Origin of the sequence: Methanocaldococcus sp. (assembly GCF_024490875.1) — an archaeon.
In the GTDB taxonomy this organism is placed as follows: domain Archaea; phylum AGJL01; class Methanococci; order Methanococcales; family Methanocaldococcaceae; genus Methanocaldococcus.
In genome coordinates this window covers 1-50,397 of record NZ_JACCLX010000024.1, presented here as the reverse complement: position 1 = coordinate 50,397, position 50,397 = coordinate 1, and the positions used below count along the sequence as shown (strand labels likewise).

Sequence of the window (50,397 nt, the reverse complement as noted above, 5' to 3'; positions counted from 1 at the left end):
TGTAGAAAGCTTCTTCTCCCTCCTTAAACGAAAAACTAAGTCCTTCTATAATAGATTCCCTAATAATTCCAAATTTATTACCATTATCTCCTGGCTTAATTCTTTCGCCTCCATCTATAACTACCTCTTATCCTTATCTTGACAATCTCATATTTTTTATTAAGTATTATTTTAAGTATAAAGATTAAATTTTATTTTTTTTATAATAAATTTTTCTTTTAAATTCATAAAATGGGGAAAGAACATGATAAAACTCCTATATGATGGAGAACTTATAAGAGAAAATGGAATAATAAAAAAAGCATCTTCATCAGTAACTTTAATCCAAACAAAAAACCACAATATAATTGTAGATACTTCAACAAAGGATAAGAGAGAAATAATTATTAAAGAATTGGAAAAATTAAATTTTTCTCCAAAAGATATTGAGATTACTATAAATACTCATTTACATTACGACCACATTGAGAACAATTCAATATTTACAAATGCCACATTTTATGCCTCTCCAAAAGAATTTGGATTTAATGAATATTTTGAAGATTTTAAAAAATTTAAAGATAAAGATATTGAGATAGTTGAAACTCCAGGGCACACTTATGGTAGTATTTCAGTTATTTATAAAGATTATATCGTTGTTGGAGATGCCTCTCCTTTAAAAAATAATGTGATAAAATTAATTCCACCAAGGTTAAATGTAGATGAAAAATTAGCCCTAAAAACTTTAAAATATATTAGAAGTTTGAAAAAAAATGTAATTACTGGACACGAAGGAATTGTATATAAGGAAGAGATAATTTAAATTTATTCTACATCTCCTCTATCTTTTCTTTTAACTCCTCCTTCTTCAATTAACTCTAAACCTTCTAATGGTATAAATCTATCTTTTAATGCCTCTAAAACTTTTGGAACTGTTGTGTATTCCATCATAGTTGCTGGTAATCTATGTGGTTGGAATGGCCCCATTCTTCTTATTATATCTGCCATTTCTAAGGCTTTTTCTCTTGCCTTATCAAATCCTTTATCTGCGAATAAATCATTTGGTCCAATTAACATTCCATCGCATATTTGGAACCCTAATGCAATAATTCTTGCAGGTCCGTCAAATCTTGTTGGAGTGGCATCTTCTTCTCCAACTGGCATTAATGGACCCCAATGGCTACCTCTCATCCATCCTGGAACAAAGTGTGGATTGGCAAATGGCTCCAAAACCTCCCCTACTGCTGGAAATCCACTTTGGGCTCTAACAATTGCTACTGGATCGTCTTTACCAACATACTCTCCTGCTATATAGTTTAATTTTTCAGTACTAACAACTGCTGCAATTTCATTATCTTTTCTTCTATAAATTCTCTTAATAGCATATTTTTCATAATCTCCAATTAATGCTAAGAGCATATACATTTCTTCTGGGGTTTCTAAGAACACTTTTTTATGTCCTACAACATCATGAACCTCAAATCTAAATCCTGAAATCATTGAAGGATCAAAGACTAAACCAGCGGTATTGAATGGATCAGCAAACATTTTAAATAATGGATAGTTAAATGCTGTTGGATCTGTTTTGTCACAGCAGAAAACTACTATTGGCTCGCTCTTTCTTTCAACAAATTCCATTTCAGCACATCCTGGACCCATACCTCTAACATTCCCTGAAAAACTGTCAGATAATAAATCTTGCCCAGCACCATAAAGTTTTATCTCCTTAGCAACTTTTGTAGCTTCTTCAAATGCCTTCCAAGCCAATCCATGAACTTTTTCATTGTCACAACCTAATCTGTGAGTCATAATTAAATCAATGTCATCTCCACATCTTGTAACATAATAATCTAAAATTATTTCATCAACAGCCTCTTCTAAAACACCTTCACAAGTTTCTAATAACTCATCTGGTGCTAATGTATGTCCACACAACCCTCCAACATCTGCCTTTATAACACTTACAGTTACTTTATTGTTCTCCATAAAACCACCTTTTGCTTTTTTTGTATTATTAATTAGATATTTTTAGATATTTATTCACAAATAGTATATAAATTTAACTTAGCATCATAACCTAATTAAATCTTCTTATTACAGATACATTAACTTTATATATATCTATTATTAGTTATCTTAATAGGGATTAATAAAATACAAAGAATAAGGTGAATTATATGGACCCAAAAATAAGTTATTTTCAAACATTTATAGTGGCAAGTAAAACAAAAAGTTTTTCTAAGGCTGCTAAACGATTAGGAATTACACAGGGTACTGTAAGTAATCATATATCAGCATTAGAGAAATTTTTTGATGCTCAACTATTTTTAAGAACACCAGAAGGTGTAGATTTAACTCCGGAAGGAAAAATTTTATATGAAAGAGCTGAGAAAATTTTAGATTTGTTAAATGAATCTAAAATGCTTATGAGAGCAATACATGAGAATCCCGAGGGGATTATTAGAATTTATGCCTCTACAACTCCTGGAGAACATATACTCCCTTCAATAATTAAAGAATATAAGAATTCATACAAAAATGTAGATTTTGAAATGACTATATCTGACTCTGAAAAATGTTTCAAAGCGTTAGATGAAGGATTGGCTGACATAGCAGCAGTAGGCTACTTAAAAAACAAAAATTATGAATATACAATTATTGGTAAAGATAGATTAGTTTTAATCGTTCCTCCTAATCACCCACTTGCTAAAAAAGGAGTTGCTAAATTAGAGGATATTTTAAAAGAGGATTACATAGATAGAGAAGTAGGTTCAGGTACAAGAGAGGCATTTATAAAAGCATTAAATGAGAAAGGTTATTCGATAATGGATTTAAATGTAGTGATGAGAGTAGGTAGTCATTCAGCAGTAATTACAGCAGTATCTGAGGGTTATGGAGTTAGTATAGTTTCTGAAATTCCAGCAAAAAAGGCAGAAGATGCTGGTTTAGTTAAAATAGTTCCTGTGGAAGATTTGGACATTGTAAGATACCTATATTTAGTTAAAAGTAGAAGACCTAAAAACCCAAGTGCAGTTAAGTCATTCTGGGAGTTTGTTACAAATATATAAGTGGAAAGATTTTTAAAATATAATTTGTTTTTTATTTCTTTTTATTTTCTTCTTCTTTCAAATTCTTGTAATAATTCTTTAAACTCTATATTCTTGTATGCTAACAAAACCATTGTATGAAATATTAAATCTGCTGCCTCATAAATGATTTCATCTTTTTTGTCATCTTTAGCGGCTAAAATTAACTCCGTAGATTCTTCTCCAATTTTTTCACATATTTTATTTATTGCAGATTTTTTTTCATCATCAGTTGTTAATTTTGCCACATAAGAATTTTCTGGCTTTTCCTCTATTCTTTTTTTAATAATTTCATAAACTTCCTCTAAAATCATAAATATCCCAAAAATTTTATTTTTCTAAGGCTTTTAATCTTTTAACCATTTTAACAGCCGCCTCTACAGCCCTTTTACCATAATCTACTCTCTCCTGTGCCTGTAATCTTGTCATTCCTGGTCCTGAAATTCCAAGAGTTACTGGTTTATCATATTGTAGTGCTAAATCTGCTATTTTTCTTGCGGCATTATGGACAACAATTTCATCGTGCTCTGTTTCTCCTTCAATAACGCATCCAATTGTCACAACAGCATCGACATCGTCTTTTTCTAACAATTTTTTTACAGCTAAGGGGATATCAAAAACTCCTGGAACTATAATTTTATATTTTACAGTAGCCCCTAAAAATTCAGCGTGTTCTTCGGCAACTTTTTCCATCATATATGTTATGTCTCTATTAAATTCGGCAATAACAAATCCTAAATTTACCACAAATACCACCTACAATTTATTTTTATTTAAAATTTTAAATACCTATTATTTATTATTTATGCTCTATGGTTATTTATTTAAGATTTTTAGATAGTTCAACATACCTTAAAGCATTTTCCTTTATACTTTTAATTTCTTCATCTGTTAAAGTTCTAACCACTCTACCAGGAACTCCTAAAACTAAACTGTTTGGTGGAATCTCCTTATTTTGAGTAACTAATGCATTGGCCCCAATTATACAATTTTCTCCAATTTTTGCTCCATTTAATATTGTAGCATTCATTCCAACTAAGACATTATCCTCTATAATACAACCATGAACTACTGCTCCATGCCCTATTGAAACATAATCTTCAATTCTTACTGGAAATCCCTTAGAGCAATGAATTACACAACAATCTTGGATATTGGAATAATTACCAATTATTATTTTTTCTAAATCTCCTCTAATTACAGCGTTGTACCAAACTGAGGAATACTCTCCAATGGTTACATCTCCGACGATTACAGCAGTTTTTGCTATTTTTGCTGTCTTTGAAATCATATTTTCACCAGAAACTTTAAAATAAATTTTCAAAAAATATTATATAATGAGTGTAATTATTTTATTATTTTATTATGGAGGAATATTATGATTATGAATATTGTTAGTAAAAAAATAAATAGATTAATAAAAATGTTAAAATGGATAGGTATTGCTTCATTAATAGGGTTAGTGGGAGGAGTGAGTTCTATTATTTTATCACTAATGATAGAACACTTTCCAGAAAAAAATAACATTCTATTAATTCCAATAGTATTTTTTATCTGTGGTTTATTTGTAGATTATAATATTGGATTAAAAGGTTCTGGGATTGATAGAGTTTTAAGAGCGTTAAATAACAATATACCAATGACATGGATTACTGGACTTTTAAAAGTTTTATTGGCAGGAGTGGCTATAGCAGTTGGGGGTAGTGCTGGAAAAGAAGGACCTTCTGTTCAATCAAGTGCATCCTTTGCTGATGAACTATATAGATTATTAAAATTAAGAAATAGAGAATTAGTTATAATTACTGGAATTGCGGGTGGATTAAGTGGAGCATTTGCCGCTCCTTTAGGACCTGCTATATTAGCATGTGAAATTATAGAGCATGAAAACTTTAGTTATGTTAATATTTTACCCCCAATTATTGCAAGTGTTGTAGGATATATAATTTATTATTTTACTACTGGAAAAAGGCATTTATTTAATTTATATTTTACTTATACTTTACATCCTCTGGACTTTATTTGGTTTATAATTGGGGCGTTTTTTTGTTCTTTTGTTGCATATATCTATATAAAAACATATAGAAAAATATCTTCAACCTTTGATAAGATTAAATTACCCTACTGTATTAAAACATTAATTGGAGGAATTCTAGTTGCAATAATTGGATACTATACTCCAGAAGTTTTTGGTTTAGGATTAGAACTTATAAAAAATCTATTTTTCATAAAATTTTCTTTAATTTTGTTAATTTTAATACTCATAGGAAAAATATTTGCTACATCCTTTACAGTAGGTTCTGGAGTTCCTGGTGGTTTAATGATACCATCCATGTGTATTGGAGCCCTTTCTGGGGCAATATTTAGTAGTATTATTGGAGCAAATCCTGCCCCATATATTGTTTTAGGAATAGCCACATCGTTATCTGCATCAACTAATGCTCCTTTGGGAGGAGCTGTTTTATGCACAGAGATTTTTGGCTTTGATTTTGCAGTTCCTTCATCAATCGGGGCAGTTATAGGATATCAAACAACAAGATTTGACACAATATTCAAATATATAAGATTTTAAATTAATTTTAGAATAAAAAATAAAGATATTATTGAATTAAATCTTCATATCTACGTTTAAGAATTTCGCAGTTTGGTATAATTACTTCATCAATATCATATTCTTCTTTTAGCATTTTTATCATTATTACTATATCTTTTCCTCTACAAACCTCACATTTTATGGAAAGTTCATCACTGTTAGAAATATTTTCATCTTTACAAACAATTCTTAACTTCATAGTTTTTCACTTTTTATAATCTTTTCTTAATTGCTTCAACTAATGCCTCTTTTGTTGGAGCCCCCACAAATTCAACCTCTCCATTAATTACAATTGTAGGAACCGCCATTATTCCATATTCCATAGCCTTTTGTGGATTTTCCATAACATTTATATACTCTACTTCAACGACATCTGGCATTTCATTTGCAACTTCTTCAACAACTCTCTTAGCCGCTGGACAATGAGGACACATAGGTGATGTAAAGAGTTCAATTTTCACTTTTGACATAGGTTATCTACCTCCGATCTAAAAATGAAAATAAACTATATTACTAATAATAAAAATTATATTACTTTTTATTGCTTTATAAACTTATTTATTTAATGACCACAAGTCCATACTTGTCTAAAGTGTTCAATTGCCTCAACAATGTCTTTTAATTTTTCTGGTGGAAAGGCAACAACAACTTCCTCTGGCTTAATTCCAGCGTATTTTCTTGAACCGTTACATCCTAAGGTCATATTTGGTGCTTTTCTTGTATAAACTGCTGCTACACCATCAGCACACAATGATTGAATTCCTGAAAAATCTGCTTGGAACCTTCCTCCTTTATGGTAGAGCATTGCCTGAACTAATCTTAAAGCATAGAGTGGCTCTCCAATGAATATTATTGAATCTGGAACAAAGTCAGTTTCATCTAAAGGAGCATATATTGAGGCATATATCTCTTCTTCAACTTTTGGAATAGCATCAACTGTTTTTTTAGCCGCTTCTTCATCTTTGAAGTTTCCTAACTTAACATACAATTTTCCTGTTGCTAATGGTTCTGGTGGATTTTTAAAAATACCAATAGCATAAGCCCCTCCCTTACATAAATGTTTATCAACTGTTGCATATAATTTCTTTCTTTCTAATCTTGCAAGTTGAATCATTTCACAGTGTCTTTTTTCTTCTGGTAATTCTTCATATCCTTCAGGTATTTCTTCTTTTGATTTAGCCAATTTTACTGCAACAAATGGCTTATCTAACATCATTAATTCCATTAACTTTTTCCCATATTCTCTGATTTCATTTACATCCATTGTTCCACCTGTGAATAGTTGTGTATAATTTACGCACTATATTTTTTATTTATGAGTATATATAATTTTCGATTTGTATTCAAATAAAAATTATTAATTTATGACTTTTTATGGTTTTTAAACCATTTAGGATATTCAACTATCTTATAACCTCCAAAGGGTCCTGATTTACTCTCTATTTTAAAGCCAAGTGATTTTAAATCTTTTATTCTGTTATGGACGGCCACTCTGCTCTTTCTATCAATGTAGTTTTTTAAAAATTCACCAGATACAAAATCTGAGTTTTTAGCGAATATTCTATTTTTTTCTAATATTTTTTTAGCCTCTTCTACACCATATTTTTTAGATAAGTTTTCATATATTTCATTTACACCCATAAGAATATTTAAAAGAATAAAATGTCCAATATCTAACTTTATATTATTTTCATAAGCCTTTTTTAAAAATTCCCAAAAGTCATAATTTTTTCTATTTGCAATTTTTTTTAACTCTTCTTCTATATTCATTTGTTTCCCCTAATTTTTGCCAATCTTCTTGCTAATGCAACCATTCCTATTTCAATAAGACCTACAAAGAACTTTTCTAAACCTCCACAAGCCCATATAGCTTTTCCAAAAGTAGTTTTTTTTATCCTTTCTTCATATTCTTTTGGAGTTATATCTTCTCCAGTTTTCTTTTTTGTTACTACTGCTGCAGCTTCCATTAATTCATCCCAAGTAATGTCTCCTATATAATTATGTAACTCTTTAAATATTTTATAAACAGGTATTTCATATAATTTAGCCAATGTTTTAACTATATCACAATGTCTAACCATTCCTACGACTCTACCATCTTTCGACAAGACCGGGATATTAACAACTTTGTATTTAACAAACTTTAATACGACTTCCCTAGCTTCTTCATCTTCATAGGCAACTATTACTTCTTCAACAGGTCTCATATATTTAGTTATTGGTTTTTTAAATTCCTTTTCCGGAATTCCTAACAAATCTAAGGAAGTTATCCATCCAACTAATTTATCTTCTTTATTAACTATAGGAGCAGAAAATCTTTTTTTCTTTTTTAATATGTTTATAGCCTCTTCAACAGTATTATCTTCATATATCTTAGCAAAATTTCTATCCATTAAATCTTTAACTTTCATACTCTCACTTAATAAATTTGTATTTAAAATCTTTATCTTTTAAATTTTTATTAATTATGTTTAATCTAACTTGTTTGTTATATATCCCTTAATAGCACTTATTGCAGCAATTTTTGGGGAGGATAAATAAATATAGCTATTTATATGTCCCATTCTTCCCCTAAAATTCCTATTTGTTGTTGATAAACAAACCTCTCCCTCAGCCAAAACTCCTTGATGCGCCCCCAAACATGGACCACAACCTGGTGTGCAAATCATTGCCCCAGATTTTACAAATATATCAATTAATCCTTCTCTTAATGCATTTAAAAAAACTTTTTTTGATGCAGGAATTACTATTAATCTAACATCTTTATGAATTTCCCTACCTTTTAAATACTTAGCTGCCTCTCTTAAATCACTTAGCCTTCCATTTGTACATGAACCTATAAAAACTTGATCTATTTCCGTACCTTCAACCTCACTTACAGGCTTTACATTGTCTGGATGATGCGGAACAGAAATCTGTTCCTCCATATCTGTGATATCAATTTTAATCTCTTTGTAGTAGCATTCCTCATTTTTATCTACTTTTATTCTCTCTTTTTTTAATTTTGCAATTTCTTCATCTGATAACTTTCTCTCTTTTTTTAAATAATTGTATGTTATTTCGTCTGCCTCTATAATTCCAGTTTTTCCTCCCATTTCTATTGCCATATTACATAATGTTAATCTTCCATCCATATCCATCTTTTTTACAACTTCTCCTCCATATTCAATAGCCATATATGTTGCCCCTCTTCTTCCTATCTCTTTACAAACTCTTAAAACTATATCCTTAGCTGATATATTTTTATTTTCTCCAACAATATCTACTCTAATAGTTTTAGGAACTTTAATCCATGTTTCTCCTGTTGCATAAATATAAGCCATGTCCGTTGCTCCAAATCCAGTTGCAAAAGCTCCAAAAGCTCCATGTGTGCATGTATGGCTGTCTCCACCAGCTACAAACATGTTTGGTAAAACATAATTTTCAGCCAATATTTGATGGCAAATACCTTCTCCTCCTTTATGAAAATTTTTAATCTTAAATCTTTTAACAAACTCTAACGCCAATTTTTGCATTTCAGCAGCTTTAACAGTATTTGCTGGAACATTGTGATCGAAGGCAACAACTATTTTATCTGGATCCCAAACACTATCGCTCATTTCTTTTAAAGCCTTGTATGTTAATGGAGTAGTACCATCATGAGTCATTGCTAAATCTACTTTAATTTCAATACTATCTCCTTCATAAACATTATAACCTACTTTTTTTGATAATATTTTCTCAACTAATGCCAATTTATCACCTTTTTAAATTCTATTTCATTAAAAAACTTTATACAGTTATAAGGAAAATATAGTATTCTATGGTTTAACATAAAAAAATATACATTTTAAATATTCAAGATTTTTGTTTCCTATTGATATTGGATGATCTGGAGATTGTCCTTTATAATCAATCATTATTAATTCCTTTTTTGCTCTAAATGCAGATGATATAACTGTTCTTTTAAACAACTCTCTGTCTATGTGATGAGAGCAGGAACAAGTAACAAATATTCTTTTACACAGATTTATTCCTAAGTAGTTTAATGTTGAATAAGCCCTTAAAGCATTTTTTATATCTTTTTCAGTTTGTGTAAATGCGGGAGGGTCTAAAATAACAATATCAAATTTTTCTCCATTTTCTATAAACTCTTCCATAACTTTAAATGCATTCCCTTCTATAAAAGTGTATTTATCTTTTGGAATATTATTTAATTCCATATTTTCCTCAGCAACTTTTAACGCCTTTTTTGATAAATCTACTCCTACAACTTCTGCCCCTTTAATTGCACAATGGACTGAAAATCCTCCTGTATAACAGCAAATATCTAAAACTCTATCTCCCTCTTTTACAAATTTCTCTATTGCCAACCTATTTTCTCTTTGATCTAAAAAAAAGCCTGTTTTGTGCCCTTTTAAATTCACTTTAAATTTTGCCTTCCCTTCCTTAATAATAGTTTCATATTTTTTCTTTTCTCCAAAAATTTTATCTTTAATTTTTTCTCCTTTTTTACCTCTTTTCACATATACTGTTTCTAAGTCAGATAATTCAAATAAAATGTCAATAATATCCTTTAAATACTCCTTCTCAATAAGTTTTGACATTAACTGCATAGCCCCTATATTATTATATTTGTCAAATATTATCGTTGGTAAATTATCTCCTTCAGCATAAATCCATCTGTAAGTATCTTTGTAATTTAAAATTTCCTCTCTATAAATTTTTGCCTTTAATATTCTTTTATAAAAAAAATTGTAATCAATATCTTCATTTTCAGTAGTTAAAATTTTTAATATTACTGATTTTGGATTATACAATGCCTTGGCAACAAATTTCCCATTATATGTTAGAGTAACAATTTCTTCCTTTTTAGGCAAATCTTCCAAATTTTTTATTGCCTTAGTATATACCAATTTTGAAAAATTTTTTGTTATAGAGTTGTATGCCCTTTTGTCAATTTCTAATTTAATCATTTAATTCACCTTATTATCTTACTTTTTGTTTTTATCTTCCTTAACTTTATTTACTAAATAAGGAATTTCCTCTTTTTTAAGTATTTTAACTTTATCACCCTCTTTTACTTCAATATCTCCAATGTTGTCAAACTCATAAACTTCATAATTTTTATCGTCCATAACCATAATATTTGGCGTAGTGGCTATAACAGTTGCAGTATCTAACTCTTCATTTTTCTTAACCATTTTAGTTTCTTTTTCTGCCACATGCCAAGATAAGCCAATTTTTTCTCTTTTGTAATCAATAGATTTCATATATACTTTATCTTCTGTTATACTTGTTACCTGATAGTATCTATCTCTATATTCAACGACATCTCCTACTTTGTATTCAGGAATCCTCACAGAGACTGTAACTCTATATAAATCCTTTCCAGTGTTTCTATCCACTCCTACCAATGTAGCGGTTTCTGTAATTTTTCCTCCAAATCTCTCTTTAATTTTTTGTGCTACATTTCTTGCCGCCCCTACTGAACCAAGTTGATAGTCTAAACCCTCTTTCTGTGGAATAAATTTTGCTATAAAAGCCATTCTGTCTTTTTTTAATCTTTTAGATAATTCTTCCCTAACAAAATTATCCAATTTTTCTCTTTCTTCTTCTGTAAGATACCTATTCATAGCCCTAACTTGCAATGTAGCCTCGTAATAATTAGACATAAATCTCGAACATCTTGGACACTGAACCATTTGTAAATGAACTTCTATATCTTTTTCATAAGTTCTATCTTCTTTCTCTCCGGGTAATCTACCCTTTGCCACAATATGAACAGAAATTATTAACTTACTTCTCTTACCTCCAGGAAGTTGGGTAATTTTAGGATATATTTCAAAATCAACCATAACACTTTTCTTTTTAATAGCATCTTTTGTAGCATAGTATGCAATTTCATACAATATTTCATAAGCATCTTCACTCTTTGGAGTTTGCCATATCTTTCTCTTGTAGGAACCACACATATGACAAACTTCAATCTCCACTCTTTCAGGCACTTCAATTAGTGGATGCTCTTGAGCATAGCAAATTGGACAGAGTCCATCTATAAGTTCATCCTCAGCACCACATCTGTAACATATTCCTCTAATTTTCATAATCTCACCTCAATTATATAATATATATTAATGAAAAAAATATATATAATCAATATATAATCAATTCATTATTAAATAAAAGAAGGTAAAAATATGGCAAAGATATTGGTAGTAACTGACGGAGTGTATGGATATAGAATCCAAGGAACTGTAAATTCATTTGGGAAGAAAAATAAATTTATAGGAATATATAAAATAGAAAAACCACAAGATATAATAGTAGATGAAATAGAACTTCCTGAAGAGTTAATAGAAAAATTCAAAGAAGCAGATATTTTACTTGTTTATACTCAACATCCTGACAATACTTATGAAGTTTGCAGAAATGCAAGAGAAAAGAATCCTAATATTGCTATAATTGTTGCTACCTGTATTGGGGAGGGACAGAAAAAAGAATTAAGCAAATTTGACGCTATATGTCCAGAAGAGATGTGCTTATTGGATGAAAATACTGTTGGAGGTTTGATAAATAAATATCCAAAATTAAAAGAATTTTTAGAAGAATTTGGCTCTCCAAAGGTTGAAGTATATATAAAAAATAATAAAGTTGAAGAAGTTAAAGTTATTAGAACATCTATATGTGGCTCAACTTTATTTATGGCTAAATTGATGAAAGGACTTGAAGTAAATGATATTGAAGAGTTTAGCAAAAAATCTGCAATGTTTATACAAAGATACCCTTGCGTTGCTGGAAAAATAAAATTATTTAAAAAAGAGTGTAAAAAACAGAAGGCTTTGGATATTCATAGAAAGGCAATTTTAAATGGGATTAAAATAATTTAAATAATAAAGATTTAAATAAAGCTCTCTGCATTAACTTTATTCTTTATCTTCAAAATTATCTCAGGAATCATTGAGCATATATATGTTTTATCTGCATTTTTAACAACTTCATTATCATTCCCATTGCATTTGTAGGCATTTATTCCAAATTCATTGAATATTTTAACTGTTGCCTCCTCAACCCACTTATTTGCATCGCTAACATAAACTTCCTCTGGCATCGTTCTTTTTACAATACCCCATGCTATGTATCTTCCACCCAATAATCCCAACTTTTCTCCATTATACTCTTTTTCAACATCTTCCAAATTTTTTCTTATTTTAACTTTATCATGCAGTTTGCTGTTTTTAACTGCAACCCAATGAGCATCTCCAATAAACATTTCCCCAAACATTTCTGGATATATAACATTGCCTAAAAACTTGCTACTCCTTGCTATGGCAATTAAGTCATTTTTATTTATTAAATTCACATCATTTATGTTTTTTAATTCTTCTTTAATTATTCTCATAACTCTTGGCAAACCAAAATTACCCCTCTTCGCTGTTTTAGGAGAATAGCCACACATATAACCATGATGGTTTCCACTAAATCCACTTATAATCACATTAAGCCCACTTCTTAAACCAATTCTACATTCGTCCTCATAAGCCCCATTAGTGGCAACAACTCCTCCCTTAACTAAAATCCTCGAAACTGCTATCGCCTTAGCAAATGCCTTTAATCTATCCTTAGCCCTATTAAATGGAGCTCCTTCAACAACCAAAACATCTACATCTAAGTTAATGCATGCTTTTAATCCGGATATTAAATCATCATACCCATCTCCAACATGAAAAATTCCCTCCAACCCTTTTCCATATTTTTTTGCCGCCTCTGCAACGATAGCCATCTCCTCTAATGGGGCTGCATGCTCTTCTCCTCCTTGCTCTTCAACCACATTTATACATACAGTTGAAACTAACTTTATCCAATCTTCAAATTCATAAGCATATTCTTTCTCTTTATCAATTAACCTCTTGTGGATCCTTCCTCTTGGACATCCTTTATATGGTGGGCCATTATAGTAACACTCTCCCATACAGTGCGTTATCTCCTTTGGAAATCTCATAGGTCCATATTTACCAAAGTGATCCAAATCTAATGGAACATTAACAATTTTATAAACCTTTTTTAAAACCTCTAATGGTGTTAATCCTTCTTTTTCTCCAATATCAGCCAACGCATAAGCACAAACATGTAGAGTTAATCCCATATAATCAGTTAAGATACAGTTCTCTAAGAATTGAGTTAATGTTAGAGATGATGCACATGGCCCTACAGATACTTCAATCAAATCACAACCCATAGGAAATTTTCTTAAATTACTTCCCAATTTTTGAATCTCATTTAAAGATAAATCATCAACTGCATCAACAATCTCAATTATATCGCTTTCTTTCAATTTATTTTTTATCAATTTTTTTATAACTAATTTTCTTAACTCTAATGCTGAATTTAAATCATTTACTGCTTCTTTGATAAGTTCTCTCATGAAAATCCCTCAACTTTTCTATAATCTGCAAATATCTATCTTCAATTCTTTCAATTAATCCCAAGTTATAATTATGAGTTTTTAAAATTATGAATTTTGCATTATTTTTATTATTCTTATAATTTTGATTTGATAAATAGTAATCTGGAACTATGAAAACTCCATTTTCAGATATTTTCAAATTTAAATCTTCTACAATTTTTTTAACGAACTCTGTTATTGGATTAACCTCCACATTTAAATCTTTTAATAAATTCTTTGCTAATTCTTTTATTTTCTTTTCTTTGTATTTTAGAAGTTTAATAGAATCATTTATTTTATCCTCATCACCAATTTTTAATTTTTTTATATCCTCAAGGGTTTCAATCAAATCTCTAAAAGTTGCTGACTTAACTTCAAAAATTTCTGAATTAGGATTTAATCTTTTAACTTTCTCTTTGTATCCCTTAGATATAATTAATAAGTCGCAATCTACTTTCTCATTGTAAGGATTAACAATTTTGTAATCTTTTAAGTCAATCAATTCAGATATTTCTTCATACATTTTAGTTATTCCTACTTTCATATTTCCACTATCATTTTATTTCCATATTTTTCTAAATATTCCTCATATTTCTTCCAATCCAATTTTGGTTTTAACCCTAAATCTACAATCATTTTAACTACATCTTCTAAATTCCCAGTTTTTGGATTTCCAACACCTTTAATGTTTATAGGATGATTTCTTGGAATTACTGTTGCCACATTACTCGCTCCTCCCAATAAAGCAAATTGAACTAATTCAGATCCAATTGTTGGTGTTGGTGAAGTTATTCTTATATTTGGAAATAACAATCTTGTTATTGCTATAGTTTTTGCCTGTTCTAATGCAGAGCACTTTGGATGATTTTCCATTGGAGTTCCTTTGTAAGGATTGAAGCCCATTATTGGAATTTCTCCAACAACTAACTCATTTTTTAAATAAAATAAATGCTCTACTCTGTCCTCATAACTCTCTCCAATCCCTATTAATAAACCAGACGATAACTCTATATTATATTTATTAACCAATTTACAAACTCTTATTCTATCCTCCAATTCCTCTCCTGGTTTTACTTTTTTAAAGAGATTTTCATTTATAGTTTCTAAATTGCAACATATTGTATCAATGCCATATTTTTTAAGTTCCTTTATAGATTTTTCAGTTAAATCTGCCCCTGCATTTACTAAAACTTCCAAGTTGGTATTTTCCTTAACTATTTTTAAAGCTCTTAAAACTTCTTTCCCTTCATAACCATGTGCAGAAGAGCAACTAACTCTTTTTATTCCACTTTCCTCAATAGCTATTGCCGATTTTTTAATTTCTTCATCACTCAACCTAAATGGTTTATAATATCCCTCTTTTGATGTTCCAGCGGCAAATCCACAGTATAGACATTTTGGATTAACTTTACAAATGTTAGTTATGTGAATTGTTGATGTAATCTCAATCTCTTTTTTAAAATAATCTCTAACTCGTGAGGCAATGTCAAATAATTTTAAATAATCCCTCCATTTATCTATTTTATATAATTCCAATGCTTCATCTTTGTCAATTAAACCCTCTTTAATTAATTTCTTATTACCTTCTTTTAATTCTTTAAAATTCTCATAAATCTTTTCAAATATCATTAAATCACCATTTTCAGAAAAATAATATCCAAGTTAGTAAAAAATTATTAATATATTTTCTCACAAAATATCTTTTTAAATATATCTTTAAATTAATAAATATTTCACACAAAATAAAAAAATAAATTAAAATAAATTACTCTTTTTTGTATTTCTCCAATACTTTCAATGCAGTTGGTAAAATATCTGCTAATGGACCGAAACACATACTGTCAGCAGTACCTAATAATGCTGCTGGATCTAATGCTTCTTCCATATTAGTTATACCTTTCTCTTTCATTAAGTTGTGTATTTGGGTTAATGCTTCATCTGCCATCATTTGAGCGAAGTCAGCTGGAGCTCCTAAGATTTTTGTAACAGCGTCTCTATATGCCAATAGTCCAGCATAGACAATTGCTGTAACTGCTGAACACATATCACATACTGGTCCTATCAAGTTTGCTGGCATTTTAAATGCTTGTCCTCTTGCTTTTTTACCTATTTCATATAATTTATTAACAGCCTCTTCACTTGCATAACCTTCAGCGATATAAACTTGACCTTTCATTTCTGGAACACATCCTGGGTGGTATGAAGTTATGTTTAAGTCATCTCTTCCTAAGTCTTTGAATATTTTTGCGAATTTTGTTGTAGGAATTGTACATGCATGAGTTACAATTGCTCCCTCTGGAATTGCATCAGCAAATTTTTTAATAATTTCTGGCTGTTTGTTTCCTTTTGGTAACCAAGTTATAACTATGTCTGCATCTGATACTGCCTCTCTATCATCTGCTGTTACTTTTAATCCAACATCTTCTGGATGGACAAAATGAATACATGCCTTTGGTGGTTTTGGTAACTCTTTTGCTTTTGCCTTAACGACTTCTCTAATTTTTGGCATTATACTTTCTGGATTACCATTTAAGTGAGCTTCCATAACTTCTTTAGGATCAAATTCATCAATAATTACTAATCCCGGCTCTTCTGCAAAGCATGGATCTGAAACGATAACCTCATCAACTTCTGGGACTAAGTGTAATAATTCTGCTCCATAAGTTATTGATGAGTGAGTTAATGCAATCTCTGGCTTGCCTACTTCCTTAGCTACTTGACAGGCTCTCATAAAGTTTGTAATTCCTGCTGCTGCGTGAGTTCTGTAACATCCTGCCCCAAGTATTGCTATTTTCATTTTATCACCTAATTTGACTTTTAACTTTTATTAATTTACTCATGTTATGATAATAATTTTATCTTGTATGATATATAAAATTAACGATTTTTTTTATAACCATAAAAAATTTAATTGTCTATATTGGTATTTCTAATAACGAAGTGAATAAAAATATATTTTATTCATCTAAATAATAATACTCTCCTTTTTCTTTTTGTAAAATATCTCTTTGACTACCCTCTTTATTAACTCTTGGTCTTCCAGTTTCTGGGTCTCTTCTAAATGTAATTTGCATTTCTTTTAAGAATTTATTTGCACCCTCCCTCTTATTCATTGGACTACTTCCAATTCCAAACTTCCCTGGCTCACCACTAAATACGATAAACCTATCTGAAATATAATCTTGGAATAACATATCGTGATCGACAATAAACATTCCTGCCTCTTTCTCATCTGCCATTCTTCTAATAACCTTTGAAACTACTAACCTCTGCTCAACATCTAAAAATGCTGAAGGCTCATCTAATAGATAAATATCTGCCTCTCTACTTAAACATGCCGCTATTGCCACTCTCTGTAACTCTCCACCAGATAACTCTTTAACATTCCTATCCAATAATTTTTCTAATTGTAAAGGATTAATAATCTCTGATTTATAGTAGGAAGTGTGAATATTAGTTATTGAACTTAATAAATCTTCAACTGTTCCATCATAATCTGGACTTATATACTGTGGCTTGTAAGATACTTTAATTTCACTTTCTTTAATAACATCTCCCTCATCTGGTTTAATGACTCCTGCCAACAACTTAATAAATGTTGTCTTTCCAATTCCATTAGGGCCTAAGATCCCAATAACTTCTCCTTTGTATATAGTTCCACTACTAACTTCTAATTTAAAACTACCTAAGGTTTTTTTCATTGGGGAATATGTTAATAATACTGGTCTATTTTTATAATCGATAACTGGTCTTTTTTCAAATATTATTGGCTCCTTTCTAAACTTTATATTTTCCTCTCTTAATTCACCATATAAATATTCATTTATTCCTACTCTAACGCTCTTAGGTTGTGAAACGATACCATATGCCGAAGGAACTCCATACATTATATGAATGTAGTCAGATAAGTAATCTAAAACTATTAAATCGTGTTCAACTACAACAACCTTATTTAACTCCCTTATTAATCTCGCAGCATTGAATCTCTGCCTAATATCTAACCAAGAAGATGGTTCGTCAAAGAAATATATATCTCCCTTTCTTAAATATGCAGCGGCTATAGCAACTCTTTGCAATTCTCCCCCTGATAATTGATGTAATTCCCTATCTAAGATATTTTTTAATTCTAACTTCTCAACAACTTCATTATATTTTCCTCTTTCATCTATTTTCTTTAACAATTCTCCAACTTTTCCTTTAATAACTTTTGGTAAAATATCAACATATTGAACTTTATGTATTGCTTTTATTTCTTTATTTTTCAACTTTACAAAATATTCTTGTAATTCAGAACCTCTAAAATACTTGATAACATCATCATAATTCGGCTCTTTGTCGTGTTTTCCTAAGTTTGGAATTAATTCTCCTGCTAATATCCTTAAAACTGTCGATTTACCAATTCCATTTTGACCAATAATTCCAACTACTCCATCTCTTGGTATAACTAAACCAAACAACTTAAATCTATTTTGCCCATAGGAATGAACTATTTTATCCTCACTCAACTCTTCTGGTAATCCTATGATAGATATTGCTTTAAATGGACATCTCTTAACGCATATTCCACAACCAGAACATAAAACTTCTGATATAATTGGCTTTCCAGTATTTTCATCAATAACTATTGTTTTCTCTCCCATTCTAACTCCTGGGCAGTATTTAATACACTCCATAGAGCATTTTTTTGGCTGACATCTATCATAGTCAATAATAGCCAATCTCATAAAACCACCTCCAAGAAATAATTTTAATCTAAATTTAAATAGATTTTAAATTTCATATTTTGTTTATTTTAAAATTTAATGATAGAAAAAATAGAATATAAAAACAAAATAGAGTATTATTCTTCTCTAACTCTCTTAGCTACTTCTTCTGCCATTTCAAAAGTGTTTAAATTCCCTCCTAAGTCAGGAGTTGTTAAACCTAATGCCAGAACTTCTTCTAATGCTCTCTCTATCCTATCAGCCGCTTCATACTCTCCTAAATATCTAAGCATCAACACAGCACTTAATATTGTAGCAGTAGGATTTGCTATTTTTTTTCCAGCTATATCTGGGGCTGAACCATGAACTGGCTCAAATAATCCGTGTTCATCTCCAATATTAGCAGAAGGGGCTAAACCTAAACCTCCAACAGTTCCAGCCGCTCCATCTGAGAGAATATCTCCAAATAAATTGGATGTTACTACAACATCAAAGGTCTGTGGTTTAGTAATTATATACATGTTCATTGCGTCTATATAATAATCTTCTGCTTTTATATCTTTATATTCCTCAGATACTTTGTAAAATACTCTCTTAAATAAACCATCAGTTATTTTTAAAACATTTGCTTTATGGGCACAGGTTACTTTTCCTTCTTTACCCATTTTTTTTCTTTCCCTTGCTAAATTAAAGGCAAATCTAAATATTCTCTCGCAAGCCTTTTCAGTTATAACTCTTGTAGCAGTTGTTATTCCTTCATCTATCTCTGCTTCAACTCCCTTATAAAGCCCTTCAGTATTTTCTCTAACAATAACATAGTCAATATCTGGCCTTAGGCATTTAACTCCTTTGTATGCTTTTACTGGTCTTACATTGGCATATGTATCTAAGATATGCCTTAATTTTACAATAACATCTGCCGCAGTCTCTCCAGCAGCCCCAAATAAAACAGCATCACAATCTAAGGCAGTTTCAATAGTTTCTTCTGGTAATGCTTTTCCAGTTCTTTTATAAACTTCATCTCCTGCTTCTGCATAAACAAACTCAAATGGTAATCCTGTAGCTTCTAAAACTTTTATTGTAGCAGGAATTACCTCCTTACCTATTCCGTCTCCTTCTATAACGCATATTTTATGCATAACTCTCACCAAATTTATTTTTGTGTTGGGATATTAATTATTATATAGCACAATAATGATAAATACCCTACCTAATATAAAAATTTACCAATAAATTTTATGGTGATTAAATGAATGAGAACTGGATAGAATTGGAAAAAAAGTATCATCTTCAAATTTATAGAAGGTTGCCTGTTGTTTTAGTTGAAGGTAGAGGGATGGAAGTTTATGATATTGAAGGAAGAAAATATTATGACTTTTTAGCTGGAATTGGAGTTAATAATGTTGGACACTGTCATCCAAAAGTAGTTGAAGCAATAAAAAAGCAGGCAGAAACATTAATTCATACATCTAACATATATTACACAATTCCACAAATAAAACTTGCTAAAAAATTAGTAGAGTTAAGTGGATTAGATAAAGCATTTTTCTGCAACAGTGGGGCAGAGGCAAATGAAGGGGCTATAAAGTTTGCGAGAAAGTATGCATCAAAGGTTTTAGGGAAGGCTGGAGGAGAAATAATTAGTATGTATAATGCATTTCACGGTAGAACTTTAACGACATTGGCGGCTACTCCAAAACCTAAGTATCAAGAAGGATTTTATCCACTTCCTCAAGGATTTAAGTATGTGCCTTTCAATGACTTAGAAGCGTTAAAAGAAAGTATATCAAATAAAACTTGTGCCATAATAGTAGAGCCAGTTCAAGGAGAAGGAGGGATTAATGTAGCTGATAAAGATTATTTAAGAGGAGTTAGGGATTTATGCGATGATAAAAATATTGTTTTAATTTTTGATGAGGTTCAGTGCGGTATGGGTAGAACTGGAAAAATGTTTGCCTACGAGCACTATGGAGTTAAACCAGATATAGTAACTTTGGCTAAGGCCCTTGGAGGAGGAGTTCCTATTGGGGCTGTAATTTTAAAAGAAGAAATAGCAAAATCTTTAAACTATGGAGACCACGGAACAACTTTTGGGGGGAACCCTTTAGCGTGCTCAGCGGCATTGGCTTCAGTAGAGGTTATAGAGGAGTTAATTAAGGACAATAAAGTTATAGAAAAAGGAGATTATTTCATTCAAAAACTCAAAAATCTTAAAGAGAAATATGATTTTATAAAGGAGGTTAGAGGTTTAGGTTTAATGATTGGTACTGAACTTGAATTTAACGGTTCTGAAATCGTTAAAAAAATGCTCGAAAGAGGATTTTTAATTAATTGTACATCTGATGTAGTTTTAAGATCTTTACCACCATTAATAGTAGAAAAAGAGCATATTGATAGTCTAATTGATACATTAGACGATGTATTTTCCAAAATAGAGCAAAAATAAAATATTAATCTAAATTATTTTATTATTTTTTTGAATTTACCACTTTAACTAATATAGCGTTTGTGGGACACCTACCAGCACAAAATTTGCAGTTGTGACAGTATTCAACATCATAAGCGTAATATTTTCCATTTTCATCTTTTTTCCAAATCAATGGCCCCTTTGGACAAACATCATAACATCTTCCACATCCTATACATTTTTCTTTATCTACTATAATTTCAACAGCCATTTTCATCCTCCAAAATTTTTATATATTTGGTATGTTTATGTTATTAATAAAGTTTATTATTATCCGAAATTCGGTGATACTATGGATGTAAAAGATTTAAAAATTATTGAAATTCTTATGAAAGACGGAAGAAAATCATATACTGATATAGCGAGAGAGTTAGGAACAAGTGAAAGTTCCATAAGAAAGAGGGTAAAAAAATTGGAAGAGGAGGGGGTTATTAAAGGATACACGGCCATAATTGACCCTTCAAAAATAGGATACAATGTTGTAGCATTAACAGGTTTTGACACTGAGCCAGATAAATTTTTAAGTGTAGCACATGAACTCTGCAAATTTGAGGAGGTTAAAAAAGTCTTTACATCTACGGGAGACCATATGATAATGGCGGAGATTTGGGCTAAAAATGGAAAAGAATTTTCTGATTTAATTTTTAATAAGATTGGAAAAATTGATGGAATAAAAAAGATTTGTCCAGCCATTATTTTAGAGCAAATAAAATAAATTATATTCGGTTATTTAAAGTATCTTTCTAATATCCCTTTTAACATTTTTGCATGTCTTGCTTCATCTCTACTTGATTCATCAAAGAAGTCGTGAGCTGGGTCAATTCCTAATTCTTTTGCTTTTGTTGCTGCTGCTTTCTTCTCTTTATTAGCCATACATTCTCCTTTTAACATCATTTCAATATTCTCCTTTAAGTTTTCTGAAATCAATCCATTCATTTCTGCAAAGTGTGCTGCGTGCTGAGCTTCTTCCATCGCAATTCTTATTAAAACTTCTGCAACTTCTGGTAATCCTTCTCTTTGTGCTTGTCTTGCCATAGCTAAATATAAACCAACTTCTTTACACTCTCCTTCAAAGTTTGCTTGAACTTCTTTCTCTAACTCTGTTCCTTTTGTTACTCCAATTTTGTGTTCATTTATTAACTCTAACTCCATCATCTCACCTTATATTATTTTTATTAACTTTTTATTGAATATCTAATAATTATACTACATAATCACGATATATAACACTATCGGTTCGAAGTTCGTAAAATATTTAATGAATAATTTAAATTTTAGTCAATATTCACCATTTCGTCATTTATAACAATACCATTCGCTTTAAACCACTCTCCATATTTTTTATCTGGTTTTGCTATATGCATAGATAGCCAACCCACTAAAAAGGATAAAGCAGTTCTAAAATCTTCATCTGAACCATTTTCAATTTTTGGAAGAAGTTTTTCAATAACTGTTTTAACGAAAATCTCATGTGTTTTTCTATGTCTTTCTAAGTCAGGATAACCATATTTTTCCATAACCTCCTCTTCGTGTTTGAAGTGTTTTGCAGCATAATTTACAACTCTCCTCTTTAACAATTCTTTTGCTTCATCTTTTTTTCCTTCCATTAATAATGTATAAATTTCATTTAGTGTTTTTACTAAAAATTTATGCTCATCGTCAAACGCTTTAATTCCTGTTTCGAGATCTTTGCTCCACTTAATTATTTCTGCCATATATATCACCCACTTTTTATTTTTACGCATTTGTGTAATTTTTAAATGTAATATCAGTTTTCAAATATTTTAATTACTATTTAAAGTCTGTAATAATTGCCATTTAATATCTTAATATATTATATTTAAATATATAAATGCATAAGGTAAAAATTAAATAGTTAAAAAGAAAAAGTTAAAAATTATTCAATTTTCAATTCCTTAATCTTCTTAGCTAATTCTTTACCCATATTGTAGCAGTTAGTTAATTCATCTTCTGTTGGAACATAGTATAATTCATACTGGTCGATAACATTAAATCCACAGTTTGCCAACTCTTCAGCAATCTTCTTAACTGCCCCTCCTTCTCCACCCATTGAACCAAAGGTTATAGCCAATCTCTTAAATCCAGTTCTATTAAATTTGAGACCTTTTAAGTAGTATATAATATCTCCAATTGATGGATATGGCTCATCGTAGATTGTTGGAATTCCAAAGAGGACTGCCTTAGCGTCTAATATATCTTTAACTATCTCACTTCTTTCATCGTAGTGCAAGTAATACATTACTACATCAATACCTTCACTCATTAATCCTTCTGCAAATGCGTGAGCCATCTTTTGGGTTGAGTAGTGCATTGTGTCATAGACAATAACTGCCTTATCCTTAGCGGCTTTACCAGTAGCAAAGTCTTGATATGCTTTAATAACCTTCATTGGGTCAGTCCATATTTGTCCATGTGATGGAGCAATCATCTTTATTTTATCTAACAATCCTAAGTTGATAACTTCTTCAAATTTCTTCAATACGAGTTTTGATAATGGGGTTATTAAGTTTGCGTAGAACTTTTGATTAGCATCCATTAACACATATTCTGGAATATCCTTATCAAATCTCTTATGTGCTGGGAAGCATAAGTGCTGTCCAAATGCATCGTTTGAGAATAATATTCCTCCCTCGTTATAGAAGGTGAACATACTGTCTGGCCAGTGTAATAAAGGAGCCTCTAAGAATGTTAAAGTTTTTCCTCCTAAATCAACAGTATCTAATGATTTAACTACTTTGAAAGGAGCATTTTTTAATGATGGGTAATGCTTTTTAAGACCTTCAACTGCAACTTCAGTACAGTATATTGGTGCTTCTGGGAACTTTTTGTGAATTTCTGGTAAAGCCCCACTGTGGTCTTTTTCAACGTGGTTTTGAACAATTACATCAATTTTAAATTCTCTTCCTTCTTTTTCAAATGCATCCTTTATTCTACCCCACATTTGAGCAGAGGTTCCTGGATATGTGTTGTCTATTAAAGCAACTTTCTCATCTCCAAATACTAAATATGCGTTGTATGTAGTTCCTTTTAATGTGTAACCATGATACATTCTTATATCCCAATCTAAAACCCCCACCCAATATACTCCATCTGCTATTTTTACTGCATCTGCTTTCATAGTATCACCTAAGAATTTATTTTTAATATTAGTATCAATTATTATTTCAATCATCATTATATAATAACTTAACGGTTCGCATTTCGTTCGATTATATTTTTAATAGTTCAAAATTCGAATTATAGATAAATTTATGGTTAACTATAAAAGAATATTACTCTAAACACATAAAAATATAATTATTGTCCATATTTTAATCCCTGCCTACTACCTCTCTTTTTTAACTCTTCAATGACTTTATTCATAATTTTAAATCTATTTAAACTCCACTCTGGGGAAACTTTAAGATTATCTGGAACTTTGTCCTTTGATAATCTTTGAATTAGCACATAAGGGGATAGATGTTCTAAAAAGTCACAAACTAAATTTACATACTGTTTTTCATCTAAAGTTCTATATTCTCCTCTCCAATAAATTTCCTCTAATTTTGTTCCTTTAACAACTACTAATGGATATATTTTAACTGCATCAATCTCTAATAAAGAGAGAATTTTTGCTGTCTCCATCATTTCATTCCATGTCTCATTTGGAAGTCCTAAAATAATATGCCCACAAACTTTTATTTTTCTTTTGTGGCATTCTTTTATTGCTTTTATAATATCTGAAACTTTATGTCCTCTATTTAATATATCAAGTGTTTTTTGATGAACACTTTGTATTCCTAAGTCTATCCAAATGTCATAGCCATTTTCAACATATTCTGCCAAAATATCAAGTTTTTCCTTCTCTAAACAATCTGGTCTTGTTCCTATTGACAATCCAATAACATTATTATAGGATAAACAAAAGTCCCAAATTTCTTTTAATTTTTCAATAGGGGCATAGGTGTTAGTTCCTGGATAAAAATAAATATAAAACTTTTCAAAACCTTTTTTACTTTGATTTATCATCTGTTTTTCAATCTGCTCTTTTAATGGAATTTTTACATCACAGTATTTAACTGATATAGGTCTTCCCATTTCTGAACAAAATATACAGCCACCATTTTTTTTGTGAGGACATCCAAGACCAATATCTACTGGAATCTTAAAAATTTTCTCTTTAAATTTTTTCTTTAAGTAGATTCCATATTGTGCAAATAAATAACCTTCTTTATAAATCTCATCTATAATCTTAATATCGTTCAACATAAAACTCCCTCTATATTAAAGAATTTTGATTTAACTAAAAAATAAAAAATATAACAAAATATAGTTTAATGTTAATGTTGTTAGGTAATCAATATAAAGATATTGTCCTATTATAAGAATGGTGAGAGTTATGAATTTACATATAGATGAAAAAAGGTTATTAAAAATTTTTCAAGAAAAAAATAGAGATGAATTTAGTTTAGAGGAATTAGAAAAATATATGCAAAAAGAAAAAATATTGAGAGTTTCTTTATGGTTAAAAGGTAAGGGATTGGTAGATATTGATGAGAAGGTTAAAAAAATTGTTAATGTAGTTAATGAAGACGATTTCCCAGAGAGAAAGATTGCGAAATATTTAAAAGAAAACAATATAAAGGAAATTGAAATTAAAAAATTAAAAGACATTTTACCAAAAGAAGAAATAAATGCCGCATTAGGAGCCATAAAAAGAAAAAAAATTGCTAAAATCGAAAAAGGGAAAATTATATTTGACAATTTAGATTATAAAGATGCTGAGGAAGAGATATTAAAAAAGATTAAAGAAAATAAATACTTAGATAACTTTAGTGAAGAGGAAAGGAAAATTATTGAAATTTTAAAAAAGAGAGGATATGTAGATTTTGACGAAGAGAAAGAAGTAAAGATAAAATTAACTGAAAAAGGTAAAGAATTTATTAAAAAACCAATAGAAATTGAAGAAGAGATTACTCAACTAACAAGAGAGATTATAATAAGTGGAAAGTGGAAAAAGGCTTATATAAGGCCTTATGATGTAAAAGTTCCTACTAAAGTTGTATATCCTGCTAAGGTTCATCCATTAACGAGAATTATAAGGGAAGTTAAAGAAATTTTATTGGCAATGGGTTTTAAAGAGATTAAAAGTCCTATTGTTGAGACGGAATTCTGGAACTTTGATATGCTCTTTGAACCACAAGACCATCCAGCGAGGGAAATGCAAGATACATTCTTTTTAAAGTATCCTAATGTTGGAGAAATTCCAACTAATTTAATTGATAAAGTTAAGGAAGTCCATGAGAGATGTTGGAAATACAAATTTGATGAAAATGTATCCAAAAGATTAATTTTAAGAACTCACACAACGGCATCATCAATAAGATACCTCGCATCTCTATCAGAGGAGGAGAAAAATAAGCCACATAAAGTGTTCTGTATAGATAGAGTATTTAGAAATGAAGCAATAGATTATAAACACCTGCCAGAATTCTATCAATGTGAAGGTATAGTAATGGACGACAATGTTAATTTCAACAACTTAATAGGAATTTTAAAAGAGTTTTTGAATAGATTAGGATTTGAAAAAGTTAGATTTAGACCAGCATACTTCCCATTTACCGAGCCATCCTTAGAGGCGGAGGTTTATTTAGAAGGAAAAGGTTGGCTGGAAATATTAGGGGCTGGAATATTTAGACCAGAAGTATTAGAGCCAATAGGAATAAAAAAACCTGTCTTAGCGTGGGGTATTGGATTTAGTAGATTGGCAATGCTAAAATACAACTTAACAGATATTAGAGAATTACATAAAAATGACCTAAATTGGCTAAGGAGAATTTAAAGGATGATTATAATGGAAGATATTATTAAAGATGCATACATTGAATCAATTAAAAATATTAGGAAGGGAGATAAAGAGGAAGAGGTAAAAAAAATCCAAGAGAAAATAAAAAAGGCAAAAAAAATCATCGTGGCTACAAACAATGAAAAGAAATTTAAAGTAATAAAAGATATTATGTTAAAAGTTTGTAATGCACAAATAAAGATGATTGATATTGATACAAAATTTGCTGATTTAACAAGAATGCCAGCTTTGTATAAGGGTTTATTAGCTTTAGATACTGAAAAAGGAGATATATACATTTCAAGAGGAAGGTTGGGAGTTCCAGGCTCTGGCTCTATGCTCATTATATTGGATGAGAAAGGTAGGATTTTAACTGCCTCTTTATCTCCTTCTTCAGTAATCCATAAGGAAAATATAGAAAAAAGAATTAAAGATGAGTTAATTGATGCGTTAAAAAGAATAGGAATTTCTATAAATTAGAGGTGTTACTTATGCAGTATGGCATAACTGAAACAGTAAAAACAATTTATACAAGGACAAAAGTTATTGATGTAATAAATGAAATTGCTAAGAAGAAATTTAATGCAATTAGAAACTTCTTAGAAGGAGAGGAATTCAAAGAAACTGTAATTATTGGAGTTTATTTGTGGGGAAACTATGTAGCTCATAATTTATTAGAATATTCAGATAAAGTTTATTTAGTGGATATACACGAGTTTATGAAGAATTTCGTTTCAAATGGAAATATAAAATTTTTACATTTAAATGAATTTAAATTAAAGTTGATGAGAAATGAGATAAATCCTGATTTAATTATTGATTTAACTGGGTTAGGTGGAATTGAGCCAGAATTTTTAAGTAAATTTGACCCAGAGGTTTTCATTGTTGAGGATCCAAAAGGGGTTTTTGATGAAGATATTTATGAAACAGACAACACTTATGAAAAGGCAAATATATTCGTTGAAAAGGCAAAAGTTGGAGTTTTAAAAACATATAGAAAGGCAAGAGTTTCAAAAACATCTGGAACTATGACATTAACGATAGATACAATAGTAGATGCCGCAAAGGAAATAATTTCGTTAGATGGCGTTCTTTATGCTATACCTAATTTAAGATACTATGAAGGGATATTATTCCACGAAAAAGATAGTTATAAATTTTTATCAGAAATTTCTCAGCCTGCTATTACAATTAGCACATTAAATGATGTGTTGGAAGAATCTGAAAAAATACTTTCAAATAATATTAATTTAATACATTCATTTGTTGAAGAACTGTAATATAAATAATTTTAATTTTTAAGTTTTTAATTTCTATTTTCTTAATCTTTTGGTTCTATTTTTATTAGGTTTTCTATTAATTAATTTTTGTAAAAAATTATAATGAGGGATAACTATGAAAGCTACAATTATAGGAGCTTCTGGTAGAGTAGGAAGTGCTACTGCATTGCTGTTAGCTAAAGAACCATTTATGAAAGATTTAGTTTTAATTGGTAGGGAACATTCATTAAATAAATTAGAAGGTTTGAAAAGAGACATTTACGATGCATTAGCTGGAACAAGAAGTGATGCAAATATATATGTTGGAAGTGATAATGACTTAAAAATTATTGATGAAAGTGACATTGTTATAATAACGAGTGGTGTCCCTCGAAAAGAGGGAATGAGTAGAATAGATTTAACAAAAGTAAATGCAAAAATTGTTGGAAAATATGCTAAAAAAATATCTGAAATATGTGACACAAAGATATTCGTTATAACGAATCCCGTAGATGTAATGACATACAAGGCATTAATAGATTCAAAGTTTGACAGAAGTCAAGTTTTTGGTTTGGGAACACACTTAGATTCTTTAAGATTTAAAGTAGCTATAGCCAAATTCTTTGGAGTGCATATAGATGAAGTAAGAACGAGAATTATAGGAGAACACGGAGACAGTATGGTTCCTTTATTGAGTGCTACATCTGTAGGGGGAATTCCTATTGACAAATTTGAAAGATTTAAAGAGTTGCCAATAGACAAAATTATTGAAGATGTTAAAACTAAGGGAGAGCAAATTATCAGATTAAAGGGAGGCTCAGAGTTTGGTCCTGCCGCCGCTATTTTAAATGTAGTTAGATGCATCGTAAATAATGAAAAGAGATTATTAACTCTATCTGCATATGTTGATGGTGAATTTGATGGAATTAAAGATTTATGTATAGGAATTCCAGTAAAAATTGGAAAGAATGGAGTTGAGGAAGTTGTAGCAATTGAATTAAGCGAAGATGAGTTAACTGCCTTTAAAAAATCTGCTGAAATTATTAAAAAGTATTGTGAAGAAGTTAAAAACTTATAAAAGTTAATTTTGGTGTAAAGACATGTGGAAATCTCAAATAGGTAAATTAATGCATAGTTTAAAGGCATTTAAAGGTTCTAAGCCATTGTTTGAAACTGATGATATGTTAATTGTCAAAGGAGTTTGTAGAGATGAAGAATTTGATAATTATGAAAGTATAAAAGATTATTTAAGAGATAAATTAAAAAAAGAAAATTTTGAGATTGTAGAGGATGTTGAAGAAATTGATAAGTTCATAAGTAAAATAAATGACATATTTAAAGAAAATCCTGCATATTTGGATACATTTGGCTTTGAAAAAATGAAGAAAAGTTTTGAAATGATTGGATGTGAATGCGATTATATTATTGCCAAAAAAAGAAACATTATGGTTGGAGTTTGCATGTATTTTGATAAAAAAAGAAAAAATCCTAAATTTGTTGAAGTTTTAGGAGTTCTTTTTCCCAAAATTTAATTTTTTTAAAAGCTCATCATCTAAATCATCCAAAGCCTCTTCTAAGAGATCATTTTCACTGTTCATAATGCTTTCAATAAAGTCATCAGTAACTTCAAATTTCATACTTTTTAATCTTTTTATGACTTCTTGTTCTTGTTCTATTTTTTCTTGTTGTAGTTTATTATACGTATTTATTGTTTTACTTTTATCTTTATTTAATAAAAATAATTTTGCAATAAAAATGACAGAAATAAGCCCACTAATTCCAAGTATAATCATAAGAGTAGTTCCAGTCATAATACTACCCATTATTCGTTATTTTTATAGTTCTAATAATATTAGATTATTTGAAATAAAAATATTTAATGTTTTTTAATGCTTTTTACTTCAAGTATATCTAAACTCATATCAACACTTTTAGATGAATGTGTCAATATACCTAATGAGATAACATCTATATTATATTTTGCATATTCTAAGATATTATTTTCGTTTATACCTCCACTAACTTCAATAATTGGTCTAAAATTGGTTTTTTTCTTAAAATCATCAATTATCTTTAAAGATTTTTCAATATCTTCCGGTTTAAAGTTGTCAAGCATTATTATATCTGGTTTTTCTTCCAAAACTTCTTTTAACTCTTCTAAGTTACTTACTTCAACTTCTATCCTTTTTGTAAAACTTACATTTTTTTTTGCTCTTCTAATAGATTCTTTTATTCCTACAATAGCTATGTGATTATCTTTAATTAAAACGCAGTCATCTAACCTAAATCTATGAGTATCACCCCCTCCAACATATACGGCATACTTTTGTAAAGGAGATAACAAAGGTAAAGTTTTTCTTGTGCAGGCAATTTTAACATTCTTATTAATACTTCTAACTTTTTTAACTATATTATAAGTATTTGTAGCTATCCCAGATAGATGCATCAATAAATTTAAGGCAGTTCTTTCCAATGTTAATATTGTTTTTGCATCTCCTTCAAACTCTAATATAACTCCAAAAACTTTATCTCCATCGTTATATAATTTTTTGCATTTTATATTATATTCTTTAAAAAATTCAACAATGAAATCAATTCCACATAAAATACACTCTTCCTTTGCTTTAATAACTCCTTTAACATTTACATCTTCTAAAATTACACTGTTTGTTGTAATATCTCCAAAACCTACATCGTATTCCAAAGATTTTTTTAAAATTTTTAGAGCATAATCTTTAAGCATAACTTATCCCTCAAAGAATTTTAGAAATATTTTAATATTTTTAGTTATTTAATTCTTAATATTAAACTTTAATTAATTTTATTTAATTAATTTAGTTAGTGATAATATGCTTAAAACACTACCACCAACTTTAAGAGAGAAAAAAAGATACATTGCATTTAAAATAATATATGATGAAGAGTTAAAAGAAGGAGAGGTAGTTAATTTAATTAGAAAATCTGTTTTAGATTATTATGGAGTTTGGGGAACATCTAAGGCAAATCCTTGGCTCGTATATTATGAATTTCCATATGGAATTTTGAGATGTCAGAGAGATAATGTTGATTATGTAAAGAGTTCTTTAATTTTAGTTAGAGAATTTAAAGATAAACCAATAAATATTATTTGTTTAGGAGTTTCTGGAACTATAAGAAAGGCAAAAATTAAATTTTTAGGAATAAAAAATCCAAAGAGGTGGTTTATATTTAAAAGGGAGAAATTAAAATTTAAAAAACAAAATAAATCGTAATTGGGGCGTGGTAATATGGGAGATAAAAAAATGATAAACGTAAATGTTGGTTTGTTTGGACATATAGACCACGGAAAAACTGAATTAGCGAGACAATTAACTGAGATTATATCAACATCTGCATTAGATAAGCCAAAAGAATCTCAAAAAAGAGGGATTACTATTGACTTAGGATTTTCCTCTTTCATATTGGATAATTATAGAATAACTCTTGTAGATGCTCCAGGACATTCTGAATTAATAAGAACAGCAGTTGGGGCTGGAAATATTATAGATGTTGCCTTATTGGTGGTAGATGCTAAAGAAGGGCCAAAGACACAGACAGGAGAGCATCTTTTAGTTTTGGATTTGTTGAATATTCCAACGATAGTTGTTATAAATAAAATAGATATTGCCTCAGGAGAGGAAATTAAAAGAACTGAAACATTTATGAGACAAATATTAAACTCTACGACAAATTTAAAGGATTCTAAGATAGTTAAAATATCTGCAAAAGCTGGAAAAAATATTGATATATTAAAAAAAGAACTTAAAAATTTGTTAGATAGTATAAATATTAAAAGAGACATAGACAGTTATTTAAAAATGCCTATCGATCACGCTTTTAAAATAAAAGGAGTTGGAACAGTCGTCGCTGGAACAATTCACAAAGGAAAGGTAAAGGTTGGAGATACTTTAAGAGTTTTGCCAATAAATCACGAGGTTAAAGTTAAAAGCATACAGTGTTTTAAAGAGGATGTTGATGAGGCTTATGCTGGAGATAGGGTAGGAATATCTTTGATGAATATAGAGCCAGAGAGTTTGTTTAGAGGTTGTATATTGACAGATGAAAATACAAAATTAAAAGTTATTGATAAGTTTGTGGCAAAAGTAAAGATTTTAAATTTATTTAAATATAATTTAACTCCAAAAATGAAGGTTCATATAAATGTTGGTTTATTAACAGTTCCTGCAACAATAATCCCATACAAAATAGAAAAAATTAACGATAAAGATGAGCCAATAGTTTTAAATGAAATTGTAGGAGGAGATTCTTGCTATTGCATATTTAAGTTAGATAAAAAGATAGTTGTTGAGGAAGGAGATAAGGTTTTAATAATGAGGTTAGATTTACCTCCAAACACTTTAAGAATTTGTGGATTTGGTGAAGTTGTTAGTTTTGAAGATGTTGAAGTTAAAAAATTAGTTGTAAAAGAAGGAAAAATTGTTAAAAAGAAAGATAAAATTTATATTGAGGGTTTGGCAAAATCTAAATTTTCAGGAGAAAAACTTATTGGAGAAAAAGTTTATGTTCCAGAAAAAAAAATTTGGGGAGTTATAAAAGGAACCTTTGGAACTAAGGGTTACTTAATTGCTGAATTTGATGGAAATGTAGAAGGAGGGGAGAGAGTAATTTTAAAAAGAGTTAGAAAGTGGGGTTAAATCCAATGACTTCATAAAAATCTACTGCAATAATTTTTATTTTTTTATCAATTAGATAGTTTTTTCCGTTGGTAGATAAATGATAAGGATTTATAAATAAAATTTCTCTATTAAATTTTATTGCTAAAAAAGGAGTTCCACCAAAAGTTTTTGAAAAATTAATAAGTTTATCTATATCCTCTTTACTTACATATAATTTCTCTTTCGATGAAGATTTACACTCAAATATTAAAATTTTTCCATTTTTTCCCGCTATTAAATCAACTCCTTTACTTCCAGCACTTCTAACAACTGCAAATCCTTCCTTTTCTAAAAGTTTTTTTAATTCTCTTTCAAAAGAACTACCTTTTCTATATTTATGCTTCATTTTTAATCCCTAATACCTTATCAATAACTTCCTTAAACTTTTCAACAGGTAGTTTTGAGTTTTTCTCTATTAATATATTTTCTTTCTCTAATATTTCCTCCATTGACTTTAATCCCTCTTTTTCAATTTTATCTAATGCTAAGCCAATTTTATCTAAAACTGCCTGTTCAGCCTCTAACTGATGAAATCCTTCTCTTGGACCTCCTCCTCTAAAAGCTCTACATCTTCTTTTATCCCAAATAGGATACCCTCTATCCTTACAAAATATTCTATTTTTTTCAAAACTTCTAATTTCTTGAGATACTTTATCTACTAAATCTTCTTCTCCTTCAATATAGGCTCCAAAGCAAGTTTCTTTTACCAGAATTGGTAAATTTAACGAATTTATGTATCTTACCAATTTTCCAGGAGTTGTTAAGGCATTTTCAGCCAAAACAATAACCTTTGTTTTTTTCATTATTCCACCAATATAACATCAGTTTATTATTCATATTTTAATTTTATATTTTTTAATATTTATTCTTCATTGTCTATAAAAAAGCTATACATCTTATAGGTGAAGCGTCGATATTATAGATTTTTAAAGGTAACCCTAAAAAATAAAACTCCTTATTAATCAAAAATTTTAAATTTTCATTTAGATTTTCAATAATTAGAATATTATTTGATAACAGTTTTTTATGTTCTTCATAACCACCTATAGTACATGCATCTATTCCAACGCACCTTATAAAACTATCAATTATATTATCCAAAAAAGGTATATTTGGAATTTTCTCGAAATATTCCTTTCTTGCCCAGTATTTACTAAATCCAGAATATATCAATAATATTTCACAATCTAAAAAATTATCTAAGTTATTTTTTTGTAAACTCTTTAATGATACACATTTGCATCTTCCTTTAATAATTCCATCTTCAAAACAAATTTTATTTTCTAAACCTATATGCTTAGGATAATCAATATGAGTTCCTAAGTGAGAACCTATAATAATCTCAGATATTATAAAATTTCCTACCTTTTTTTCAGTGATTTTTAATTCAGGATCTCCTGGATATGGGAAGTTAATTAATGGCTGAGTTAAATCTAAGATTTTCATATTTCCACACTACTATTTTATTCTAATATTTTTATATTTAGATAAATATCAGTTAAATATAAATAGTCCTTCGATATACTAATATATAAAGTTTTCGAAAGATATATAAGGATAGAAGAATTATAATGTATCAAAATATATAGAGGGAGCAATTTGAAAATAAAAATCCTTCATAAAACTCCTAAAGGTTTTTTGATAGGAAGAGGGAATAGAGAAGTTAAAATTAATTCAGTTGTTACTTACAAAAATAAAAAAATTGGGAAAGTTATTGATATTTTTGGACCAATTACTAATCCTTACATAAAAATACGCCCTATTAATAAAGATATCGAAGTTCCAGATATTGTATATATTAACAATTATAAATTTAAATATAAAAATTATAGAAAAAACTAAAAATTAATGGTGTAGGGTTATGGAAACTTTAAAAACTACCGAAAAAATCGAAAATAAAGAAAATTCAAATGAAGAAAAAAAGATTGTACAAAAATCTGAAAAAAAAGATGATAATAAAGAAAATATTAATAAAGAGGAAATTGTCTGTCCTATCTGTGGTAGTACTAAAGCTATTAAAGATTATGAAAGGGCAGAAATCGTCTGTGCTCAGTGTGGATGTGTTATTAAAGAGAAGTTATTTGATATTGGACCAGAGTGGAGAGCATTTGACCATGAACAGAAGATTAAGAGATGTAGAGTTGGAGCTCCAATGACTTACAGTGTAGATTATAACGAACCTATTATAATTAGAGAAAATGGAGAAATAAAAGTTGTTAAAATTGGAGAACTTATAGACAAAATTATTGAAAACTCTGAAAATGTTAAAAGAGATGGAATTTTAGAGATTGCCAAATGTAAAGATATTGAAGTTATTGCCTTTGATAGTAACTATAAACTTAAATTCATGCCTGTTTCAGAGGTTTCAAGACATCGAGTTAATGAGATGTTTGAAATTGTTGTTGAAGGAAATAAAAAAGTTAGAGTTACTGGAAGTCATAGTGTCTTTACCATAAAAAATAATGAGGTAGTTCCAATAAGAGTTGATGACCTAAAAGTTGGAGATATTTTAGTTTTAGCAAAAAAATTGCCAAATGTTGAAGAAGAAATTGAACTTAACTTAAATAATATAAAAATAAAAGTAGATGAAAAATTTGCTAAAATATTAGGATATTTCATTGCCGAAGGATATTATGATGATAAAAAAATAGTATTCTCCTTTAACCCTAATGAGAAAAAGTATATAAAGGAAGTTGTTGATTACTTCAAATCCTTAAACTTAAATCCAATCGTTTATGATAAAAACTTAAATGTAAAAATTGAGATCAACAGCAAAATATTAGTTGAGTTATTCAAAAAATTAAATATAAAAAGTGGGGCAAAGAATAAAAGGGTTCCTCCAATTGTATTTAAATTCCCAGAAAACTTAAAAAGGGCATTCTTTATAGGATACTCCAATTTAAAATCCATCTCTACATCAAAAGAACTTATTGAAGATTTAGCATTCTTACTATTGCAGTTAGGAATTAATGCAAACTATGGAGAGGAATTTATTAGAGGAATTAAAGTATATAAGATAATAATTAATCCAAAAGATTTAGAGAAATTAAACTATCAGAAAATAAATAATATTACTAAAAAATACAACGATAGAAAACTCGAAAAACTCATCAACTCTGATTTCATATTCTTAAAGATTAAAGAAATTAAAAAAGTTCACCCAACTAACAACTATGCTTATGATTTAACAGTGCCTAATGCTGAAAACTTCGTTGCTGGATTTGGAGGGTTTGTATTACACAACACTATACACGATAAAGGATTATCAACAGTTATAGATTGGAGAAATAAAGATAGTTATGGAAAAGATTTATCTGCAAATAAAAGGGCTCAGTTGTATAGATTAAGAAAATGGCAGAGAAGAATAAGAGTTAGTGATGCCTCAGAAAGAAACTTGGCATTTGCTTTGTCTGAATTGGATAGAATTACATCAAAACTTGGATTACCAAGGCATGTAAGAGAAAATGCTGCTATAATATATAGAGAAGCAGTTGAAAAAGGATTAATAAGAGGTAGAAGTATAGAAGGAGTAGTCGCTGCTGCTATATATGCCGCATGTAGAAAGTGTAGAGTTCCGAGAACATTAGATGAGATTGCTGAAGCTTCAAGAGTCGATAGAAAAGAAATTGGTAGAACATATAGATTTTTAGCAAGAGAATTGGGAATAAAATTAACTCCTACTAATCCAATCGATTATGTTCCAAGATTTGCTTCTGAACTTGGATTGCCAGGAGAAGTAGAATCTAAAGCTATACAGATATTACAAAAAGCCGCTGAAAAGGGATTAACAAGTGGTAGAGGGCCTACAGGTGTAGCTGCTGCGGCAATATATATAGCAAGTGTCCTTCTTGGATGTAGAAGAACTCAAAGAGAAGTTGCAGAAGTTGCAGGAGTAACAGAAGTTACAATAAGAAATAGATATAAAGAACTAACTGAACACTTAGATATTGATGTGACACTATAAAATTTTATATTTCATTTAAGAGGTGGTATTATGGGATTATTAGATAAATTACAAAAAAAAAATGAGATTGGTAAAAGACCAGAGATTTTTAAAGAAGATACTTTATTAAAAAAAGATATATCAGGCGAAAAGAAATTAAAAAAAAGTAGGATATCTCAGGAGGATGTTATAGATCACTATACAGTTACGGTTGATGAAATTACTTTTGATATTATAATACAAAAAAAAGAAGGGTTTATATATTATATAGTCCCAGAAATTGAGAAAATGTCCTCTGCTCTATCATCTCTTACAAAAGATTATATAAATTTAATAAAAATGCAGATTGGAGACTTAGGTTTAAGTACTTATGAACAAATAAGTAATTTTCTCTCAAATTTTTCAATAAAGTACAATGTACATATACCACATATTCATTCTTTGGCTAAATATTTCTATTTAATATCAGGAAGGTTAGGATTATTAGAAATTCCAATAAATGATGATAGATTAGAAGATATTATGGTTAATGGATATAATCTCCCTGTCTATGTTTTTCATAGAAAACATCAAATGTGTGAAACAAACATTATTTTAGATAGAAACGAAGTAGATAGAATTATTGAAAGTATTGCAAATTTAGTAAATAGACCTATTGATTCAAGATATCCTATGCTTGATGCATTTTTACCAGATGGTAGTAGAGTTAATGCTACAACTGCTGATATAACAATGAATGGAGCTACTATAACCATAAGGAAGTTCTTAAAAGATCCACTAACAGTTATTGACTTGATAAACTTTGGAACTTTAGATATAGATACAGCCGCATTTTTATGGCAAGCTGTTGAAGGACACTTTGGAGCTAAACCAGCAAACACATTAATTGTTGGAGGTACGGGTTCTGGGAAAACAACATTATTAAATGTTCTATCTTTATTTTCAATGTATAACGAAAGAATCATAACAATAGAAGATACTCCTGAATTGCAAATTCCTCATAAACACGTTATAAAGATGGTTACAAGACCTGCAAGACCTGGTATGCAAGAGTATGAAATTACTATGGATGATTTAATTAAAAATGCTCTAAGAATGAGACCAGATAGAATATATGTTGGAGAAGTTAGAGGAAAAGAAGCCCATTCACTACTCGTTGCTATGAATACAGGACATGACGGTTGTTCTGGAACATTACATGCAAATAGTGCCGAAGAGGCTATTTTAAGATTAACTAGTCCTCCAATGAATGTTCCAAAAATAATGCTAACAGCTTTGGACTTTATTATTCACCAGCAAAGAATTAGAAGAGCTGGAAAAACTGTAAGAAGAATTTTAGAAATAGTCGAAATTGTTAAAGGTGGTGGAGAAAATAATGAAATAGCTAAAACTAAACTTTATGAATATAACGGTTTGAAAGATACCTTAGAAAGAAAAGGAATATGTATGTGGGAAGAAGAAGTTTGTGAAATTGCAGGAATATCAAGAGAAGAATTATATAGAGATAGAGAAAATCGAAAGAAAGTTTTAAAATATTTATATAATAAAAAAATTAGACAGTTAGAAGATGTTGCAAAATATATTATGAAATATCAAATAGATCCTAATTCAGTGTTAAAATTAGTGTAAATAATAAATTTTTATTATTGGGGATCCTAATGGCTAAAAATATAAAAAGTATAAAAGAAAAACTTAAAAAACTTAAAATAAAGATTGATATATTGCTATATAAATGGGGACTTAAACCACTTGACGCTTCTCTTATAAATGAATTAAAAAAACAGGGTGAATTAGTAGAAATACCCACATTTCATGATGTTTATGTTGAACCTGATGACATATTATTAGCTGAGAAATATAAAGAATATGAATATTTATTTTATGAAGAAGAGTTTATTAAAAAACCTGCGGAATATTTATCTAATATTTCAAAAAATTTAAAGTTTTTTTCAAAAAATTTATTAAGGTATATGGGTTACGAAAATGAGATAGAATATTTTAAAAGAGTTGTTGTATATATAATAATAGTATTTATGGGATTACTAATATTAGGAATTTTAAATAATAATATTTTTGAGGGATTAATAAACGGATTTATTGGAGCCATAGGTGTTTTGATACTTTCATTATTTTATCCAAAACTTAGATTAATATTATTTAGAGGAGAAATAAAAATTCAAGTATTATTTGCTTTAATTTATATGATATCATTATTAAGATCCGGAGCATCCCTTCCAGAGGTTCTTGATGTTCTTTCAAAAAGTTATGAATATGGTATAGTTTCTTTCGAAGCTAGAAATATAATCAAAGATATTACAATTTCTGGTTATAGTTTAGTAGAAGCTTTAGAAAGAGCTAAATTAAGAACAGAAGTTCCAATATTAAAAAAACTATATGATCAACTAATTATTGGATATAACAAAGGTAACCTAGATTTATTATTGGAAAAACTATATGAAGATATTGTGAGAACGTCTTTATCTAAATTAGACACATCAAAGTTTTTAATACAAAATTTAGGAAATCTAACCTTTGGAGTAGGATTAATACTTCCATTTAGTGGAATGATAATATCTACTGTAATGTCTAATCAAGGATTTAATGGAATATTAAATACTATAGATCTTTTACTCACAAAAATTGGTCCATTATTAACCTTAATATTTGGAATATTTGTCAAGTTAAAGATTGAATAAAATAGGGATAGTTATGAATAGATATTTTGATCTTATTTATTATAAAACTATTAAAAAGAATACGATACTTTTACGAAGGCTTGGTAGATATATTGATGAAAAAATATTTATAAGCTATATAATTTTAATTTTTATAATTTCAATAATAATTGGTTTATATTTTCATCTATCATTAAAAGGAATTGCAATTTTAGCATTTATATATACTGGGGCAGCATTATCATTACCAACTATTTTATATGAAAATAAAATAGAGACATTAGAAAATAACATTCCAAACGCATTGTATGTTATGATATTGGCTCTTGAATCTGGAAGATCTATAAACGAAGCTATAGAGGAAGTAGTAAAGAGTAATATAAAAGAGGTTAGCACCGTTTTTAGAAGAATCCTATATTTAATGGAAAAACAAAAACTAAGCTTTGAAGATGCTGTAACAGTTGTCTCCACATTATACGGTTCAAAAGTTTTAAAAATGTTAGCTAAAATTTTAATTGAGAATAGAAAATATGGAGGAAATTTAGCAGAACCATTAAAAATTTTAGCAAAAACTCTTGAAGATCTAAAACTTTATAAAAGGCAGTTATTAAGTGTAACAGCTACTGGGTTAGCATTAGGTTTCATTATATTATGTGGTATTGTCCCAACAATTGCCGCAGTATTGGGAGCTTATTTAATAGTCACATCAAAGATGGTTGGTGGTATGGGTAATATACCCCCAGTTACGCCTAAAGACATTTCAAGAGGTTTAGAAATTATACAAATGGGTACTACAATAATAGGTATGCTATTTGCCATACCAATATATGGACTAAAAATTGAAAGGATGTTTTTAATATCCTCTATAACTATGACTTCTGGTATTTTAGCATATCATGTAATTCTAACTTTTGCTCCAAGATTATTCTCCTAATATATTATTTTAAATAACTATTTATTTCATCATTTAGTTTAATTATTCTAATAAGTGATGGATGATTTTTTCCAAGTCTTTTTTCAAATTTTTTTATAACATCATCAATTTCTACTCTCTTGGTTTCAAATATTAAGTTATCTGCGTGAGCTACTATTTTCTCCTCCAATGTTATTGGCAAATAATTTTTAGGGGGTAATCCAAGTTTTACAGCCTCTTCTTTAGTAATTCCAGCCCCTATATGTCTCTCAGCTATTAACGCTATTCTTTCATCAAATCCATACATTCTTAAAATATTAGCCCCAACAACTCCATGCTCTATTCCATGAGTTATACTCCTTCCAATATCATGTAATAAACCCCCTAATCTAACAAGTTCCACATCAACACTATATCCATTGTTTTTTATAGACAAGGCTATTTCATAGGAATATTCAGAAACAGCCAAACAATGCTCTACAACATTCTTAGGACATAGATTTTTTAAAATAGACAATGCTTTTTCAAAATTCATAATCTCCCGTAGTTTTATTTTTTATTATATGATGATGTTTTTAAATAAGGATTATTTTTTAATTCATCTTTTAAAAATTTTATTTGTTCTTCTAAATCTTTAATTATTTTACTATTATCAAATTGTTGTAGCATATTTCCACAACTTGGACATTCAAAGTTATAATCCATAGCTTCATCAAATGTAAATCTAATATTGCACTTTGGACAGTAAAAAAATATGTTATTTTTTTCAAACTCCAACTTTTTTTCAAGATCATTTATTAATTCAGTTATTTTTTTTCTAACTACATAAGGAAGTTTTTCAAGTGTTGGTAGCCAAGTATAGGAATACCAATTAGTATCCTCATCCTTCCATCTTTTATAATCAACTAATCTTGCATCATACAACTTATAAAGTAACTTCCTAACTACATTAAGTTTTACTCCTAATTCTTTTGCTATTTCCTCCTCTGTTGTTTCATTCTTTTCTAATAAAATATAGATAATATCAAATCCTCTCTCATCTCCTTCAAATATGTTAAATAGAACTTCCTGTATTAATGGATCATTTAGCATTTCATATATTTTTTTTATCTTCTTCTCTTTTTTCATACTCTACACACTCCTTATAAACTCTGTTTATTATTGATTTAATATTTTCTTTTGCAATTACTGTAACTATTGGTTCCCCTTTTTCGATAATTGCATTTTTTTTTGGAATATCATAAACAAAGTTTCTTTTTGATATATTAGCAATAATTTTTTCTTTAGCAAACAGTATTCTCTTTATATATATCTCTTTTAATCTAATCTCACTAAGATATTTATAGTCTAATAAAACTCTTGCTAAATTTTTTGATGAACTCATCTCTATAATCTCATAAGTTCCTAAAATTCGAGGATTTATATCAACGATATATGGCTCATTATCTCTAATTAAAAAATCGATGCCATTCATACCTTTTAATTCAAAAACTTCTATAATATCTTTAAATATATTAATATAATTATGGGATAATTTTAAATATGGTGTTAAATTTCCAGCATACATTCCATTAATAATAATTTGTTTGTTAAAGGTTATAAATTTATTGTCTATGAAGTTGGCACTAAAACTTTTTCCTTCAATAAATTCCTGAGCAATAACTGGAAATTTAATTTTATTAATTATTTCTTTTTTGAAATCATTTAAATTTAGTTTTAATAAATATCCTCCACTCCCATAAATTGGTTTTAATATACAACAGTTAAATTCTTCTAAAAATTTATATAATTGATTTTTATTATTGATTTTTTTAGTTATTGGAATATTGTATCCTAATTTTTCTAATTTTTTGTATGTTTTGAACTTGTTAGATATCTCTTTTATCTTTTTTGGCTCGTTTCCCACAACCTTATCCCATTTTGGTATTTTCGAATTTTCAGATTCAAAAACACCTGATGTTATAAAAACATAATCAACATTATCAATTAATTCATCAGCCTTTTCAATTAATTTATTCTCATCATAGTTTTCTCTTAATTTTCCATGATTGTAAGGATCTATAAAATAATATTTTACATCTGCATTTAAATCTTCTGGAGAGTAGTATGATACTGAATATAAAAAAAATCCTAATTTTTTTAAAGAATTAACCACTGGTCTTGTATTTATTCCAACAATTAAGGCTTTCAAATTATCACTCATAAATTCATAAATTGTTTTCTTATTTCTTATCTTATTATAAAAATAAAAATTTATCTTTATTCATTTTCTATTTCTTTTCTTAACTCTCCAAGTGTAGATACTTTTTCAGCATAGGCATCATGCCTGTGAATACTTTCCATGTTAATCTGTCTAATTAAGACTTTTGTTTCATCAGGTAGATGTTTAAACTTTTCCACAATTCTTTTAGCCATCTCTCTAACGCAGTCTTCAACAAATTTAGGATTTTTATGACTCTGCTCTACTACATAAGCCTCATCACTTCTTTTTAAAATCCCACAAATTTCTGCACTCATTGATTTTTTGATTATATCTATAATTTCCATAATTTCTATGTCGTAACCAGTAGGAATTTCCAATATAATTCTTCCAATTCCTCTCTGATTATGTGTAGCAAAAATAACAGAATCAATGATTTTTTCTATATCTTCATCTGAAAATCCTTTTTCCTTCAATCTTTTAATAGATATTTCTTTTATTAAATTTTGCGCACATGGGCAGGCTGTGATTCCAACAACCTCTGCTCCAACAATTTTTGTTAATTCAATTCTATCCTCTTTTTTTATTCCTCTTGCTCCTCCCATAATTTTATGAATTTCTTGAGAATATTTTCCAGATATAGGACTCTTTTCTTTTGTCATAAAGTCACTAACCATAAAAACCTCTGCCTCTGTAGCATATTCGTGTTTTTTAAATAATCCTTTAACAATCTCTTCACAAATAGTTTCCATCTCATAACTATCTATTTCTAAGGCCTCATCAATAATTCTTTCTATAACTTCTGGATTTCTTGACATATGTATTCCTTTCTGAGAACTTGGAAGATTAACAAAAACTTCAAAAGTTGATAGCAAAATTATAGGTCTTTTATTTTTTCTTTTCAATCTAACGAGTTTTTTTAAGTTTGTAATTCCTACTCTTGTCAATGATATTTTAACATCTGGCTCAAAATTTTGTATATCATATTTCCAATTCATCATCTTCACCTATTAAAACATCCCTAAGTTCTTTAGATAGTATATAATAAACATTGTTTCCATCCCGTTCTTTATAAATATATCCCATCTCATAAATGTCAGATAAGTGAGTCCCAATAGTGCTTGGAGATTTTTTTAGATACTCAGAAAGTTGAGTTACTGTTGCAGACCCTCCAAGTTTTGCCATGACCTTGACAATTTCAGACTGTGCAGGAGTTAAGTGATTTAAAATCTGATGCCCTACACTAATTCCAAGAGAATGTATTGCCTTTTTTACTACATCTTCATCAATTTTTGTTAAGCCATGTTTTATTGCTATGGAAATTGATTCTGAACATGTCATTATTATCTTTCTTGGGATCCCATCACATTCTTCAACTATCCTATGTATAGCATTTTCAGTAAATGGATCTAATTCATCAGATCCTTCAACATGGGCATCTTCTAATCTTCTTATAATTAAATCGTAAGATTCATCTTTAGATAATGGAGGCATGTTTATTATTTTTGGAATTCTATCTTTTATTGGGGGAGATATTTTTGTTAAATCATCCATTAATGTTGGAGATCCCGCCATAAATGTCAATATTCCCTCTTCATATAAAAATGAATGGAAAAATTGTAATAATGACAAACAACTCTTTTTTGCAAATTGGTCTGCCTCATCAATTAATATTATACATAATCTATCTGGACTTTTAACTTCGTTTATTAAATATTCTAAATCTCTCTCTATTCTTTCTCTTGGATAATGTATTGGAACTTTATCTCCGTAGTTGTTTAATTTTCTATACATATCTAAGATTCTATTAGAATGTTCCATATAGTCAGTTTTTATAGTTCCACTCATCGTAATAATGTTTTCAGTTAAGATATTGTATAATAGTTGTATCAAAAACTGTCTTGGAGTTACTTGAGATGCAGTCATCTCTACTACCCAATGTCCCTGCTTTTTTGTTGCATAGTATATAATGTTAAGCATTGAACTCTTTCCTATACCCTTAGTTCCAACTATTGCCGCATTTGCCACACTTCCATGTAAGGCTGATCCTAAAATCTCCCCAATTTCTCTCAACTCACTAACTCTCCCTACAAAAAACTTAGTGTTTCCTCTTATGGGCTTTTCAGAAAATGGATTATATTTTAATTTTAACTTGTGCATAGTACTCGCTATTGAACTCGCAGACATTTGTATAAACTCTATTGGGTCCATATCCCTCTCACCAAAATAACGTATGTTTTTCGAATTTTTGTTTTGACTATTTTATATATATTTCGAAAGTTAGAATCTTCAAATTTTAATTAATTTTTATATATGAATTAACTATGAGTATAGATAATTTTAAATTACTTGTGAATCTAACAATAAAATATAGGAAATATTGTGAATCTAACTTTAACTTATGTAAAATCACAATCGAACATTCTCAGAATTAAACTTGAATAAAATTCTAAATTATATATATACTATTATTATGAAATAAAGATTTTTTGAATTTTTCTCATAGAAATAAAATAAAAACTAGAAATTTAAAAAATTGTGAATCTAAAATTTTTAGACAAAATAACTATGAATCAAAAAGTATATATAGTATTAACAATACTTAAAAAATTTGATATAGAAGTATATTAAAAAATATTTTAGATATCACATAAATAAGGAATAAATATTTGAGATAAAATGATTATACAACTTAAAAATTCCCAAAATGTCAGTAATACTATACTGCGTAATACTGAAGAAAATTAAAGTCATGAATCAAAAACTTTATAAATAATTAGCTTAAAAATAATTGAGTAAATATAAAATTTTGATCAGAAATTTTACAAAATAATAAAAAAAGGTGTCAGAAATGGAAAGACTTCCATACGAATTAGTATCAACTATATTCAGAAAGGCTATTTTACATTATGTGATAATATGTGGCACAACCTATCCTCAATCACTCTCAAAAAATTTAAATATATCGAAAGGTCTTGCATGTTCTTTTTTAAGGCTGTGCTCAGCGTTAAATGTAATGAAAAGGGAAAGGGCTGGACATAAAGTATTATATTCATTTACAACCAAAGGATTGGCCATATTAAAAAGATTAGCCCCAGAAATATTCGATTTGAGTTTTTCGAATGTTTTCGAACATTTACATAAAAAGAAAATTGCTACTAAGTATTACCCACTAAGTAAGATAGGGTTTGAAATCAAATGGAAGAAGGATAAACTTGGTGGATATATATTTTCCTTCTTTGATTCTAATGGAGAGCATTTAGGTGATGTTTTTAGAAGCAATACTGGGCAATGGTGGTGTGTCATCTGCCAGTGTAATAACTGTAAACATATTGAATATCTGAAAAAACTCTATAAAATATTGGAAGATCAAAATGAATAAATTTCGAATTTTCGAGTCGCATGTATGTATATGGTCACTGAATTTGAAAAAATTTTATGAATTGAGAATTATCACAAAATTAAAATATTGATAATTATGCCTTATTTTTAAAAATAAATAGTATTAACTGGACTTTTTATTAAAATAAACAGTATATTGTTTCCATTTTTTATAAATATCAAAATTTTGACAATATTTTTATTAAATATTTTAATATTATTTTTTAATTAATCTTATTTTTGGTTATTTTTTGTTTTTGACATATATATAGTGTAATATAATATAATCCTATAATCTCTAACTTTGTGATAATTAAACTAAAAATTGATTGGGTATACCCTCTGGAATTATATACATACATGCGACTCGAAAATTTGAAAATCTTATAAGAAAATGCTATTTAAATTAAATTCCTTAAAGTATAAAATTTAATTCAAATAAGAAAAATTAGGAAGTGTCATATTTATGCACAACACATATGAAATAATAAAATATAACTATTTCGTATGATTGTAAAATTTTGTTATATTTTACTCGAAAATTCGAAAATCCGTATATTCCAAGATATGCTATCTAATAGGTAAATGGAAAACCAAGATTTGTAATATTCTTTATATTTTTGGATTAAATTTAAAAGAGTTCTTCGATTTAATTTTAATCTAAATCTTAATTTTCCTTTATATTTTATCTTTGTTAGAATTCCCAATTCGACCAAATCATCTAAATATTTATATAGAGTTGATAATTTATAATTAACTTTATATATTATATCTTCAATTTTAAACTTTCTTAGTTCAACAATAACTTCAACTAATTTTTTATATTTCGAATCAACTATATATGGTAAAATTTTAAGCCAAGGTATTTTTAATTCTCTAAGTGTTTTTATATTTCTTTTTGAATGCTTTAATATAATGTAAATCATGTCTAAGTTTCCGTTAGTTATTTTTAATAAGTATGACGCCACTTTTTTACTTATATAATAACCATGAACATGTGCAAAGTATTTTATTGTTGCCTCAGTATTTAAAATACCTTCTGGGAAAATCCTTTTAATTATTTTATGGCAGTCTATAGGATACCTTAAAACAACAGTTATATTGTTTTTTCTCAATACTTTAACAAAGTTTATAAAACTCTTTTTATAGTGCCACATTCTTATGTCGTGTATTTCTAAAACTAATATTGGATTTAAAGCTCTTAATAAAGAAATTACTTTTCCTATTACCTTTTCAAATTCCCATTTCCTTATATTTTTAAATAGATCACCTATTCCTCTATACCACGCCTTTTTTGCCCTATAATATTTATCAAATTTTATTTTTTCATCAATATATTCTAAAAGATTTTTTAGCCAATGAGCATTCTTATAATTCCTAAATAGATAGTATTTAGCTTTAATTTGGTAAATTAGTTTAGATATTGTTTTTTTTAAGTTAGGAGTGGCTAAAATTCTAATTATGGGTATATTCTTAGATACTATAAATTTTCCATTTTCATCCAAATTTAGTAAGTTGTATCTATCAGTTGGAATTAAATACAATCCATTTAAAAATTCCTCAGGAACTGCTTTTACAATTTTCATTTTTTAACCTTTTTTATTATTGCTAAGGATAGATAATCATTAAATTCATCAAAATTTAACTCTTCAAATTTTCCAATAGCCACTTTTTCATCATCAAATGTAACTCTTTTTACTAAGCCTATGATGTAATCATCCTTATTTTTTATCTTCTTTAATGCCTCTTTTAAATTTTTTGTTTTCATTACAATAATAGTATCAAATTCATCAATATATTTTTCTAAGTCTTTTCCTTGTGGAAGAATACAAAGTTTTTCGTCTCCTTCGACTAATGGAATGTTTAAAGCAGAGGCTGAGGCAAATATTGAAGATATTCCGTTAATTATTTCCACTTTAACACCATTTTCTTTTAAAAGTTTCCATATATATGAGAATGTGCTATATAAAGTTGGATCTCCTATAGTAATTATCGCCACTTCACCATCTTCATTTAAAATTTTTTTTAGTGCATCGTTCCAATATTTTTGTAATTTTTCTTTATCTTTAATCATTGGAAATAGTAATTCTTCTATATCTTTATCTTTAATGTAGTCCTTTACAATTTCATAAGCGATAGATTTTTTTCCTTGTTTAGATATTGGAATAAATACTTTATTAACTTTTTTTAAAACTTCTAATGCCTTTAAGGTTAGTAATTTTTTATCACCAACACCTACTCCAACCCCATAAACTTTTTCTACCATTTATATTCACCAAAAAATTATGTTCTAAAAATATCTTCTTCTTTTGGTCTAATTAAATCTTTTCCTTTTCCTTCACCAAAAGGAACTTTAGCCCCTCTAATTATTACAACTGGGATTCCTTCATTAGCCTCTCCCATAACAACATTAGCCATACTTGCCAACTCATCTGCAATGGCAACTTCAGTAGTTTTTAATTCTCTTCCAAATAAATCTTTTTCTCCTTTTCTATCCCACAATGCAATAATTCCACTAACACCTATTGCTATACCAACTGAACCTTTTCTAAAAGGTCTTCCAACACTGTCTGATATTATAACCCCAACTTTTTTTCCTGTTAATTTTTCAATCTCTTTTCTAATTTTTTCAGCACTTTTATCAGGATCTTTTGGTAGAGTTTTTATTCCATTTGATACATTGCTCTCATCAACTCCACTATTTGCACAAACAAAACCATGCTTAGTTTCCGTAATAATAAAATTCTTTCCAACCTTAACGATCTCTTTGGCCTCATCTAATATAACTTGAACAACTTTTGGATCTTTACCAGTTTTTTTTGCTAATTCAATTGCTTTTTTTGAAGGAATTATTTTGTTTCTATCAATTACATTTCCTTCCAATTTTGAGATTAATGTTTCTGCAATTACAATAATATCCCCATCTTTAATAGGATATTGAGAGATTAATTCTGCTATATTCACATTTTCATTACCTTTAAATATTGGTAATTCTAAGCCAATAACTTCTATTTTCCTTTTTTCTTTTATCATAAAAACCACACGTATGATTTTATATTAAATATTTAATATAAAAGTATATTAAAGTATAACATAATATATACTAATTGTATAATAAATAATAACTATGAAAACTATAATGAGGGATTGTATATGATAAGAAAATTTAAAGTTAAAGGTTTAAGAAGTCCCTCTTTGTTAATTGATATGATATTAAGTGACACAAAAGAAGGGATTTTAATAGTAGAAACTGATGGAGAAGAACAAATAAAAGATATTGAAAACTTATTAAAAAAATACAACTTAAAATATGAAGTCGATGGAAATATAGTTAAAATTTATGTTGGAGAAATAAAGGCAGATAAAACTATCAATGTTGTAGGTGCTACTTGTCCAGGACCTATAATGATGGTTTCTGACATGTTATCAAAAATGAAGAATGGTGAAATTTTAGAAATTATCTGTGGAAAAAATGCATTAACAGATTTAACAGAAGGATTAAAAGGAATGGGTAATGAGATATTAAAAGTTGAAGATAGAGGGGATGGGACATATAGGATATTAGTTAAGAAAGGTGAAAAGAAAGAAAAAGAAGAAAAGGCAATTACAAAAATTGATGAATTATTTATAATCAATACTACTGGAACTGGAAACGCTGAAAAGGCGTATGCAACATTTATGCTGGCTGATGTGGCCTTAAAAATGAATTTAAAGCCAACAATATTTTTAATGATGGATGGTGCAAGTTTAGGTTTAAAAGGAGAATGTGACAAAGTTAAGCATCCAGCATTTCCAAAATTAGGAGATCTGGTTAGAGATATATTGAAAAAAGGGGTAAAAATATATGTTTGTGAATTAAGTGCAGAGTTTAGGGGAATTAATGAGAGTAATTTAGAGGAAGGCTTTGAAATTGCAGGAGCTCCAACATTCTTAAACTATCTATCAAAACCAAATGTTAGACCTGTATGGTTATAAGTGGTGATAAATATGTCCAAAGAATATTTAAAAAAAGACGATGTTAATTTATTTTTATCAGCATTATATTATGGAATAAATAAATCTATTGGAGATGTAATGGGCTCTGGTGGAATGGTTTTAGGTAGAAGAACATCTAAGGAAATGGTTAATTTTCTGAAAGATGAGGGAATATTAAAAGAAAATATGAGTTTTGAGGATATTAAAGAGTTATTTGTTGATAAATTTGGGCTATCAGAAGATTTAAAAATTGAAGATTCTG

Annotated in this window: 55 protein-coding genes and 5 pseudogenes; 24 read left to right on the top strand and 36 right to left on the bottom strand. The window is 28.7% G+C overall.

Going from position 1 to position 50,397, the window contains the following annotated elements; translation table 11 throughout:
- Both HZY31_RS04630 and HZY31_RS04625 read left to right on the top strand, forming a co-directional pair.
- Nucleotides 1–142 (top strand): annotated as a pseudogene (locus HZY31_RS04630) (IS6 family transposase); the annotation flags it as partial.
- A gap of 102 nt (nucleotides 143–244) precedes the next feature.
- Entirely contained in the window at nucleotides 245–802 is a 558-nt protein-coding gene (locus HZY31_RS04625; RefSeq protein ID WP_297318279.1) for an MBL fold metallo-hydrolase, read from the top strand.
- A 2-nt stretch (nucleotides 803–804) separates the two neighbouring features.
- Here HZY31_RS04625 and fbp read toward each other — a convergent pair whose 3' ends face one another.
- Nucleotides 805–1,965, bottom strand: coding sequence for a fructose-1,6-bisphosphate aldolase/phosphatase (gene fbp / locus HZY31_RS04620; protein WP_297318278.1), 1,161 nt, complete (start codon nucleotides 1,963–1,965; stop codon nucleotides 805–807).
- A gap of 191 nt (nucleotides 1,966–2,156) precedes the next feature.
- On the opposite strand from fbp, the gene HZY31_RS04615 reads away from it, so the two are divergent.
- Nucleotides 2,157–3,047, top strand: coding sequence for a selenium metabolism-associated LysR family transcriptional regulator (locus HZY31_RS04615; RefSeq protein ID WP_297318277.1), 891 nt, complete (start codon nucleotides 2,157–2,159; stop codon nucleotides 3,045–3,047).
- 41 nt (nucleotides 3,048–3,088) lie between these two features.
- On the opposite strand, the gene hisE is transcribed toward HZY31_RS04615, so the two are convergent.
- The 3 genes from hisE to HZY31_RS04600 all read right to left on the bottom strand — a co-directional run bounded on the left by hisE (nucleotide 3,089) and on the right by HZY31_RS04600 (nucleotide 4,356).
- A complete protein-coding gene (hisE, locus tag HZY31_RS04610) occupies nucleotides 3,089–3,379 on the bottom strand; it encodes a phosphoribosyl-ATP diphosphatase (RefSeq protein WP_214399791.1) in 291 nt (96 codons plus the stop codon).
- Between the two features lie 16 nt (nucleotides 3,380–3,395).
- Nucleotides 3,396–3,812 (bottom strand): 6,7-dimethyl-8-ribityllumazine synthase, encoded by a 417-nt coding sequence (gene ribH, locus HZY31_RS04605; protein ID WP_297318276.1) that lies wholly within the window; start codon nucleotides 3,810–3,812, stop codon nucleotides 3,396–3,398.
- A gap of 73 nt (nucleotides 3,813–3,885) precedes the next feature.
- On the bottom strand, nucleotides 3,886–4,356 hold the full coding sequence (locus HZY31_RS04600) for a gamma carbonic anhydrase family protein (RefSeq protein WP_297318275.1): 471 nt from the start codon (nucleotides 4,354–4,356) through the stop codon (nucleotides 3,886–3,888).
- An 87-nt stretch (nucleotides 4,357–4,443) separates the two neighbouring features.
- Between HZY31_RS04600 and HZY31_RS04595 the strand changes: the two genes are divergently transcribed.
- Nucleotides 4,444–5,634 carry a chloride channel protein gene (locus HZY31_RS04595; protein WP_297318274.1) on the top strand — a complete coding sequence of 397 codons (1,191 nt, stop codon included), beginning with the start codon at nucleotides 4,444–4,446 and terminating at the stop codon, nucleotides 5,632–5,634.
- A gap of 28 nt (nucleotides 5,635–5,662) precedes the next feature.
- On the opposite strand, the gene HZY31_RS04590 is transcribed toward HZY31_RS04595, so the two are convergent.
- From HZY31_RS04590 to HZY31_RS04555, 8 genes are all read right to left on the bottom strand, one after another.
- Nucleotides 5,663–5,854: a hypothetical protein gene (locus HZY31_RS04590; RefSeq protein WP_297318273.1), complete on the bottom strand. Its 192-nt coding sequence runs from the start codon at nucleotides 5,852–5,854 to the stop codon at nucleotides 5,663–5,665.
- A 13-nt stretch (nucleotides 5,855–5,867) separates the two neighbouring features.
- A complete protein-coding gene (locus HZY31_RS04585) occupies nucleotides 5,868–6,125 on the bottom strand; it encodes an MJ0307 family thioredoxin (protein ID WP_297318272.1) in 258 nt (85 codons plus the stop codon).
- A gap of 92 nt (nucleotides 6,126–6,217) precedes the next feature.
- Nucleotides 6,218–6,919: a DUF169 domain-containing protein gene (locus HZY31_RS04580; protein WP_214399786.1), complete on the bottom strand. Its 702-nt coding sequence runs from the start codon at nucleotides 6,917–6,919 to the stop codon at nucleotides 6,218–6,220.
- A 98-nt stretch (nucleotides 6,920–7,017) separates the two neighbouring features.
- On the bottom strand, nucleotides 7,018–7,425 hold the full coding sequence (locus tag HZY31_RS04575; RefSeq protein WP_297318271.1) for a helix-turn-helix domain-containing protein: 408 nt from the start codon (nucleotides 7,423–7,425) through the stop codon (nucleotides 7,018–7,020).
- On the bottom strand, nucleotides 7,422–8,066 hold the full coding sequence (locus tag HZY31_RS04570) for a CBS domain-containing protein (protein WP_297318270.1): 645 nt from the start codon (nucleotides 8,064–8,066) through the stop codon (nucleotides 7,422–7,424). Before HZY31_RS04570 ends, HZY31_RS04575 begins: the two co-directional genes overlap by 4 nt.
- A 60-nt stretch (nucleotides 8,067–8,126) precedes the next feature.
- Nucleotides 8,127–9,389, bottom strand: coding sequence for a homoaconitase large subunit (gene hacA / locus HZY31_RS04565; protein ID WP_297318269.1), 1,263 nt, complete (start codon nucleotides 9,387–9,389; stop codon nucleotides 8,127–8,129).
- Nucleotides 9,390–9,455: 66 nt separating this feature from the next.
- Nucleotides 9,456–10,610 (bottom strand): class I SAM-dependent rRNA methyltransferase, encoded by a 1,155-nt coding sequence (locus tag HZY31_RS04560; protein ID WP_297318268.1) that lies wholly within the window; start codon nucleotides 10,608–10,610, stop codon nucleotides 9,456–9,458.
- A gap of 18 nt (nucleotides 10,611–10,628) precedes the next feature.
- Complete coding sequence (locus HZY31_RS04555; RefSeq protein WP_297318267.1) at nucleotides 10,629–11,741, bottom strand: 60S ribosomal export protein NMD3; 1,113 nt, start codon at nucleotides 11,739–11,741, stop codon at nucleotides 10,629–10,631.
- Nucleotides 11,742–11,834: 93 nt separating this feature from the next.
- On the opposite strand from HZY31_RS04555, the gene HZY31_RS04550 reads away from it, so the two are divergent.
- Nucleotides 11,835–12,524 (top strand): DUF166 domain-containing protein, encoded by a 690-nt coding sequence (locus HZY31_RS04550; protein WP_297318266.1) that lies wholly within the window; start codon nucleotides 11,835–11,837, stop codon nucleotides 12,522–12,524.
- 11 nt (nucleotides 12,525–12,535) lie between these two features.
- Here HZY31_RS04550 and hmdC read toward each other — a convergent pair whose 3' ends face one another.
- The 6 genes from hmdC to leuB form a co-directional block, all read right to left on the bottom strand.
- Nucleotides 12,536–14,059 carry a 5,10-methenyltetrahydromethanopterin hydrogenase cofactor biosynthesis protein HmdC gene (hmdC, locus tag HZY31_RS04545; RefSeq protein ID WP_297318265.1) on the bottom strand — a complete coding sequence of 508 codons (1,524 nt, stop codon included), beginning with the start codon at nucleotides 14,057–14,059 and terminating at the stop codon, nucleotides 12,536–12,538.
- Nucleotides 14,028–14,624, bottom strand: coding sequence for a hypothetical protein (locus HZY31_RS04540; RefSeq protein WP_297318264.1), 597 nt, complete (start codon nucleotides 14,622–14,624; stop codon nucleotides 14,028–14,030). The genes hmdC and HZY31_RS04540 overlap by 32 nt, the downstream gene beginning before the upstream one ends.
- On the bottom strand, nucleotides 14,621–15,709 hold the full coding sequence (gene hmdB / locus HZY31_RS04535; protein WP_297318263.1) for a 5,10-methenyltetrahydromethanopterin hydrogenase cofactor biosynthesis protein HmdB: 1,089 nt from the start codon (nucleotides 15,707–15,709) through the stop codon (nucleotides 14,621–14,623). Before hmdB ends, HZY31_RS04540 begins: the two co-directional genes overlap by 4 nt.
- A gap of 136 nt (nucleotides 15,710–15,845) precedes the next feature.
- Nucleotides 15,846–16,877, bottom strand: coding sequence for a 5,10-methenyltetrahydromethanopterin hydrogenase (hmd, locus tag HZY31_RS04530; protein ID WP_297318262.1), 1,032 nt, complete (start codon nucleotides 16,875–16,877; stop codon nucleotides 15,846–15,848).
- 160 nt (nucleotides 16,878–17,037) lie between these two features.
- Complete coding sequence (locus tag HZY31_RS04525) at nucleotides 17,038–18,804, bottom strand: ribosome biogenesis/translation initiation ATPase RLI (protein ID WP_297318261.1); 1,767 nt, start codon at nucleotides 18,802–18,804, stop codon at nucleotides 17,038–17,040.
- 116 nt (nucleotides 18,805–18,920) lie between these two features.
- A complete protein-coding gene (leuB, locus tag HZY31_RS04520; protein WP_297318260.1) occupies nucleotides 18,921–19,922 on the bottom strand; it encodes a bifunctional 3-isopropylmalate/3-methylmalate dehydrogenase in 1,002 nt (333 codons plus the stop codon).
- Between the two features lie 110 nt (nucleotides 19,923–20,032).
- Here leuB and HZY31_RS04515 point away from each other — a divergent pair, with 110 nt between their 5' ends.
- The gene (locus HZY31_RS04515; RefSeq protein ID WP_297318259.1) at nucleotides 20,033–21,229 is read left to right on the top strand and encodes an aspartate aminotransferase family protein; all 1,197 of its coding nucleotides are present in this window, start codon (nucleotides 20,033–20,035) and stop codon (nucleotides 21,227–21,229) included.
- Nucleotides 21,230–21,251: 22 nt separating this feature from the next.
- Here HZY31_RS04515 and HZY31_RS04510 read toward each other — a convergent pair whose 3' ends face one another.
- On the bottom strand, nucleotides 21,252–21,461 hold the full coding sequence (locus tag HZY31_RS04510; protein WP_297318258.1) for an ATP-binding protein: 210 nt from the start codon (nucleotides 21,459–21,461) through the stop codon (nucleotides 21,252–21,254).
- An 81-nt stretch (nucleotides 21,462–21,542) separates the two neighbouring features.
- Between HZY31_RS04510 and HZY31_RS04505 the strand changes: the two genes are divergently transcribed.
- A complete protein-coding gene (locus HZY31_RS04505) occupies nucleotides 21,543–21,965 on the top strand; it encodes an Lrp/AsnC family transcriptional regulator (protein WP_297318257.1) in 423 nt (140 codons plus the stop codon).
- Nucleotides 21,966–21,976: 11 nt separating this feature from the next.
- Here HZY31_RS04505 and HZY31_RS04500 read toward each other — a convergent pair whose 3' ends face one another.
- The 4 genes from HZY31_RS04500 to mnmL form a co-directional block, all read right to left on the bottom strand.
- Nucleotides 21,977–22,402, bottom strand: a complete 426-nt coding sequence (locus tag HZY31_RS04500) for a ferritin-like domain-containing protein (protein WP_214400322.1) — start codon at nucleotides 22,400–22,402, stop codon at nucleotides 21,977–21,979.
- A 122-nt stretch (nucleotides 22,403–22,524) separates the two neighbouring features.
- Entirely contained in the window at nucleotides 22,525–22,965 is a 441-nt protein-coding gene (locus HZY31_RS04495; protein WP_297318256.1) for a hemerythrin family protein, read from the bottom strand.
- Between the two features lie 182 nt (nucleotides 22,966–23,147).
- Complete coding sequence (locus HZY31_RS04490; RefSeq protein ID WP_297318255.1) at nucleotides 23,148–24,389, bottom strand: FprA family A-type flavoprotein; 1,242 nt, start codon at nucleotides 24,387–24,389, stop codon at nucleotides 23,148–23,150.
- A gap of 179 nt (nucleotides 24,390–24,568) precedes the next feature.
- Nucleotides 24,569–25,519: a tRNA modification radical SAM protein MnmL/YtqA gene (gene mnmL, locus HZY31_RS04485; RefSeq protein WP_297318254.1), complete on the bottom strand. Its 951-nt coding sequence runs from the start codon at nucleotides 25,517–25,519 to the stop codon at nucleotides 24,569–24,571.
- Between the two features lie 130 nt (nucleotides 25,520–25,649).
- Between mnmL and pheS the strand changes: the two genes are divergently transcribed.
- From pheS to HZY31_RS04460, 5 genes are all read left to right on the top strand, one after another.
- Complete coding sequence (gene pheS / locus HZY31_RS04480) at nucleotides 25,650–27,092, top strand: phenylalanine--tRNA ligase subunit alpha (protein WP_297318253.1); 1,443 nt, start codon at nucleotides 25,650–25,652, stop codon at nucleotides 27,090–27,092.
- Nucleotides 27,093–27,104: 12 nt separating this feature from the next.
- On the top strand, nucleotides 27,105–27,575 hold the full coding sequence (locus HZY31_RS04475; RefSeq protein WP_297318252.1) for a FeGP cofactor biosynthesis guanylyltransferase HcgB family protein: 471 nt from the start codon (nucleotides 27,105–27,107) through the stop codon (nucleotides 27,573–27,575).
- 11 nt (nucleotides 27,576–27,586) lie between these two features.
- Nucleotides 27,587–28,375, top strand: a complete 789-nt coding sequence (locus tag HZY31_RS04470) for an SAM-dependent methyltransferase HcgC family protein (protein WP_214400316.1) — start codon at nucleotides 27,587–27,589, stop codon at nucleotides 28,373–28,375.
- A 115-nt stretch (nucleotides 28,376–28,490) separates the two neighbouring features.
- The gene (gene mdhB, locus HZY31_RS04465) at nucleotides 28,491–29,432 is read left to right on the top strand and encodes an L-2-hydroxycarboxylate dehydrogenase (RefSeq protein ID WP_297318251.1); all 942 of its coding nucleotides are present in this window, start codon (nucleotides 28,491–28,493) and stop codon (nucleotides 29,430–29,432) included.
- Between the two features lie 22 nt (nucleotides 29,433–29,454).
- A complete protein-coding gene (locus tag HZY31_RS04460; RefSeq protein WP_297318250.1) occupies nucleotides 29,455–29,886 on the top strand; it encodes a DUF2120 family protein in 432 nt (143 codons plus the stop codon).
- On the opposite strand, the gene HZY31_RS04455 is transcribed toward HZY31_RS04460, so the two are convergent.
- On the bottom strand, nucleotides 29,860–30,177 hold the full coding sequence (locus HZY31_RS04455) for a hypothetical protein (RefSeq protein ID WP_297318249.1): 318 nt from the start codon (nucleotides 30,175–30,177) through the stop codon (nucleotides 29,860–29,862). The genes HZY31_RS04460 and HZY31_RS04455 overlap by 27 nt on opposite strands.
- Before the next feature lie 53 nt (nucleotides 30,178–30,230).
- The gene (nadC, locus tag HZY31_RS04450; RefSeq protein WP_297318248.1) at nucleotides 30,231–31,097 is read right to left on the bottom strand and encodes a carboxylating nicotinate-nucleotide diphosphorylase; all 867 of its coding nucleotides are present in this window, start codon (nucleotides 31,095–31,097) and stop codon (nucleotides 30,231–30,233) included.
- Nucleotides 31,098–31,203: 106 nt separating this feature from the next.
- Here nadC and HZY31_RS04445 point away from each other — a divergent pair, with 106 nt between their 5' ends.
- The gene (locus HZY31_RS04445; RefSeq protein WP_297318247.1) at nucleotides 31,204–31,605 is read left to right on the top strand and encodes an Rpp14/Pop5 family protein; all 402 of its coding nucleotides are present in this window, start codon (nucleotides 31,204–31,206) and stop codon (nucleotides 31,603–31,605) included.
- Between the two features lie 30 nt (nucleotides 31,606–31,635).
- Nucleotides 31,636–33,027 (top strand): selenocysteine-specific translation elongation factor, encoded by a 1,392-nt coding sequence (gene selB / locus HZY31_RS04440; protein ID WP_297318246.1) that lies wholly within the window; start codon nucleotides 31,636–31,638, stop codon nucleotides 33,025–33,027.
- On the opposite strand, the gene hjc is transcribed toward selB, so the two are convergent.
- The 3 genes from hjc to HZY31_RS04425 all read right to left on the bottom strand — a co-directional run bounded on the left by hjc (nucleotide 33,011) and on the right by HZY31_RS04425 (nucleotide 34,494).
- A complete protein-coding gene (hjc, locus tag HZY31_RS04435) occupies nucleotides 33,011–33,394 on the bottom strand; it encodes a Holliday junction resolvase Hjc (RefSeq protein ID WP_297318245.1) in 384 nt (127 codons plus the stop codon). The genes selB and hjc overlap by 17 nt on opposite strands.
- A complete protein-coding gene (locus tag HZY31_RS04430; protein ID WP_297318244.1) occupies nucleotides 33,384–33,851 on the bottom strand; it encodes a methanogenesis marker 6 protein in 468 nt (155 codons plus the stop codon). Before HZY31_RS04430 ends, hjc begins: the two co-directional genes overlap by 11 nt.
- Before the next feature lie 73 nt (nucleotides 33,852–33,924).
- On the bottom strand, nucleotides 33,925–34,494 hold the full coding sequence (locus tag HZY31_RS04425; RefSeq protein ID WP_297318243.1) for a cyclase family protein: 570 nt from the start codon (nucleotides 34,492–34,494) through the stop codon (nucleotides 33,925–33,927).
- Nucleotides 34,495–34,647: 153 nt separating this feature from the next.
- On the opposite strand from HZY31_RS04425, the gene HZY31_RS04420 reads away from it, so the two are divergent.
- The 7 genes and pseudogenes from HZY31_RS04420 to HZY31_RS04390 all read left to right on the top strand — a co-directional run bounded on the left by HZY31_RS04420 (nucleotide 34,648) and on the right by HZY31_RS04390 (nucleotide 40,600).
- Nucleotides 34,648–34,890: a Gar1/Naf1 family protein gene (locus HZY31_RS04420; RefSeq protein ID WP_297318242.1), complete on the top strand. Its 243-nt coding sequence runs from the start codon at nucleotides 34,648–34,650 to the stop codon at nucleotides 34,888–34,890.
- A gap of 19 nt (nucleotides 34,891–34,909) precedes the next feature.
- Nucleotides 34,910–35,215, top strand: a pseudogene (locus tag HZY31_RS04415) (TFIIB-type zinc ribbon-containing protein); the annotation flags it as partial.
- Nucleotides 35,201–36,286 (top strand): annotated as a pseudogene (locus tag HZY31_RS04410) (transcription initiation factor IIB); the annotation flags it as partial. The pseudogenes HZY31_RS04415 and HZY31_RS04410, both read left to right, overlap by 15 nt.
- Before the next feature lie 6 nt (nucleotides 36,287–36,292).
- Nucleotides 36,293–37,012: pseudogene (locus HZY31_RS04405) on the top strand (transcription initiation factor IIB); the annotation flags it as partial.
- A gap of 30 nt (nucleotides 37,013–37,042) precedes the next feature.
- Complete coding sequence (locus HZY31_RS04400) at nucleotides 37,043–38,620, top strand: type II/IV secretion system ATPase subunit (RefSeq protein WP_297318241.1); 1,578 nt, start codon at nucleotides 37,043–37,045, stop codon at nucleotides 38,618–38,620.
- 29 nt (nucleotides 38,621–38,649) lie between these two features.
- A complete protein-coding gene (locus tag HZY31_RS04395) occupies nucleotides 38,650–39,687 on the top strand; it encodes a type II secretion system F family protein (RefSeq protein ID WP_297318240.1) in 1,038 nt (345 codons plus the stop codon).
- Between the two features lie 13 nt (nucleotides 39,688–39,700).
- Nucleotides 39,701–40,600 carry a type II secretion system F family protein gene (locus HZY31_RS04390; RefSeq protein WP_297318239.1) on the top strand — a complete coding sequence of 300 codons (900 nt, stop codon included), beginning with the start codon at nucleotides 39,701–39,703 and terminating at the stop codon, nucleotides 40,598–40,600.
- 4 nt (nucleotides 40,601–40,604) lie between these two features.
- On the opposite strand, the gene HZY31_RS04385 is transcribed toward HZY31_RS04390, so the two are convergent.
- From HZY31_RS04385 to HZY31_RS04365, 5 genes are all read right to left on the bottom strand, one after another.
- Nucleotides 40,605–41,114 carry a TIGR00295 family protein gene (locus HZY31_RS04385; RefSeq protein WP_297318238.1) on the bottom strand — a complete coding sequence of 170 codons (510 nt, stop codon included), beginning with the start codon at nucleotides 41,112–41,114 and terminating at the stop codon, nucleotides 40,605–40,607.
- A 14-nt stretch (nucleotides 41,115–41,128) separates the two neighbouring features.
- Nucleotides 41,129–41,707: a transcription factor E gene (gene tfe, locus HZY31_RS04380; RefSeq protein WP_297318237.1), complete on the bottom strand. Its 579-nt coding sequence runs from the start codon at nucleotides 41,705–41,707 to the stop codon at nucleotides 41,129–41,131.
- Complete coding sequence (locus HZY31_RS04375; RefSeq protein ID WP_297318236.1) at nucleotides 41,673–42,770, bottom strand: ATP-grasp domain-containing protein; 1,098 nt, start codon at nucleotides 42,768–42,770, stop codon at nucleotides 41,673–41,675. The genes tfe and HZY31_RS04375 overlap by 35 nt, the downstream gene beginning before the upstream one ends.
- A gap of 68 nt (nucleotides 42,771–42,838) precedes the next feature.
- Nucleotides 42,839–43,777 (bottom strand): GTP cyclohydrolase MptA, encoded by a 939-nt coding sequence (gene mptA / locus HZY31_RS04370; RefSeq protein WP_297318235.1) that lies wholly within the window; start codon nucleotides 43,775–43,777, stop codon nucleotides 42,839–42,841.
- Nucleotides 43,761–44,990 (bottom strand): ArsR family transcriptional regulator, encoded by a 1,230-nt coding sequence (locus HZY31_RS04365; RefSeq protein ID WP_297318234.1) that lies wholly within the window; start codon nucleotides 44,988–44,990, stop codon nucleotides 43,761–43,763. Before HZY31_RS04365 ends, mptA begins: the two co-directional genes overlap by 17 nt.
- Before the next feature lie 640 nt (nucleotides 44,991–45,630).
- Between HZY31_RS04365 and HZY31_RS04360 the strand changes: the two genes are divergently transcribed.
- Nucleotides 45,631–46,161 carry a MarR family transcriptional regulator gene (locus tag HZY31_RS04360; protein ID WP_297318233.1) on the top strand — a complete coding sequence of 177 codons (531 nt, stop codon included), beginning with the start codon at nucleotides 45,631–45,633 and terminating at the stop codon, nucleotides 46,159–46,161.
- 523 nt (nucleotides 46,162–46,684) lie between these two features.
- On the opposite strand, the gene HZY31_RS04355 is transcribed toward HZY31_RS04360, so the two are convergent.
- Genes HZY31_RS04355 through HZY31_RS04345 form a run of 3 tightly spaced genes read right to left on the bottom strand, consistent with a single transcriptional unit; the run spans nucleotide 46,685 to nucleotide 49,193 of the window.
- Complete coding sequence (locus HZY31_RS04355) at nucleotides 46,685–47,746, bottom strand: transcriptional regulator (RefSeq protein WP_297318232.1); 1,062 nt, start codon at nucleotides 47,744–47,746, stop codon at nucleotides 46,685–46,687.
- Entirely contained in the window at nucleotides 47,743–48,426 is a 684-nt protein-coding gene (gene cobI, locus HZY31_RS04350) for a precorrin-2 C(20)-methyltransferase (RefSeq protein WP_297318231.1), read from the bottom strand. Before cobI ends, HZY31_RS04355 begins: the two co-directional genes overlap by 4 nt.
- A 17-nt stretch (nucleotides 48,427–48,443) precedes the next feature.
- A complete protein-coding gene (locus HZY31_RS04345; protein WP_297318230.1) occupies nucleotides 48,444–49,193 on the bottom strand; it encodes a coenzyme F420-0:L-glutamate ligase in 750 nt (249 codons plus the stop codon).
- Between the two features lie 120 nt (nucleotides 49,194–49,313).
- Between HZY31_RS04345 and HZY31_RS04340 the strand changes: the two genes are divergently transcribed.
- Together HZY31_RS04340 and HZY31_RS04335 are read left to right on the top strand one after the other, a co-directional pair.
- Nucleotides 49,314–50,135, top strand: coding sequence for a DsrE family protein (locus HZY31_RS04340; protein WP_297318229.1), 822 nt, complete (start codon nucleotides 49,314–49,316; stop codon nucleotides 50,133–50,135).
- 12 nt (nucleotides 50,136–50,147) lie between these two features.
- Nucleotides 50,148–50,397, top strand: a pseudogene (locus tag HZY31_RS04335) (hypothetical protein); the annotation flags it as partial.

Bases quoted from the DNA above. Each gene is read 5' to 3' on its own strand.
- HZY31_RS04570 (WP_297318270.1), bottom strand. From the start codon at position 8,066: ATGAAAGTTAAAGATTTAATGGATAGAAATTTTGCTAAGATATATGAA.
- cobI (WP_297318231.1), bottom strand. From the start codon at position 48,426: ATGGTAGAAAAAGTTTATGGGGTTGGAGTAGGTGTTGGTGATAAAAAA.
- hisE (WP_214399791.1), bottom strand. From the start codon at position 3,379: ATGATTTTAGAGGAAGTTTATGAAATTATTAAAAAAAGAATAGAGGAA.
- HZY31_RS04590 (WP_297318273.1), bottom strand. From the start codon at position 5,854: ATGAAGTTAAGAATTGTTTGTAAAGATGAAAATATTTCTAACAGTGAT.
- HZY31_RS04580 (WP_214399786.1), bottom strand. From the start codon at position 6,919: ATGGATGTAAATGAAATCAGAGAATATGGGAAAAAGTTAATGGAATTA.
- HZY31_RS04575 (WP_297318271.1), bottom strand. From the start codon at position 7,425: ATGAATATAGAAGAAGAGTTAAAAAAAATTGCAAATAGAAAAAATTAT.
- HZY31_RS04505 (WP_297318257.1), top strand. From the start codon at position 21,543: ATGGATGTAAAAGATTTAAAAATTATTGAAATTCTTATGAAAGACGGA.
- hmdB (WP_297318263.1), bottom strand. From the start codon at position 15,709: ATGATATTTGAAAAGATTTATGAGAATTTTAAAGAATTAAAAGAAGGT.
- HZY31_RS04455 (WP_297318249.1), bottom strand. From the start codon at position 30,177: ATGGGTAGTATTATGACTGGAACTACTCTTATGATTATACTTGGAATT.
- HZY31_RS04360 (WP_297318233.1), top strand. From the start codon at position 45,631: ATGGAAAGACTTCCATACGAATTAGTATCAACTATATTCAGAAAGGCT.
- selB (WP_297318246.1), top strand. From the start codon at position 31,636: ATGATAAACGTAAATGTTGGTTTGTTTGGACATATAGACCACGGAAAA.
- HZY31_RS04470 (WP_214400316.1), top strand. From the start codon at position 27,587: ATGCAGTATGGCATAACTGAAACAGTAAAAACAATTTATACAAGGACA.
- mptA (WP_297318235.1), bottom strand. From the start codon at position 43,777: ATGAATTGGAAATATGATATACAAAATTTTGAGCCAGATGTTAAAATA.
- HZY31_RS04585 (WP_297318272.1), bottom strand. From the start codon at position 6,125: ATGTCAAAAGTGAAAATTGAACTCTTTACATCACCTATGTGTCCTCAT.
- HZY31_RS04475 (WP_297318252.1), top strand. From the start codon at position 27,105: ATGGAAGATATTATTAAAGATGCATACATTGAATCAATTAAAAATATT.
- HZY31_RS04425 (WP_297318243.1), bottom strand. From the start codon at position 34,494: ATGAAAATCTTAGATTTAACTCAGCCATTAATTAACTTCCCATATCCA.
- nadC (WP_297318248.1), bottom strand. From the start codon at position 31,097: ATGCTTAAAGATTATGCTCTAAAAATTTTAAAAAAATCTTTGGAATAC.
- HZY31_RS04345 (WP_297318230.1), bottom strand. From the start codon at position 49,193: ATGATAAAAGAAAAAAGGAAAATAGAAGTTATTGGCTTAGAATTACCA.
- hjc (WP_297318245.1), bottom strand. From the start codon at position 33,394: ATGAAGCATAAATATAGAAAAGGTAGTTCTTTTGAAAGAGAATTAAAA.
- leuB (WP_297318260.1), bottom strand. From the start codon at position 19,922: ATGCATAAAATATGCGTTATAGAAGGAGACGGAATAGGTAAGGAGGTA.
- HZY31_RS04600 (WP_297318275.1), bottom strand. From the start codon at position 4,356: ATGATTTCAAAGACAGCAAAAATAGCAAAAACTGCTGTAATCGTCGGA.
- HZY31_RS04625 (WP_297318279.1), top strand. From the start codon at position 245: ATGATAAAACTCCTATATGATGGAGAACTTATAAGAGAAAATGGAATA.
- HZY31_RS04525 (WP_297318261.1), bottom strand. From the start codon at position 18,804: ATGAGATTGGCTATTATTGACTATGATAGATGTCAGCCAAAAAAATGC.
- HZY31_RS04395 (WP_297318240.1), top strand. From the start codon at position 38,650: ATGGCTAAAAATATAAAAAGTATAAAAGAAAAACTTAAAAAACTTAAA.
- HZY31_RS04515 (WP_297318259.1), top strand. From the start codon at position 20,033: ATGAATGAGAACTGGATAGAATTGGAAAAAAAGTATCATCTTCAAATT.
- tfe (WP_297318237.1), bottom strand. From the start codon at position 41,707: ATGAAAAAAGAGAAGAAGATAAAAAAAATATATGAAATGCTAAATGAT.
- hmdC (WP_297318265.1), bottom strand. From the start codon at position 14,059: ATGAGAGAACTTATCAAAGAAGCAGTAAATGATTTAAATTCAGCATTA.
- HZY31_RS04385 (WP_297318238.1), bottom strand. From the start codon at position 41,114: ATGAATTTTGAAAAAGCATTGTCTATTTTAAAAAATCTATGTCCTAAG.
- HZY31_RS04555 (WP_297318267.1), bottom strand. From the start codon at position 11,741: ATGAAAATTAGAGGAATATGTTACAGATGTGGTGCTGAGGATGAACTT.
- HZY31_RS04365 (WP_297318234.1), bottom strand. From the start codon at position 44,990: ATGGACCCAATAGAGTTTATACAAATGTCTGCGAGTTCAATAGCGAGT.
- HZY31_RS04560 (WP_297318268.1), bottom strand. From the start codon at position 10,610: ATGATTAAATTAGAAATTGACAAAAGGGCATACAACTCTATAACAAAA.
- HZY31_RS04390 (WP_297318239.1), top strand. From the start codon at position 39,701: ATGAATAGATATTTTGATCTTATTTATTATAAAACTATTAAAAAGAAT.
- HZY31_RS04490 (WP_297318255.1), bottom strand. From the start codon at position 24,389: ATGAAAGCAGATGCAGTAAAAATAGCAGATGGAGTATATTGGGTGGGG.
- fbp (WP_297318278.1), bottom strand. From the start codon at position 1,965: ATGGAGAACAATAAAGTAACTGTAAGTGTTATAAAGGCAGATGTTGGA.
- HZY31_RS04540 (WP_297318264.1), bottom strand. From the start codon at position 14,624: ATGAAAGTAGGAATAACTAAAATGTATGAAGAAATATCTGAATTGATT.
- mnmL (WP_297318254.1), bottom strand. From the start codon at position 25,519: ATGTTGAACGATATTAAGATTATAGATGAGATTTATAAAGAAGGTTAT.
- HZY31_RS04460 (WP_297318250.1), top strand. From the start codon at position 29,455: ATGTGGAAATCTCAAATAGGTAAATTAATGCATAGTTTAAAGGCATTT.
- HZY31_RS04400 (WP_297318241.1), top strand. From the start codon at position 37,043: ATGGGATTATTAGATAAATTACAAAAAAAAAATGAGATTGGTAAAAGA.
- HZY31_RS04340 (WP_297318229.1), top strand. From the start codon at position 49,314: ATGATAAGAAAATTTAAAGTTAAAGGTTTAAGAAGTCCCTCTTTGTTA.
- pheS (WP_297318253.1), top strand. From the start codon at position 25,650: ATGAATTTACATATAGATGAAAAAAGGTTATTAAAAATTTTTCAAGAA.
- HZY31_RS04495 (WP_297318256.1), bottom strand. From the start codon at position 22,965: ATGGCAGAAATAATTAAGTGGAGCAAAGATCTCGAAACAGGAATTAAA.
- HZY31_RS04595 (WP_297318274.1), top strand. From the start codon at position 4,444: ATGATTATGAATATTGTTAGTAAAAAAATAAATAGATTAATAAAAATG.
- HZY31_RS04510 (WP_297318258.1), bottom strand. From the start codon at position 21,461: ATGGCTGTTGAAATTATAGTAGATAAAGAAAAATGTATAGGATGTGGA.
- HZY31_RS04355 (WP_297318232.1), bottom strand. From the start codon at position 47,746: ATGAAAATTGTAAAAGCAGTTCCTGAGGAATTTTTAAATGGATTGTAT.
- HZY31_RS04550 (WP_297318266.1), top strand. From the start codon at position 11,835: ATGGCAAAGATATTGGTAGTAACTGACGGAGTGTATGGATATAGAATC.
- HZY31_RS04445 (WP_297318247.1), top strand. From the start codon at position 31,204: ATGCTTAAAACACTACCACCAACTTTAAGAGAGAAAAAAAGATACATT.
- HZY31_RS04500 (WP_214400322.1), bottom strand. From the start codon at position 22,402: ATGGAGTTAGAGTTAATAAATGAACACAAAATTGGAGTAACAAAAGGA.
- HZY31_RS04615 (WP_297318277.1), top strand. From the start codon at position 2,157: ATGGACCCAAAAATAAGTTATTTTCAAACATTTATAGTGGCAAGTAAA.
- hmd (WP_297318262.1), bottom strand. From the start codon at position 16,877: ATGAAAATAGCAATACTTGGGGCAGGATGTTACAGAACTCACGCAGCA.
- mdhB (WP_297318251.1), top strand. From the start codon at position 28,491: ATGAAAGCTACAATTATAGGAGCTTCTGGTAGAGTAGGAAGTGCTACT.
- HZY31_RS04430 (WP_297318244.1), bottom strand. From the start codon at position 33,851: ATGAAAAAAACAAAGGTTATTGTTTTGGCTGAAAATGCCTTAACAACT.